Annotated in this window: 53 protein-coding genes and 1 pseudogene (1 of these 54 running past the window's edge); 41 read left to right on the top strand and 13 right to left on the bottom strand. The window is 33.1% G+C overall.

Going from position 1 to position 57,671, the window contains the following annotated elements; all coding sequences use genetic code 11:
* Window positions 1–68, bottom strand: the 5' portion of a protein-coding gene (locus ACM6UH_RS09610) for a DNA-dependent RNA polymerase subunit epsilon (RefSeq protein WP_002483681.1). 148 nt of this gene lie to the left of the window's left edge; the window shows 68 of its 216 coding nt (coding positions 1–68); its start codon is at window positions 66–68; the stop codon falls past the left edge of the window.
* Window positions 69–569: 501 nt separating this feature from the next.
* Here ACM6UH_RS09610 and ACM6UH_RS09605 point away from each other — a divergent pair.
* Window positions 570–842 (top strand): hypothetical protein, encoded by a 273-nt coding sequence (locus ACM6UH_RS09605; RefSeq protein WP_011303418.1) that lies wholly within the window; start codon window positions 570–572, stop codon window positions 840–842.
* A gap of 214 nt (window positions 843–1,056) precedes the next feature.
* On the opposite strand, the gene def is transcribed toward ACM6UH_RS09605, so the two are convergent.
* The gene (def, locus tag ACM6UH_RS09600; RefSeq protein ID WP_011303417.1) at window positions 1,057–1,608 is read right to left on the bottom strand and encodes a peptide deformylase; all 552 of its coding nucleotides are present in this window, start codon (window positions 1,606–1,608) and stop codon (window positions 1,057–1,059) included.
* 124 nt (window positions 1,609–1,732) lie between these two features.
* Between def and ACM6UH_RS09595 the strand changes: the two genes are divergently transcribed.
* The 12 genes from ACM6UH_RS09595 (at window position 1,733) to auxB (ending at window position 13,759) form a co-directional block, all read left to right on the top strand.
* Window positions 1,733–2,359, top strand: coding sequence for a YkyA family protein (locus tag ACM6UH_RS09595; protein ID WP_011303416.1), 627 nt, complete (start codon window positions 1,733–1,735; stop codon window positions 2,357–2,359).
* A gap of 266 nt (window positions 2,360–2,625) precedes the next feature.
* Complete coding sequence (gene pdhA, locus ACM6UH_RS09590) at window positions 2,626–3,738, top strand: pyruvate dehydrogenase (acetyl-transferring) E1 component subunit alpha (RefSeq protein WP_002483677.1); 1,113 nt, start codon at window positions 2,626–2,628, stop codon at window positions 3,736–3,738.
* A gap of 3 nt (window positions 3,739–3,741) precedes the next feature.
* Window positions 3,742–4,719 carry an alpha-ketoacid dehydrogenase subunit beta gene (locus ACM6UH_RS09585; protein WP_283995363.1) on the top strand — a complete coding sequence of 326 codons (978 nt, stop codon included), beginning with the start codon at window positions 3,742–3,744 and terminating at the stop codon, window positions 4,717–4,719.
* A gap of 144 nt (window positions 4,720–4,863) precedes the next feature.
* Window positions 4,864–6,165: a dihydrolipoamide acetyltransferase family protein gene (locus ACM6UH_RS09580; RefSeq protein WP_011303415.1), complete on the top strand. Its 1,302-nt coding sequence runs from the start codon at window positions 4,864–4,866 to the stop codon at window positions 6,163–6,165.
* A 3-nt stretch (window positions 6,166–6,168) separates the two neighbouring features.
* Window positions 6,169–7,575, top strand: a complete 1,407-nt coding sequence (gene lpdA, locus ACM6UH_RS09575) for a dihydrolipoyl dehydrogenase (protein WP_002483674.1) — start codon at window positions 6,169–6,171, stop codon at window positions 7,573–7,575.
* Between the two features lie 232 nt (window positions 7,576–7,807).
* Complete coding sequence (locus ACM6UH_RS09570; protein WP_002483673.1) at window positions 7,808–8,086, top strand: UPF0223 family protein; 279 nt, start codon at window positions 7,808–7,810, stop codon at window positions 8,084–8,086.
* Between the two features lie 141 nt (window positions 8,087–8,227).
* Window positions 8,228–8,767, top strand: coding sequence for a helix-turn-helix domain-containing protein (locus tag ACM6UH_RS09565; protein ID WP_011303414.1), 540 nt, complete (start codon window positions 8,228–8,230; stop codon window positions 8,765–8,767).
* Window positions 8,768–8,779: 12 nt separating this feature from the next.
* Window positions 8,780–9,874, top strand: a complete 1,095-nt coding sequence (locus ACM6UH_RS09560; RefSeq protein WP_011303413.1) for an ABC transporter ATP-binding protein — start codon at window positions 8,780–8,782, stop codon at window positions 9,872–9,874.
* Window positions 9,867–10,670, top strand: coding sequence for an ABC transporter permease (locus tag ACM6UH_RS09555; protein ID WP_011303412.1), 804 nt, complete (start codon window positions 9,867–9,869; stop codon window positions 10,668–10,670). Before ACM6UH_RS09560 ends, ACM6UH_RS09555 begins: the two co-directional genes overlap by 8 nt.
* Before the next feature lie 5 nt (window positions 10,671–10,675).
* Window positions 10,676–11,488: an ABC transporter permease gene (locus tag ACM6UH_RS09550; RefSeq protein WP_011303411.1), complete on the top strand. Its 813-nt coding sequence runs from the start codon at window positions 10,676–10,678 to the stop codon at window positions 11,486–11,488.
* Window positions 11,485–12,558 (top strand): ABC transporter substrate-binding protein, encoded by a 1,074-nt coding sequence (locus tag ACM6UH_RS09545; protein WP_011303410.1) that lies wholly within the window; start codon window positions 11,485–11,487, stop codon window positions 12,556–12,558. Before ACM6UH_RS09550 ends, ACM6UH_RS09545 begins: the two co-directional genes overlap by 4 nt.
* Before the next feature lie 73 nt (window positions 12,559–12,631).
* Window positions 12,632–13,759 (top strand): lipoteichoic acid stability factor AuxB, encoded by a 1,128-nt coding sequence (gene auxB, locus ACM6UH_RS09540; RefSeq protein WP_011303409.1) that lies wholly within the window; start codon window positions 12,632–12,634, stop codon window positions 13,757–13,759.
* A 119-nt stretch (window positions 13,760–13,878) separates the two neighbouring features.
* On the opposite strand, the gene ACM6UH_RS09535 is transcribed toward auxB, so the two are convergent.
* On the bottom strand, window positions 13,879–15,234 hold the full coding sequence (locus ACM6UH_RS09535) for an Nramp family divalent metal transporter (RefSeq protein ID WP_046199698.1): 1,356 nt from the start codon (window positions 15,232–15,234) through the stop codon (window positions 13,879–13,881).
* A 199-nt stretch (window positions 15,235–15,433) separates the two neighbouring features.
* Here ACM6UH_RS09535 and ACM6UH_RS09530 point away from each other — a divergent pair, with 199 nt between their 5' ends.
* Window positions 15,434–15,937, top strand: coding sequence for a DUF4064 domain-containing protein (locus ACM6UH_RS09530; protein WP_002483665.1), 504 nt, complete (start codon window positions 15,434–15,436; stop codon window positions 15,935–15,937).
* 162 nt (window positions 15,938–16,099) lie between these two features.
* Here ACM6UH_RS09530 and ACM6UH_RS09525 read toward each other — a convergent pair whose 3' ends face one another.
* Complete coding sequence (locus ACM6UH_RS09525) at window positions 16,100–16,711, bottom strand: YktB family protein (protein WP_011303407.1); 612 nt, start codon at window positions 16,709–16,711, stop codon at window positions 16,100–16,102.
* A 263-nt stretch (window positions 16,712–16,974) separates the two neighbouring features.
* Between ACM6UH_RS09525 and ACM6UH_RS09520 the strand changes: the two genes are divergently transcribed.
* Complete coding sequence (locus tag ACM6UH_RS09520) at window positions 16,975–17,799, top strand: inositol monophosphatase family protein (protein WP_002483663.1); 825 nt, start codon at window positions 16,975–16,977, stop codon at window positions 17,797–17,799.
* Window positions 17,800–17,888: 89 nt separating this feature from the next.
* Here the strand turns inward: ACM6UH_RS09520 and ACM6UH_RS09515 are convergent, their stop codons facing one another.
* Window positions 17,889–18,080, bottom strand: coding sequence for a DUF5325 family protein (locus ACM6UH_RS09515; protein WP_011303406.1), 192 nt, complete (start codon window positions 18,078–18,080; stop codon window positions 17,889–17,891).
* A 101-nt stretch (window positions 18,081–18,181) separates the two neighbouring features.
* On the opposite strand from ACM6UH_RS09515, the gene typA reads away from it, so the two are divergent.
* A complete protein-coding gene (gene typA, locus ACM6UH_RS09510) occupies window positions 18,182–20,029 on the top strand; it encodes a translational GTPase TypA (protein WP_002483661.1) in 1,848 nt (615 codons plus the stop codon).
* 356 nt (window positions 20,030–20,385) lie between these two features.
* On the opposite strand, the gene ACM6UH_RS09505 is transcribed toward typA, so the two are convergent.
* Both ACM6UH_RS09505 and ACM6UH_RS09500 read right to left on the bottom strand, forming a co-directional pair.
* Complete coding sequence (locus ACM6UH_RS09505; RefSeq protein WP_011303405.1) at window positions 20,386–20,559, bottom strand: DUF2197 domain-containing protein; 174 nt, start codon at window positions 20,557–20,559, stop codon at window positions 20,386–20,388.
* A gap of 2 nt (window positions 20,560–20,561) precedes the next feature.
* Complete coding sequence (locus ACM6UH_RS09500; protein ID WP_002483659.1) at window positions 20,562–21,044, bottom strand: hypothetical protein; 483 nt, start codon at window positions 21,042–21,044, stop codon at window positions 20,562–20,564.
* A 334-nt stretch (window positions 21,045–21,378) separates the two neighbouring features.
* On the opposite strand from ACM6UH_RS09500, the gene ACM6UH_RS09495 reads away from it, so the two are divergent.
* The 3 genes from ACM6UH_RS09495 to ACM6UH_RS09485 all read left to right on the top strand — a co-directional run bounded on the left by ACM6UH_RS09495 (window position 21,379) and on the right by ACM6UH_RS09485 (window position 27,127).
* On the top strand, window positions 21,379–21,654 hold the full coding sequence (locus tag ACM6UH_RS09495) for a YlaN family protein (protein ID WP_002483658.1): 276 nt from the start codon (window positions 21,379–21,381) through the stop codon (window positions 21,652–21,654).
* A gap of 381 nt (window positions 21,655–22,035) precedes the next feature.
* Window positions 22,036–23,271 carry a cell division peptidoglycan polymerase FtsW gene (gene ftsW / locus ACM6UH_RS09490; protein ID WP_011303404.1) on the top strand — a complete coding sequence of 412 codons (1,236 nt, stop codon included), beginning with the start codon at window positions 22,036–22,038 and terminating at the stop codon, window positions 23,269–23,271.
* A 400-nt stretch (window positions 23,272–23,671) separates the two neighbouring features.
* The gene (locus tag ACM6UH_RS09485; protein WP_433911956.1) at window positions 23,672–27,127 is read left to right on the top strand and encodes a pyruvate carboxylase; all 3,456 of its coding nucleotides are present in this window, start codon (window positions 23,672–23,674) and stop codon (window positions 27,125–27,127) included.
* Between the two features lie 78 nt (window positions 27,128–27,205).
* Here ACM6UH_RS09485 and ACM6UH_RS09480 read toward each other — a convergent pair whose 3' ends face one another.
* A complete protein-coding gene (locus ACM6UH_RS09480; RefSeq protein WP_011303402.1) occupies window positions 27,206–28,114 on the bottom strand; it encodes a COX15/CtaA family protein in 909 nt (302 codons plus the stop codon).
* A 282-nt stretch (window positions 28,115–28,396) separates the two neighbouring features.
* On the opposite strand from ACM6UH_RS09480, the gene cyoE reads away from it, so the two are divergent.
* Together cyoE and ACM6UH_RS09470 are read left to right on the top strand one after the other, a co-directional pair.
* Entirely contained in the window at window positions 28,397–29,308 is a 912-nt protein-coding gene (cyoE, locus tag ACM6UH_RS09475) for a heme o synthase (RefSeq protein ID WP_002483654.1), read from the top strand.
* A gap of 24 nt (window positions 29,309–29,332) precedes the next feature.
* Window positions 29,333–29,794: a DUF420 domain-containing protein gene (locus tag ACM6UH_RS09470; protein WP_011303401.1), complete on the top strand. Its 462-nt coding sequence runs from the start codon at window positions 29,333–29,335 to the stop codon at window positions 29,792–29,794.
* 96 nt (window positions 29,795–29,890) lie between these two features.
* Here the strand turns inward: ACM6UH_RS09470 and ACM6UH_RS09465 are convergent.
* A pseudogene (locus ACM6UH_RS09465) lies at window positions 29,891–32,148 on the bottom strand (ATP-binding cassette domain-containing protein).
* Window positions 32,149–32,337: 189 nt separating this feature from the next.
* On the opposite strand from ACM6UH_RS09465, the gene ACM6UH_RS09460 reads away from it, so the two are divergent.
* Entirely contained in the window at window positions 32,338–33,387 is a 1,050-nt protein-coding gene (locus ACM6UH_RS09460) for a CAP-associated domain-containing protein (RefSeq protein WP_011303398.1), read from the top strand.
* A 17-nt stretch (window positions 33,388–33,404) separates the two neighbouring features.
* Window positions 33,405–33,839, top strand: coding sequence for a YlbF family regulator (locus ACM6UH_RS09455; RefSeq protein ID WP_002483650.1), 435 nt, complete (start codon window positions 33,405–33,407; stop codon window positions 33,837–33,839).
* Window positions 33,840–33,968: 129 nt separating this feature from the next.
* Here the strand turns inward: ACM6UH_RS09455 and ACM6UH_RS09450 are convergent, their stop codons facing one another.
* A complete protein-coding gene (locus tag ACM6UH_RS09450) occupies window positions 33,969–34,892 on the bottom strand; it encodes a glycerophosphodiester phosphodiesterase (protein ID WP_011303397.1) in 924 nt (307 codons plus the stop codon).
* Between the two features lie 131 nt (window positions 34,893–35,023).
* Between ACM6UH_RS09450 and ACM6UH_RS09445 the strand changes: the two genes are divergently transcribed.
* Complete coding sequence (locus tag ACM6UH_RS09445; protein ID WP_011303396.1) at window positions 35,024–35,275, top strand: YlbG family protein; 252 nt, start codon at window positions 35,024–35,026, stop codon at window positions 35,273–35,275.
* 110 nt (window positions 35,276–35,385) lie between these two features.
* Here ACM6UH_RS09445 and ACM6UH_RS09440 read toward each other — a convergent pair whose 3' ends face one another.
* Complete coding sequence (locus ACM6UH_RS09440; RefSeq protein WP_011303395.1) at window positions 35,386–35,775, bottom strand: DUF7147 family protein; 390 nt, start codon at window positions 35,773–35,775, stop codon at window positions 35,386–35,388.
* A gap of 69 nt (window positions 35,776–35,844) precedes the next feature.
* On the opposite strand from ACM6UH_RS09440, the gene rsmD reads away from it, so the two are divergent.
* Both rsmD and coaD read left to right on the top strand, forming a co-directional pair.
* Window positions 35,845–36,387 carry a 16S rRNA (guanine(966)-N(2))-methyltransferase RsmD gene (gene rsmD / locus ACM6UH_RS09435; RefSeq protein WP_047502430.1) on the top strand — a complete coding sequence of 181 codons (543 nt, stop codon included), beginning with the start codon at window positions 35,845–35,847 and terminating at the stop codon, window positions 36,385–36,387.
* Window position 36,388: 1 nt separating this feature from the next.
* Window positions 36,389–36,874, top strand: a complete 486-nt coding sequence (coaD, locus tag ACM6UH_RS09430) for a pantetheine-phosphate adenylyltransferase (protein WP_011303393.1) — start codon at window positions 36,389–36,391, stop codon at window positions 36,872–36,874.
* A 442-nt stretch (window positions 36,875–37,316) separates the two neighbouring features.
* Here the strand turns inward: coaD and ACM6UH_RS09425 are convergent, their stop codons facing one another.
* Window positions 37,317–38,450 carry a nucleotidyltransferase gene (locus tag ACM6UH_RS09425; protein WP_047503097.1) on the bottom strand — a complete coding sequence of 378 codons (1,134 nt, stop codon included), beginning with the start codon at window positions 38,448–38,450 and terminating at the stop codon, window positions 37,317–37,319.
* A gap of 126 nt (window positions 38,451–38,576) precedes the next feature.
* Between ACM6UH_RS09425 and ACM6UH_RS09420 the strand changes: the two genes are divergently transcribed.
* The 6 genes from ACM6UH_RS09420 to pheT all read left to right on the top strand — a co-directional run bounded on the left by ACM6UH_RS09420 (window position 38,577) and on the right by pheT (window position 45,014).
* Window positions 38,577–39,125, top strand: a complete 549-nt coding sequence (locus tag ACM6UH_RS09420) for a YceD family protein (protein WP_002483644.1) — start codon at window positions 38,577–38,579, stop codon at window positions 39,123–39,125.
* Window positions 39,126–39,205: 80 nt separating this feature from the next.
* Window positions 39,206–39,379, top strand: a complete 174-nt coding sequence (gene rpmF / locus ACM6UH_RS09415; protein WP_011303391.1) for a 50S ribosomal protein L32 — start codon at window positions 39,206–39,208, stop codon at window positions 39,377–39,379.
* A 133-nt stretch (window positions 39,380–39,512) separates the two neighbouring features.
* Window positions 39,513–40,454, top strand: coding sequence for a M23 family metallopeptidase (locus tag ACM6UH_RS09410; RefSeq protein WP_002483643.1), 942 nt, complete (start codon window positions 39,513–39,515; stop codon window positions 40,452–40,454).
* 26 nt (window positions 40,455–40,480) lie between these two features.
* The gene (locus tag ACM6UH_RS09405; RefSeq protein ID WP_011303389.1) at window positions 40,481–41,221 is read left to right on the top strand and encodes a TrmH family RNA methyltransferase; all 741 of its coding nucleotides are present in this window, start codon (window positions 40,481–40,483) and stop codon (window positions 41,219–41,221) included.
* Between the two features lie 332 nt (window positions 41,222–41,553).
* Window positions 41,554–42,612, top strand: a complete 1,059-nt coding sequence (gene pheS / locus ACM6UH_RS09400) for a phenylalanine--tRNA ligase subunit alpha (protein WP_002483641.1) — start codon at window positions 41,554–41,556, stop codon at window positions 42,610–42,612.
* Window positions 42,612–45,014, top strand: a complete 2,403-nt coding sequence (pheT, locus tag ACM6UH_RS09395) for a phenylalanine--tRNA ligase subunit beta (protein WP_047503101.1) — start codon at window positions 42,612–42,614, stop codon at window positions 45,012–45,014. The genes pheS and pheT overlap by 1 nt, the downstream gene beginning before the upstream one ends.
* 299 nt (window positions 45,015–45,313) lie before the next feature.
* Here pheT and rnhC read toward each other — a convergent pair whose 3' ends face one another.
* Window positions 45,314–46,246, bottom strand: a complete 933-nt coding sequence (gene rnhC, locus ACM6UH_RS09390) for a ribonuclease HIII (RefSeq protein ID WP_048787030.1) — start codon at window positions 46,244–46,246, stop codon at window positions 45,314–45,316.
* Window positions 46,247–46,554: 308 nt separating this feature from the next.
* On the opposite strand from rnhC, the gene zapA reads away from it, so the two are divergent.
* From zapA to sdhB, 9 genes are all read left to right on the top strand, one after another.
* Entirely contained in the window at window positions 46,555–46,824 is a 270-nt protein-coding gene (gene zapA / locus ACM6UH_RS09385; protein WP_002483638.1) for a cell division protein ZapA, read from the top strand.
* Complete coding sequence (locus ACM6UH_RS09380; protein ID WP_047503103.1) at window positions 46,821–47,342, top strand: CvpA family protein; 522 nt, start codon at window positions 46,821–46,823, stop codon at window positions 47,340–47,342. The genes zapA and ACM6UH_RS09380 overlap by 4 nt, the downstream gene beginning before the upstream one ends.
* 111 nt (window positions 47,343–47,453) lie before the next feature.
* Window positions 47,454–49,166: a DNA polymerase/3'-5' exonuclease PolX gene (gene polX / locus ACM6UH_RS09375; RefSeq protein WP_069793622.1), complete on the top strand. Its 1,713-nt coding sequence runs from the start codon at window positions 47,454–47,456 to the stop codon at window positions 49,164–49,166.
* A gap of 9 nt (window positions 49,167–49,175) precedes the next feature.
* Complete coding sequence (locus tag ACM6UH_RS09370) at window positions 49,176–51,524, top strand: endonuclease MutS2 (protein ID WP_011303384.1); 2,349 nt, start codon at window positions 49,176–49,178, stop codon at window positions 51,522–51,524.
* A gap of 81 nt (window positions 51,525–51,605) precedes the next feature.
* On the top strand, window positions 51,606–51,920 hold the full coding sequence (gene trxA, locus ACM6UH_RS09365; protein ID WP_011303383.1) for a thioredoxin: 315 nt from the start codon (window positions 51,606–51,608) through the stop codon (window positions 51,918–51,920).
* Window positions 51,921–52,125: 205 nt separating this feature from the next.
* Window positions 52,126–53,913: an excinuclease ABC subunit UvrC gene (gene uvrC, locus ACM6UH_RS09360; RefSeq protein ID WP_069793621.1), complete on the top strand. Its 1,788-nt coding sequence runs from the start codon at window positions 52,126–52,128 to the stop codon at window positions 53,911–53,913.
* Window positions 53,914–54,241: 328 nt separating this feature from the next.
* Window positions 54,242–54,853 (top strand): succinate dehydrogenase cytochrome b558 subunit, encoded by a 612-nt coding sequence (locus tag ACM6UH_RS09355; protein ID WP_011303381.1) that lies wholly within the window; start codon window positions 54,242–54,244, stop codon window positions 54,851–54,853.
* Window positions 54,854–54,897: 44 nt separating this feature from the next.
* Window positions 54,898–56,661 carry a succinate dehydrogenase flavoprotein subunit gene (sdhA, locus tag ACM6UH_RS09350; RefSeq protein ID WP_048787031.1) on the top strand — a complete coding sequence of 588 codons (1,764 nt, stop codon included), beginning with the start codon at window positions 54,898–54,900 and terminating at the stop codon, window positions 56,659–56,661.
* Between the two features lie 2 nt (window positions 56,662–56,663).
* Window positions 56,664–57,485 (top strand): succinate dehydrogenase iron-sulfur subunit, encoded by an 822-nt coding sequence (gene sdhB, locus ACM6UH_RS09345; protein WP_002483630.1) that lies wholly within the window; start codon window positions 56,664–56,666, stop codon window positions 57,483–57,485.
* The last annotated feature ends 186 nt before the right edge of the window (window positions 57,486–57,671 follow it).

The raw sequence follows: 57,671 nt of genomic DNA, 5'->3' as shown, positions 1-57,671 counted from the left end.
GTTTGTGTGTGTTCACGTACGATTACTTCTTCTTTATTATGTTGATAAAATACTTTAAATACTGCCATTTTATATATTTCCTCCTAAAAATCATGTGTTGATTTTATAATTATTTTTATTGTAATACCCTAGCACTTTGTATATATGAAAAAGATGAGACTACTTTTATAAAACGAGCTCTGTTTTTCATAAATAGTGTTATTACTACCATCTATAATTAGAACGTACTAGTATTGTCTGGTAAGTTTTTAGGGTGATCTTCAGTTCGTTCGAATAGAAAAACACAAATACTTTAATTTGTATGTTTTCAGTTATTTCTCATTTTACATGATGTAGTGGAATAAATAAAGCAGTTTTATCACAAGAGAAAACTATTTAATAGTACAAGTTACTTCTTATTTAAATTACATATTAAAAATTACTGAAATTAAATACAGAAAATTTTGAAAAAACAACATAAAAACTTGAGTAGTATATAAAAATTAATTAAGATAAAGAAGTATCTTAAAGGGAAAGTTAAGTACAATATATTAAGTATGATACATAAGTAAATATTTGAGGTGGACCATTTGAACAATGTAAAGAGAATAGTAGAAGATGTAAAAAAGGAAAAAGTGCGTACGGATAAAATATTTAAGGATATCACTTTTGAAGTACGTGCTGAGCAAGTTATCATGTTTTTTAATTATAATGAAATTATTGATACAGTGAATGAGGATCAAAATTATGTTAAACATAACCACGATCCAGAGTTTATTGATATTCAGCAATTAACTGAATTAAAGGCTGAGTTTAAAGAGCTAGATATTCCATTTCATGAGCGAAGAGATGATTTCATGTAATTCATAGATATAACAATGAAAGAATATGATATTGTTAATAATTTATTTGTAAAATGTTTGATAACCAAGTTAAATACGATGTTAAGTATACATTGCCAAAGTTAAAAAGTTTAAAAATAAAAAGAGCTAATCCGACTGCGGATTAGCTCTTTTAGTTTGAGCATGGTTATTTATGAACCAAACTCTTGTTTATAATATGTTTTAATCAAATAGATTAAACTTCTACAGCATCATTATGTGGCTGAAGTGGATTATTTGGATCTATATGATCATAGAACATGATGCCGTTGATATGGTCAATTTCATGTTGAACCACAACAGCAGGGTAACCTTTCAAGCGCAATTTAACTTCTTTTCCATCGATATCTGTAGCTTTAACAGTAATTCTATTTTTACGATGAACTAATCCTGGAATGTTTTCATCTACGCTTAGGCAACCTTCACCTGTAGGAAGATACGCTTCTTGAATACTGTGGCTCATGATTTTTGGATTAACTAACATCAAATCATATGACTTGCCATTTCCGTCATCAGGGAGATAAACGGCAATCATTTTTTTTGAAATATTAATTTGTGGCGCGGCAAGACCCACGCCTGAGCGCAAACCATATTTAGTAGCAATTTCATCATCTTGACTATTAATTAAAAATTCACGCATAGCCAATAACGTATTACGATCTTCTTCAGAAAGCGGTAAAGTAACATCTTTTGCTTTTTCACGAAGAGTAGGATGTCCATCACGGATAATATCTTTCATAGTTAACATTTGTTCATACACCTTCCTTAATATAAAATATACCAAAGTTTCATAGATAAAATACAGTAGTTAGATTTGATTTATTATAAAATATTATATAACATTACAAGCACATAAAGGAGGATTTTTCAAAATGAAATTAAAATATGGCATCAGTGCAGTCATTGCTTCTACAGTATTAGTTGCAGGTTGTACAACAGATAAAGGTGAAATCAAAGATTACAACGAACAAGTTCAAAAAGCTTTTGATGAAGAAAAGCCTGTATCATCTGTAGGGAAGAAATTAAATAGTTTAGAACAAGACAAACAAAAATTAGTGAAAAAAATCAACGGTAAAGACCAACAAGAAGTACAAGAAACTTCTAAAAAAGTTGTAGATAATGTAGAACAAAGAGAAAAAGAATTCGGAAAAGAAGAAAAAGCCATAAATAATTCTGAAGAAAAATTCAAAAAAGCGGAAAAACATTTAGATAATATTAGCGACAAAGCGAAGAAAAAAGAAGTTAAACAACTAAATGATGCACTTAAAGAAAAATATAAGGCACATGATGAATATGCAAAAGCCTATAAGAATATCATGAATAAAGAAAAAGATATGTTTGAATATACTGCTGACGATCAAGTAGAACAATCTCAAATTGATAAAAAATCTGAGGCAGTATCAAAATCATATAAAGATATGAATAAAGCCTTCAAAAAGTATTCAGATACAATGAATAAAGTGAATAAAGAAAAAGAAGATGTAGATAGCCTAGCTTAATTCAAAAAAGCGAGTCATTTGAAATTATAATATGGAAGATATAGTATAAGTATTGGTTGCGCTTACATTCAAATGGAAATGCTCAACGATAGACATACAAGGACTGGTAATACAGTTGTAATAATTTCATTAGTACAGTTGCGAAACTGTACCTGTTTTAATTACTACAGAACTTTTTCAAATTGTTTAACTGCATAAAAGTTTTGTGGTACAATGTTTAAGAATAAAATGAATTTCTATTATACGGGAAAGGTTTGGTGAATTGAATGGCTCCGAAATTAAAAGCCCAATTCGATGCAGAGAAAGTATTGAATGATACTCAATCTCAATTTGAAATGATTCAAATTTTGGATGAAGATGGTAACGTCGTTAACGAAGATTTATTACCAGATTTGTCAGACGAGCAGTTAGTTGAATTAATGGAGAGAATGGTTTGGACACGTATCCTTGATCAACGTTCTATTTCATTAAATAGACAAGGTAGATTAGGTTTCTACGCTCCAACAGCAGGACAAGAAGCTTCACAATTAGCTTCTCAATACGCTTTAGAACAAGAAGATTTTATTTTACCAGGTTACCGTGATGTACCACAATTAATCTGGCAAGGATTACCTTTAACTGAAGCTTTCTTATTCTCAAGAGGTCACTTTAAAGGTAACAGAATGCCTGAAGGCGTTAATGCGTTAAGCCCACAAATTATTATTGGTGCACAGTATGTACAAACTGCTGGTGTAGCATTAGGTATTAAAAAACGTGGTAAGCAAGCTGTAGCAATTACTTATACTGGTGATGGTGGTTCTTCACAAGGTGATTTCTACGAAGGTATTAACTTTGCTTCTGCTTATAAAGCACCTGCAATTTTTGTAATCCAAAATAACAACTATGCTATCTCTACACCTCGTAGTAAACAAACAGCGGCAACTACTTTAGCTCAAAAAGCAATTGCTTGTGGTATCCCAGGTTTACAAGTTGATGGTATGGATGCATTAGCTGTATACCAAGCGACAAAAGAAGCGCGTGACCGTGCTGTTAATGGTGATGGTCCAACATTAATTGAAACAATTACTTACCGTTATGGTCCTCATACTATGGCTGGTGACGATCCAACTAAATACAGAACTTCAGATGAAGATTCTGAATGGGAGAAAAAGGATCCATTAGTTCGTTATAGAAAATTCCTTGAAGCTAAAGGTCTATGGACTGAAGAAAAAGAAAACGAAGTAATCGAACGTGCGAAAACTGATATTAAAGCTGCTATCAAAGAAGCAGATAATACAGAAAAACAAACTGTTATTGACTTGATGGAAAATATGTACGAAGAAATGCCTCAAAATTTAGCAGAGCAATATGAAATTTATAAAGAGAAGGAGTCGAAGTAACCGATGGCACAAATGACAATGGTACAAGCGATTAACAACGCGCTTAAAACCGAATTACAAAACGATGAAAATGTTTTACTTTTCGGTGAAGACGTCGGTGTTAACGGTGGTGTTTTCCGTGTAACTGAAGGTTTACAAAAAGAATTCGGTGAAGATCGTGTATTCGATACACCTTTAGCGGAATCTGGTATTGGTGGTTTAGCTTTAGGTTTAACTACTCAAGGATACCGTCCAGTTATGGAAATACAATTCTTAGGATTCGTATTTGAAGTATTCGACTCTGTAGCAGGACAATTAGCGCGTACGCGTTTCCGTTCTGGTAACTCTAAACAAGCACCAGTAACAATTCGTGCTCCATTTGGTGGCGGTGTACATACACCTGAATTACACGCTGATAACTTAGAAGGTATCTTAGCGCAATCACCTGGTCTAAGTGTTGTAATTCCTTCTAATCCTTACGATGCTAAAGGTTTATTAATTTCTGCAATCAGAAGTAACGACCCAGTTGTTTACTTAGAGCATATGAAATTATATCGTTCATTCCGTGACGAAGTACCTGAAGAAGAGTATACAATCGAAATTGGTAAAGCGAACGTTAAACAAGAAGGTAATGATATTACACTAATTGCTTATGGTGCGATGGTACAAGAATCATTAAAAGCAGCAGAAGAATTAGAAAAAGAAGGTTATTCAGTAGAAGTCATTGACTTACGTACTGTACAACCAATCGACATTGAAACACTTGTTGCTTCAGTTGAAAAAACTGGACGTGCTGTAGTAGTTCAAGAAGCGCAACGTCAAGCTGGTGTTGGTGCAGCAGTTGCTTCTGAATTAGCAGAACGTGCAATTCTTTCATTAGATGCTCCAATCGCTCGTGTTGCAGCAGCAGACACGGTTTATCCGTTTACGCAAGCTGAAAATGTTTGGTTACCAAACAAAAACGATATTGTTGATAAAGCAAAAGCAACATTAGAATTTTAATAATCACTGATAAGAAGTAGCGTATACGATAAGTCGATATACCTACTTCATTCAGGTTTATATATAAGCATGAGATTTGAGTTGTTTAGCGCATTCTCAATTTCTAATTTTTGACTTAATATGAAATTTTAGGAGGATAATAACGTGGCATTTGAATTTAAATTACCCGACATTGGTGAAGGTATCCACGAAGGTGAAATTGTAAAGTGGTTTGTTAAAGCTGGAGATACAATTGAAGAAGATGATGTATTAGCTGAAGTTCAAAACGACAAATCAGTTGTTGAAATTCCATCACCTGTTTCAGGTACTATCGAAGAAGTATTAGTAGATGAAGGTACTGTAGCAGTTGTTGGTGATACAATTGTTAAAATTGATGCACCTGATGCAGAAGACATGCAATTTAAAGGTAGCGAAAGTGACGAGGCTTCAAGCGAGTCAACAGAAGCTCCTGTTGAAGAAAGCACTAAAGAAGAAGCATCAGCACCTGCTCAATCTTCAAATGATGAAGAAGTAGATGAAAGTAAACGTGTTAAAGCAATGCCGTCAGTTCGTAAATACGCACGTGAAAATGGTGTTAACATTAAAGCTGTTTCAGGTTCAGGTAAAAACGGACGTACGACTAAAGAAGACGTTGATGCTTACTTAAATGGTGGACAAGCAACAGCTTCAAATGAAAGTGCAGTAGCAACTAGCGAAGAAACTACAAGTTCTGCACAATCAGCAGCAGTTTCTACAGAAGGGGAATACCCAGAAACTACTGAAAAAATACCTGCAATGCGTAAAGCAATTGCTAAAGCAATGGTTAACTCAAAACATACTGCACCTCACGTAACATTGATGGATGAAATTGATGTGCAAGAATTATGGGATCACCGTAAAAAATTCAAAGAAGTTGCAGCTGAACAAGGTACTAAATTAACTTTCTTACCTTACGTTGTCAAAGCACTTGTGTCTGCACTTAAAAAATACCCAGCACTTAATACTTCATTTAATGAAGAAGCTGGTGAAATCGTGCATAAACATTACTGGAATATCGGTATTGCAGCTGACACTGACAGAGGTTTACTCGTACCAGTAGTTAAAAATGCTGATCGCAAATCTATGTTTGCAATTTCAGACGAAATTAATGAACTTGCTGTCAAAGCACGTGATGGTAAATTATCAGCTGATGAAATGAAAGGTGCTACTTGTACAATTAGTAACATCGGTTCAGCAGGTGGACAATGGTTCACACCAGTTATCAATCACCCAGAAGTTGCTATCTTAGGTATTGGTCGTATTGCGCAAAAACCTATCGTAAAAGATGGAGAAATTGTTGCGGCACCAGTATTATCATTATCACTAAGCTTTGACCATAGACAAATTGATGGTGCAACTGGTCAAAACGCTATGAATCATATTAAACGTTTATTAAATAATCCAGAATTATTATTAATGGAGGGGTAAAACATGGTAGTTGGAGATTTCCCAATTGAAACAGATACTATTGTAATCGGAGCAGGACCTGGGGGCTATGTTGCAGCAATACGTGCAGCACAGTTAGGTCAAAAAGTAACAATCGTAGAAAAAGGCGAACTTGGTGGCGTATGTCTTAATGTAGGATGTATTCCTTCAAAAGCGTTATTACACGCTTCGCATCGTTATGATGAAACTAAAAACTCTGAAAATTTAGGTGTTATTGCTGAAAGTGTTTCACTTAAATTTGATAAAGTTCAAGAATTCAAACAATCAGTTGTTAAAAAATTAACTGGTGGTGTTGAAGGACTATTAAAAGGTAATAAAGTTGAAATCGTAAAAGGCGAAGCTTACTTTGTTGATAATAATAGCCTACGTGTTATGGACGAGAAAAGTGCTCAAACTTACAACTTCAAACACGCGATTATTGCAACTGGTTCTAGACCAATTGAAATCCCTAACTTCAAGTTTGGTGACCGTGTAATTGATTCAACTGGCGCTTTAAATTTACAAGATGTACCTGGTAAATTAGTTGTCGTTGGTGGCGGTTATATTGGTTCTGAATTAGGTACTGCATTTGCTAACTTTGGTTCTGAAGTAACTATTTTAGAAGGTGCTAAAGATATCTTAGGCGGTTTCGAAAAACAAATGACGCAACCTGTTAAAAAAGGTATGAAAGAAAAAGGCGTTGAAATTGTTACTGAAGCAATGGCGAAATCAGCTGAAGAAACAGACAATGGTGTTAAAGTGACTTATGAAGTAAAAGGTGAAGAACAAACAATCGACGCTGATTACGTATTAGTTACTGTTGGACGTCGTCCAAACACTGACGAATTAGGCTTAGAAGAATTAGGTCTTAAATTCGCAGATCGCGGTTTATTAGAAGTAGATAAACAAAGCCGTACATCAGTTGAAAACATCTTTGCAATTGGCGATATCGTACCAGGTTTACCACTTGCACATAAAGCAAGTTATGAAGCTAAAGTAGCTGCAGAAGTTATTGCTGGAGAAGCATCAGAAGTAGACTACATTGGTATGCCTGCTGTATGTTTCACTGAACCAGAATTAGCGACAGTTGGTTATACAGAAGCTCAAGCTAAAGAAGAAGGTTTAGCAGTTACTGCTTCTAAATTCCCTTATGCAGCTAATGGTCGTGCGTTATCATTAGATGATACAACTGGATTTGTTAAATTGTTAACACTTAAAGAAGATAATACATTAGTAGGTGCTCAAGTAGTAGGTACTGGGGCTTCTGATATTATTTCTGAATTAGGTTTAGCAATTGAATCAGGTATGAATGCTGAAGATTTAGCATTAACTATTCATGCTCACCCAACATTAGGTGAAATGTCTATGGAAGCTGCTGAAAAAGCATTAGGATTACCTATCCACACTATGTAATTATAAGTAATTTCATATAAATTTAATTGGGACTGGGACATCGATGAATGTCTCAGTCTCATTTGCTTTTATAGATATAGATAGCAATATCGAGTAGTTAATAAAATAATAGAATAGTATGATTACAGGTTTATTAAGTAAAATCTTTTACTGTTCCATTTTATTTATACATAAAGCATAGCAAACATAAATTGAGGTTTATCATAATTTGAATGAAAGGGTGTTAAAATCTATGGAGTACCAATATCCCATTGATTTAGATTGGTCAAATGATGAAATGATGCAAGTTGTTTCTTTCTTTAATGCAGTAGAATCCTATTATGAATCAAGTGTAGAAGGAGAAAAATTGTTAGATCGCTACAAACAATTTAAAAAAATCGTTCCAGGTAAAGCCGAGGAAAAACAAATTTTTAAAGAATTTGAAAATAGTAGTGGCTATAGCAGTTATCATGCAGTGAAAGCAGTTCAATCATCACCAGATCAAAAATTATTTTCAGCAAAAAGTAAATAAGTATTGTCTTCATCGTTATATTTTGATATTTTTATTAAGCATTAAACAAAATGTTTGATAAATATAAACAGCATATAACGATTTTTTAATTTTACATAATAGCATTAGATTCAATTTTGAAAATTACGAAAAGGTGACAATATGGAAATTGGAAAGAAAATTAAAAATTTAAGAAATATAAAAAAGTTAACGCAAGAAGAATTGGCAGAAAGAACAGATCTTTCAAAAGGTTATATTTCACAAATTGAAAGTCAATATGCATCACCAAGTATGGAAACATTTTTGAATATATTAGAAGTACTTGGCACAAGTCCGAGTGATTTTTTCAAAGAACCTAAATCTGAAAAAGTATTATATAAAAAAGCAACACAAATCACATACGATGAATATGATAAAGGTTATATTTTGAACTGGCCAGTCAGCCAATCAAACGAATTTGATATGGAACCATTGATATTAACTTTAAGAGCGAATGCATCATATAAAAATTTTGGACCATCTGAATCTGATACCTTCATATATTGCTTAAAAGGTGAAGTAGTACTCATGTTGGGTAATCAAAATTATTATGCAACAACTGGTGACGCGCTTTATTTTAAAGCGAACCAAATACATAGACTAGAAAATCAAACAGCGGATGAAGTACAAGTAATGATTGTTGTTACAGCTTCATATCTATAGGAGGACACGCGTATGGAACCATTATTATCATTTAAATCTGTAAGTAAGCAGTATGATGATATGCAGATATTAGACAAAATAGATATAGATATTGAATCAGGATATTTTTATACATTACTAGGGCCATCAGGTTGTGGTAAGACAACGATATTAAAATTAATTGCAGGTTTTGAAGAAGCTGATAATGGTGACATTATTTATCAAGGTAAATCAATTAATCATTTATCAGCGAATAAAAGAAAAGTTAATACTGTGTTCCAAGATTATGCGTTATTCCCTCACTTAAATGTCTATGACAATATCGCTTTTGGGCTAAAATTAAAAAAATTAGCTAAATCAGAAATCAAACGAAAAGTACATGAAGCATTGAAGTTAGTGAAACTGGAAGGTTATGAATCAAGAACGATAGAGGGCATTAGTGGTGGACAAAAACAACGTATTGCAATAGCAAGAGCAATTGTCAATGAGCCTGAAATTTTATTGTTAGATGAATCTCTATCTGCTTTGGATTTAAAATTAAGAACTGAAATGCAGTATGAACTTAGAGAAATACAATCTCGATTAGGCATTACATTTATTTTTGTTACACATGATCAAGAAGAAGCATTAGCGCTTAGTGATTATATATTTGTGATGAAAGATGGTAAAATCCAACAATTTGGTACGCCAATTGATATTTATGATGAACCAGTCAATCGTTTTGTTGCTGATTTTATCGGTGAATCAAATATCGTAGAAGGTAAGATGGTTAAAGATTACTTAGTGAATATCTATGGGCAAGATTTTGAATGTGTAGATATGGGTATACCTGAGCAAAAGAAAGTTGAAATTGTGATTCGTCCTGAAGATATTTCATTGATAGATGCAAAAAGTGGACTGTTTGAAGTTACTGTAGATTCTATGTTATTTCGAGGCGTGCATTATGAAATAAATTGTATTGATAGAAAAGGCTATGAATGGATGATTCATTCAACTAAAAAAGCAGAAGTAGGTAGTAAAGTAGGTTTATACTTCGATCCTGAAGCAATTCATATTATGGTTCCTGGTGAGACAGAAGAAGAATTTGATAAACGAATTGAAAGTTACGAGGAACAAGACAATGCGTAAACTGAATCGATTTCTCTTTATCCCATATGTATTATGGATGATATTATTTATTATTGTACCTGTGTTATTACTTGTTTATTTTTCACTATTTGATATTCAGGGTCATTTCAGTTTTGAAAATTATAAACAAATGTTTTCGTGGAAATACTTTAGCATGATTTGGGATTCAGTTATTTTTGCAGCTGTCATTACTATCATTACATTGTTCATTAGTTATCCAGCTGCTTATTTTATACGAAATTCAAAATATCAAAATTTATGGTTAATGATACTCATTATTCCAACTTGGATTAATTTACTTCTAAAGACCTATGCATTTATAGGGTTATTGAGTCATGATGGTGTTATCAATCAAATGTTAAATTTATTACATTTACCTAAAATGGATTTATTATTTACTGTACCTGCATTTATACTTGTTGCCAGTTATATTTATATACCATTTATGATTTTACCCATTTTCAATAGTATGAAAGACATCCCTAATAACATTTTACAAGCCTCTAGTGATTTAGGTGCTAGTCCGTTTACGACTTTCCGAAAAATCATCTTACCACTTACAAAACAAGGTGTGTTAACAGGGGTTCAAGTGACATTTATTCCAGCATTATCGTTATTTATGATAACAAGGTTAATTGCTGGAAATAAAGTGATTAACATAGGAACTGCGATAGAGGAACAATTTCTAGTGATTCAAAACTACGGCATGGGTTCCACTATAGCATTATGTTTGATTCTCTTTATGGCGTTAGTGTTAATCATTACGAATACTAAATCTACAAATGGAAAAGGGTGAGTCATATGAAATGGTACGGTAAATTATACCTTGGTATATTAATTGCAATATTGTATATTCCAATTTTATTTTTAATGGTATATTCATTTAATTCTGCTGGGAATATGATTCATTTTGAGCATTTCACTTTGGAACATTATCAATCCTTGTTTAGTAATGATCGTCTAATGTCAGTTATATTTAATACGATTGCTGTTGCCTTGTTAGCGGCGGCTTTTGCTACTGTGATCGGTACAATGGGAGCAATTGGTTTATACCATTTGCGAAATAAAAAATTAAAAGTTTCATTGTTGACGCTCAATAATGTATTAATGGTATCTTCTGATGTAGTGATTGGTGCTTCGTTTTTGATTATGTTTACAGCCATTGGCCATTTTACTGGTTTAGGTTTAGGATTTTTAACGGTGCTCATTTCTCACATTGCATTTTGTATACCAATTGTTGTGATTATTGTATTGCCTAAATTATATGAAATGAATGATCATACATTAAATGCAGCACGTGATCTTGGAGCGACTGAATTGCAAGTATTAAACAAAGTCATGTTACCTCATTTAATGCCCGCAGTTATTGGTGGTTTTTTTATGGCGCTTACCTATTCACTTGATGACTTCACAGTAAGTTTCTTTGTTACTGGTAATGGTTTTAGTGTACTATCTGTAGAAGTATACGCCATGGCAAGAAAAGGAATAAGTATGGAAATTAATGCGATTTCTACTATATTATTCTTAGTTATCATGCTGGGTATATTAGCTTATTATTTAATTCAGAACACGCTAAAACACAAAAAACATAGCAAAAGAGGTGTGCAACAATGAAACGATTTTTACAATTAATTATAATTTCAATTGTTGTTGGCGTGATTTGTTTACTTATAAGTCAAAAGTTCACATCTAAAGACCATTCTGCGAGTGGTGAAAAAATATATGTCTATAACTGGGGAGAGTATATCGATCCTAGTTTGATAAAAAAATTCCAAAAAGAAACGGGTATTGAAGTAGTTTATGAAACATTTGATTCTAATGAAGCAATGGAAGCAAAAATACGGAATGGTGGCACAAATTATGATGTTGCTTTTCCAAGTGAATATACTGTTCAAAAATTAAAAAAAGAGAATTTGTTATTGCCGCTAAATCATGAGAAAATACCAAATATGAAGAATTTAGATTCAGATTATATGAATATGTCATTTGATCAAGGTAATCGATACTCTGTTCCTTATTTCTTTGGCACAGTAGGAATTCTTTATAATAAAAAAGCTTATCCGAATGATCATTTCGATTCTTGGAAGCAACTATATGATAAAAAGTATAACAATGATGTACTCTTGGTTGATGGTGCTAGAGAAGCCATAGGTTTAGCCTTGAATAAATTAGGCTACAGTTTAAATGATACAAATTCACAACATTTAGCAGAAGCTGAAAAAACATTATCACACCTAGGACCCAATGTTAAAGGTGTTGTAGGTGATGAAATAACGATGATGTTAGAGCAACATGAAGCAAATGTTGCGGTTGTATGGAGTGGCGTAGCAGCACCTATGGTACAAGGTAGTGATGAATTTAACTATGTTGTACCGAAAGAAGGATCTAATCTTTGGTTCGATAATATGGTGATGCCTAAGACAGCACAAAATAAAGCGGGCGCCTATAAATTTATGAACTTTCTATTAGACGAAGAAATTAGCAAGCAAAATACTGAATGGGTTGGTTATGCTACACCTAATAAAGCAGCAAGAGAGAAATTACCAGATGAAGTTAAAAATGATAAGCGTTTTTATCCTACACAGCAAGACCAAAACAGACTGGAAGTTTATAAAGATTTAGGTAAAGAAACATTAAGCGAATATAATGAGCGATTTTTAAATTTTAAAATCTCCTTGAAATAAGGCGTAGTTAGTAGTTATTTTGCCATTAATTCGCTATAATAGTTTGACAAGCAATATAAGGAGTTGTAAAAATATGTCAGGAGAGCAATATACTCAAGTTAGACGACCAGTGAGTCGACTAGCAGAAAAAGTATTAGGTTGGTTAAGTTGGGTATTCTTATTACTACTAACCGTAATTACGATGTTTATTGCACTAGTATCTTTTAGTAGTGAAACATCAATACAAAATTTAGAAACAACGCTAAATGGTAATGACTTTGTTCAACAAATTCTAGCAAATAATAGTTTGAATACGACACAATTTGTTATTTGGCTACAAAATGGTGTATGGGCAGTCATTGTATACTTTATCGTATGTTTACTGTTATCATTCTTAGCACTGATATCTATGAATATTAGAATCTTATCAGGGTTCTTATTTTTATTGGCTACGGTTATAACATTACCGCTCGTATTATTATTTGTACCACTTATCATACCAATTCTATTTTTAATCGTTGCAATCATGATGTTTGCTCGAAAAGACAAAGTAGAAACAGTACCTGCATATTATACTGAAGGTTATAGAGGTCATTATTCTGATTATGATCAACCGTCAGAACCAGAACCACAACCTCAATATTATGAGAAACAACAAACTGCTGATGTTGAACAACCTACTAATGATGATTCGTTAAGAAGAGGGGGCTATTCATCTGAAGTTGCTAATAAAGTAAATGGTAAAAATGATGCGACTGAAGAGGAACCTCAAGTTCTATCAAGACAAGAAAAATACAACTATAAGCAGAAAAAACAAAATGAGACGCAAGCAGATGCGCAAAATGTGGAAGATGATTTTGGTAATGTGAGTGATGTGTATGATGAATCTGGTGAATACGTATCTAAGCATAACCAAGAAGATGAAGCAGCTGCAGCACAACGTAGACAAGAAGAACATGAAGCGGAGCAACGTCGTCAACAAGCTGAGTATGAAGAACAACAACGTCGACAACAAGCTGAGGCCGAAGAAGCGGCGCGATTAAAACAAGAAAAAGCTGAAGAAAAAATGCGTGTTAAGCAAGAGAAGAAAGAACGTAAGAAACGCGAAAAAGAAAGACGCAAACAACAGCCGAGCGCAGTTAGTCAACGCAGACAAAATTTTGAAGAACGCAAAAAGATGACGTCTCATGAAACTGAAAAAGATCAACAAGATAAATCGTAATAAGAGACGATGCTTAATAAAAAAGATGAGCGAGGACATAAAGTGTACCTCGCTCATCTTTTTTATGTTTATCTTTTACATAAAATATTCATTTTAGTTATATACAATAATGCTATATATTATAACTCTTGGAATGTTTGAATAATTAGGTAAATATTTAGAATGCTAAGTATAATGATTAAACACCATGATATGATATTTACCCATAATTTATTTTTAAATTGTCCCATTAAACGTTTGTCATTCGTTGATAATTGAAGTGGAATGAGTGAAAATGGTAAAGCTAAACTTAAAAATACTTGTGAAAATACTAATAATTGTTCCATTTTTGCTTCATTACTATTAAAGACGATTAAACAGATAATGATAGGTAATATCGCAATTAAACGTGTAATCAATCTTCGTAACCAATTTGGTATTTTTAAATTTATAAAACCTTCCATGACGATTTGACCTGCCATTGTTCCAGTTATTGTAGAATTTTGACCTGACGCAAGCAGTGCGATTGCAAATAAAGTACTCATAATTGCACCTAACGACGCGCCTAATAATGGTTGATTCTGTAATGCATTATATAAATCATAGAATCCACCTAATTGCTCTGTATTTACACCAAAGAAAAGCGCTGCCCCTAATACTAGTAATAAACAATTCACGATGAATGCAATTGATAATTGTATATTTGAGTCCATTGTTGCATATTTGATTGCGTGTGCTTTTGATTGTATGCTATTGCGATCATACATACGTGATTGAACGATTGATGAATGTAAATATAAGTTGTGCGGCATAATTGTCGCTCCGATAATACCTAATGCAATAAAGAGTGCACCATTATCTGTAATAATTGTTGAACTCGGAACAAAACCATTTAATACTTCAGTAACGTGAGGTGATGCAATAAATACCTCGAAAACAAAAATAACAAGTACTGTGAATATAAGTGTTCCCACAATTGCTTCGATTTTTCTAAAACCAAAGCGCATAATAAATAGTAATAAGAAAACATCAAATACTGTGATTAACGCGCCTACAAGAAGCGGAATACCAAATAATAAATCTAAGGCAATGGCACTACCTATAACTTCTGCTATATCTGTCGCGATAATTGCTAACTCAGCAATGATCCAAAATACAAATGCAACGGGTTTATTTAAATAGTGTTTAGTAGCCTGAGCTAAGTCCATACCTGTTGATATTCCTAACCTTATTGTCATACTTTGTAATAACATTGCTGACAGACTAGAAAGTAAAATCACGAATAGCAAAATGTATCCAAACTGCGCGCCACCTTGCATAGAAGTAATCCAATTACCTGGATCCATATAGCCAACAGCGACTAATAAACCTGGCCCTAAAAATGAAAATAATTTTTGGCTAAATTTGCCATGAGTATTGATGGAAACCGTATTATTAATTTCATCTAAACTCTTATTATGGGTTTGAACATGATTTTTCAATACCCCCACCTCCATATTAATTTATTAACATTTTATAGATTACTCCAAAATAATTATTAGGTCAACCTAAAAATACATAGAGAATAAATTTCTTGGCTACATTAAATTTTGAATAGGGGCTATTGATTAATTAGTTTGATCATTATACGAGATGATTTTTAATTAAATGCAATTTTGATATGATAGAGGAAAGTATAATCTAAGGAGGAAGTCGATGAATAGGAAACCTGAACGTATCATGGCGTGGATTGCAAATGGTCTTAGTATACTGTTTCTATTATTAATGGTTCTAGTCTTTTCATTTATGAATGTACCAGAATTTAAAGAGGCATTTCATCAAATGAATCAGCAACAAGGACTAGAAATGTCGATGGAAACATTTAAAACATCTATTATGTTTCAAGGCGTTTTATTAATTATTTCTACGATACTTGGTATATTGGGAACTTTTATTATCAAAGGAAATCGTGTGTTGGCTGCTTGTGTTTTTATAATTGCAGCAATCACTAGTATATTTTCCGGGAATTTTGTTGCGCTCATTTTGTGGTTTATTGTTGGTATCATGTTATTCGTCAAAAAGGATAAGCGCTTTGACCATCACAAAGGTATTGTTTCAAACGATAACGCTAATGATACGCATAATGCCAATCGAACTGAGGACATGGATCCAGATCGTGAAATGAAACAGAAGAAAGATAATGACCCTTATATTTATTAAGTATCATTAGGCAACATACAAAATATCATGATTTAAATCTGTGTTAATAAATAGCGTGATAACGCAAAAAAACAACTGACCTCATACATTGTCGTACCTTCATAAATGAGTTATATAACTCATTTATGAAGGTGACATTAGAATCGTATAGGTCAGTTGTTTTTATTTATAAAATTTTAACAGTTGTTCAAACGTTTCTTCTAAGAAAGATAGGAAAGCTTTATCATTTTTAAGGTGTTCTGAATTTGGTGACAAAGTACGAGCAACGAAAAATTCACCTTTTTTCACTTCTTTAACGCGCCTAAACGCTTTGAATAAATCTTCGTCAGTCATATTGTGGATATACGTTTTTTCTTGACTCATATGGTCTAAACTCACGCTATAATCTGAGGGTAAATTTCTCAATGCATCGAATTGATCTACAAAAGCTTGTACTTGTTGCGCTTTATCCTTGGCTTCATGCATCACACCATACATAACGAACAATTGATTTTCAAAAAGGCCTATTTGAAAATGTGGTTGCATTTTATAACCACGATTATTTGTTGCAAAAGCGACCCAAGTATCTTTGGGTGGATTGACACTTCTACGTGCATGTTTAGCAACATGTGGATAGAAAATTTCGCCAGTAGCAGTTTCCAAGTATTGTGCGAAGTAGTCACCCAAATGATTTAATTGTGGTCTAACGCGTTCGTTGAGTGCTTCCATTCTTGCATCAAGACCATCAACAGTGAATGCTTTAAAATTCTTAGGTTTAAATGTATATTTAGTCATTTGGTCCTCCTATAATCATTCTATACGTTTGTATTGTAGCATAATATAAACATTGAAACATTTGCTTTGCTCTATACCCTTATGATACTGAATAAGTGATATCTAGTGCGTGTATACAACGAGTAAAAAGGGTAATTATAATAGATAAATCATACTTAGATGAAATTTAATGCTTGATTATTGAAGTATTTAATAAATTGTTGGCTAATATCTTTTTAAGTATTAACTAATGTATAATAAATAGTGAACAAGGAGCTGATACAATGACTGTTTATGAATTTGCAAAAGGCCTTATATTAGAAGCAGGAATCAATGTAAAAAAAATAATGAAACAAGACATTAAGATTGAGACAAAATCAAATCCTAATGATCTAGTGACGAATGTGGATAAAGCTACGGAGAAATATCTTTTTGATAACATCAAGCAAACATACCCGAATCATTTAGTTATAGGTGAAGAAGGACATGGACATGAGCTGAAAGACGAGGCAGGGGTAGTTTGGGTTATCGATCCAATTGATGGTACGTTGAATTTTGTACATCAGCAAGAAAATTTTGCAATTTCAATCGGTATCTATAATGATGGGAAACCATATGCTGGCTTTGTTTATGACGTTATGAACGATGTATTATATCATGCTAAAACGGGTGAAGGCGCATATGAAAACGGTAATTTGTTACCAGCAATTTCTTCCACACAACTAAAAACGAGTATTATTGGTATCAATCCCAATTGGCTAACTAAACCACGCTTAGGTGAAATGTTTAAACCCATCGTAAATGAAGCAAGGAGCGCGCGTGCCTATGGTTCTGCAGCGTTAGAAATCATACACGTGGCAACTGGTAAATTAGGTGCATATATGACACCTAGATTACAACCATGGGATTTTGCAGGTGGTTTGATTATCTTAAATGAAGTGGGGGGCGTCGGCACAAACTTATTAGGAGAACCCTTATCCATATATGAACCGAGTTCGATTATAATGGCAAATAAGGATTTACATTCAGAGTTAATAGATAACCATTTCAAAAAAAATTATGAAATAGTTCAATTATTACAGCAAAAATTAAAAGCTAAAAATGATTAGCTAAATCGATTTTTAAAAATAAAAAAGCGTCTCACTCCTACTTAGAAGAGTGAGACGTATTTATGAATATATGTTAAATCAACATGAAATTATAGCCAATCATTTTCACGATATTTCTTCTTTAACGTGAAACCGTAACCAAATGTTGCAATGAATAATATAAATGTTAAAATCATGAATGGAACATTTGTAGCAGCTAAACTGAAGCTAAATAAAAGTAAAAATATTATAGCAACCACAGCGAGTACCCAAAATATTGCTTTTGATTTTTTTTGTTGCATCCCTACCACACCTTTATAGTTTTCTTTAACCAATTATATGATATAATAAAAAAGTTGCAAAGAAAAGTGGGAATTTACTCGAGAAAGGAAATTGTATAAAAATGACTAAAATAAGAGAAGATGTTCGTAATATAGCTATCATTGCTCACGTTGACCATGGTAAAACGACACTTGTAGACGAATTGTTAAAACAATCAGGAATTTTCCGTGAGAATGAGCACGTAGACGAAAGAGCAATGGATTCAAATGATATTGAAAGAGAACGTGGTATCACTATCCTTGCGAAAAATACAGCAGTAAATTACAAAGATAATCGAATTAATATATTAGATACACCAGGACATGCTGACTTCGGTGGAGAAGTAGAACGTATCATGAAAATGGTTGATGGTGTTGTTTTAGTAGTAGATGCATATGAAGGTACAATGCCTCAAACACGCTTTGTTTTGAAAAAAGCATTAGAACAAAACTTGAAACCAGTTGTAGTTGTAAATAAAATTGACAAACCAGAAGCTAGACCTGAAGGTGTAGTTGATGAAGTTTTAGACTTATTTATTGAATTAGAAGCAAACGATGAACAACTTGATTTCCCAGTTGTATATGCTTCAGCAGTGAATGGTACTGCAAGTTTAGATCCAGAAAAACAAGATGAAAACATGCAATCATTGTATGAAACAATCATTGATTATGTACCAGCTCCTGTAGATAATAGAGATGAGCCACTTCAATTCCAAACAGCACTATTAGACTATAGTGACTATTTAGGACGTATTGGTGTTGGTCGTGTATTTAGAGGAACAATGCGTGTCGGTGACAATGTATCATTGATTAAATTAGACGGATCAATTAAAAACTTCCGTGTAACAAAAATCTTTGGTTTCTTCGGTTTGAAACGTGAAGAAGTTAATGAAGCATATGCTGGGGACCTAATTGCTGTATCAGGAATGGAAGATATTAACGTTGGTGAAACAGTAACGCCAACTGATAACCAAGAGGCATTACCAGTATTAAGAATTGATGAACCAACACTAGAAATGACTTTCAGAGTAAACAATTCTCCATTCGCAGGTCGTGAAGGTGATTACGTGACTTCACGTCAAATTCAAGAACGTTTAGATCAACAATTAGAAACAGACGTTTCTTTAAAAGTTACACAAACTGAATCTCCAGATAAATGGATTGTTGCAGGTCGTGGTGAATTACACTTATCTATATTAATTGAAAATATGAGACGTGAAGGTTTCGAATTACAAGTTTCTAAACCACAAGTTATCTTAAGAGAAATTGATGGCGTACAATGTGAGCCATTTGAACGTGTACAATGTGAAGTACCACAAGAATATACAGGTGCTGTGATTGAATCATTAGGACAACGTAAAGGTGAAATGTTAGACATGGTCACTACAGACAATGGCTTAACACGTATTATCTTTATGGTACCAGCGCGTGGATTAATCGGTTATACTACTGAATTTATGTCTCAAACACGTGGTTATGGTATTATTAACCATACATTTGAAGAATTTAAACCACGTGTTAAAGGCCGTATCGGTGGTAGAAGAAATGGCGCATTAGTATCATTAGATCAAGGTAAAGCAAGTTCATATGCACTTATGGGCTTAGAAGACCGTGGTGTAAACTTTATGGAACCAGGTACTGAAGTTTATGAAGGTATGGTTGTTGGTGAACATAACCGTGAAAATGACTTAACAGTTAATGTAACGAAAGAGAAAAACCAAACTAACGTACGTTCTTCTAATAAAGACCAAACAGTTACAATGAAACGTCCAAGAACGTTAACACTTGAAGAAGCTTTACAATTTATTAATGACGATGAACTTGTAGAAGCTACGCCAGAAAACATCCGTATTAGAAAAACAGTATTAGAGAAAAATGCACGTGAAAAAGAAGCGAAACGTATTAAACAATTAATGCAAGAAGATGAATAATAAAACGTTTTTTTCTAAAACATTTTAATTTCAATATAAGAGGACTCATTCGTATTAAGGATGAGTCTTCTTTATATTTAAAATATTATTATTTTAACCATCTCAGGCTTGTAAGATAGACGAGCTTATAGTCTCACACGCTTACTATTGCTCTGGGCGCCAGCAAGTTATGTTATGATTCAAAATACGTATATTAATATTCAAAAAATAAAGGCACCTCATTTTAAAATTACCATTAAATAATTTAAAAATGAGGTGCCTTATTAATTAGAGACATTTATGTCACGGATGCTTTATTGGGTTGTTAGTATATTATTATCAAATTTTAAGAAACGTTTTAATACATATTTAACTGTTTAACGATGATTATACGTTGTATCTTGATTACGTTGTTTTGGTGTATCAAGTCTACTTTTACATTCATCACACATAAACGTATGCATTGGATCGTTACGTAATCTTTTGGCTTCTAATGTATTTTGATCTATGAACACTTCCGTATCACAAATGATACATTTCACTTTCTTCATAACTAGATCACCTCTATACCAGTAACATATTGAAACTGATAAGAATATCCTTCTTCAGGAATATAAACAAAGCTATCAACAGAATAATCCTCATATAATCTTTTACCATCTTTGGCGAATTGGAAAAAGAGGTAAGGTAACAAGTCGATTGGTATTTCAATTGACTCATTATCATTAAACAAACGTATTGTGGTTGCATTATCATGAGGTTCAGCATTTTTGAAAAATGGTGTCATATTGATAACAAAAGATTTTTCTAATACTGCGCGTCTTTTATATTTAATTTCTGAATTTAGAGTTGGCGGATTCGTTTGACCTTCTAGAATGGCTCTATTCCATTCGCGATTATCGTCAAAATTGATTGGCTTTGTGCCGTCAAAAACGCCTTGTTCTAAATCTTCAATTTGTACTTTTCTGTCATCAAAAATCCAAGTCGTACTATCTAGCGTAATTGGAAATTTAACTTCACCCTTAATTTGAATCATAATCCCACTCCTATTGGCATAAATTACAAATATCTATAATCATTTTATTGAAAAAATTTTAGTGATAAAAATGACTTTTTTGTGAACAAAACACTTATCTATGTTACATTTAATTCAAGTTTAGCAGAGCTAAAAAATAAAAATCATTAAACCGTTTTCAAGTAATGGCCTGTATAAAGGCACATTGATTATAAATAAGAGTAAATTAAATTATCGTTACTATTAATATTATCACAAATTAGACAGTAACGTATATTCTTGAATTCACTTGCTTTTTACTATTTAGTAAGATACACTCTTCTTATAAAGTTACAATTGATAGGGGGAGTATGTCTTGGAAAAAAATCAAAAAATTAACAATGCGGCATATGACCAATTGAATAAAGATGCTGATAGGATTCTCCAACTTATTAAAGTACAAATGGATAATCTTACATTACCTCAATGCCCATTATATGAAGAAGTACTTGATACACAAATGTTTGGATTACAAAAAGAAGTGGATTTTGCTGTACAACTTGGTTTAGTTGACAGAGAAGTGGGCAAAGATTTAATGCTTCGTTTAGAAAAAGAACTTTCTAAATTGCATGATGCATTTACTAATGTTTAATTTGGTTACAGTAGGTAGATTTATTTCTGGAAACATAAGATTCCAAAATTGATATATAAACTTATATAGGAATTTATTATTTAAAACTACATAAGTATTGTGAAAGTGGCTGGGACATCAATCATTTGTTGATCATTTCTTAGCCACTTTTGTCGTGCTTTAAAAAAATAACTCAACAATAAAATAAAATAAAATAATGATTATTAGTGTTATATTTGCTCGAGAAATTGTTACAATGTTTGATATAATGTTAAAAGTAAAATTTATTTTTATCAAACGATTACCGTAAAAGGATTACGGATGATTCAAATCACTTTTATTAAATACAGTTATCGAATTAACAAATAGAATATTAAAAATTAGAATTGGATGATATGTCATATGAATAACATAAAACGGTTTTTTCGATATATAAGTAAAAATGCCAAATATATCGATTATCCACTCGTAGTTACATATTTATTATTATGTCTAATTGGTTTGGTTATGGTATATAGTGCAAGTATGGTTGCTGCTACAAAAGGATCGTTGACAGGTGGCATATCCGTACCAGGTACGTACTTTTATACAAGACAATTAATGTACGTGATAATGAGTTTAGTTATAGTATTTTTCATGGCATTCTTCATGAATGTTAAATTATTAGAAACAATTAGATTTCAAAAATGGATGATGATTGGCATCATTATTTTACTTGCTGCAACACTAGTTGTTGGTAGTAATATCAATGGTTCCAAAAGTTGGATTAATTTAGGTTTTATGAATTTACAAGCTTCTGAATTGTTGAAAATTGCAATCATCTTATATATTCCTTACATGATTGAAAAGAAACGACCAAAAGTATTTAAACAGCCAAAATTAATGACTTCACCAATTATTTTAGCAGGATTGTGTATCGCATTAGTGCTGTTACAGCGCGATGTCGGACAAACGTTATTGATTATGATTATATTCGTTTCAATACTTTTCTATGCTGGTATTGGTGTCCAAAAGTCCATTAAATACGGTCTGTTAATTATAGTAGGTGTCGTTATTATTGGCTCGCTCTTCTTAATTATTGGTTTAGTACCAGATTACTTAACAGCGAGATTTAGTACGTTAACAAATCCATTTAGCCAAGAATCAGGTACGGGGTATCATATTTCTAATTCCCTAATTGCCATCGGGAATGGTGGCTTGCTAGGTAGAGGCCTAGGCAACAGTATCATGAAATTAGGTTATTTGCCTGAACCACATACAGATTTTATTTTTTCTATTATATGTGAAGAATTAGGTTTAGTAGGTGGCCTTGTAGTCATTTGTTTACTATTCTTTATCGTCTATAGAGCCTTTGAGTTAGCTAATAAGACAAATTCTTATTTTTATAAACTCGTATGTGTTGGTGTAGCTAGTTATATAGGAAGTCAAACTTTCGTTAATTTAGGTGGTATTTCAGGTACAATTCCTTTAACAGGGGTGCCATTACCATTTATCAGTTTTGGTGGTTCATCTATGATTAGTTTAAGTATCGCTTTAGGTTTATTACTTATTACCGGTAAACAAATAAGAATAGAAGCTTATAGAAAAAAACAAGCGAATAAGAAAAAGACTCATATCGGAATGACTAGACGGTATTAATAAAAAACTAAATTAAATGTTTAATAATCAGTAAAAGGATTTAAAGACAAACGTTTCAACTTTTAATAGTTGAAATGTTTGTCTATTTTTTTACAATTTAAACCTAATTTTGAAATACTTTTTACAGATAGATATAATGATAATAAAAAGTTATCAATAGTAATAACTTTTTATTAATTGTAATACGTGATATAATTTTCTTCTAAGCTTGTTATAGTAAGGCTTTCGATTCATTCGGAAGAAGTACATTTAAATTATAAAAATTTTACAATTTAACATCTTATAAATAGTTTCAAGATAAAACTTAATAATTTATTACTGTATACATTGTTCGTATTTTGCTATAATGAAAATCATATCTAACTTTTTAGAAAATTCAAAATTTAAGGGGGACCATGATGTGAAACAAATAAACAAGCTTTTGGTAGCCAATCGTGGTGAAATAGCAATAAGAATTTTTAGGGCAGCGACAGAATTAGATATTAAAACAGTTGCAATTTATTCAAATGAAGATAAAGGATCTTTACATAGATATAAAGCAGATGAATCTTATTTAGTAGGCAAAGATTTAGGACCTGCTGAATCTTATTTAGATATAGAAAGAATCATTGATGTTGCTAAGCGTGCAGATGTAGATGCGATACATCCTGGTTATGGCTTTTTAAGTGAAAATGAAACATTTGCTCGTAGATGTCAAGAAGAAGGAATTAAATTTATTGGTCCACGTGTTGAACATTTAGACATGTTTGGCGATAAAGTTAAGGCAAGAACAACAGCGATTAATGCGGATTTAAGAGTCATTCCAGGTACGGATGGTCCTATTGATAATCAAGAGGATGCGATTGCATTTGCTAATGAAGCAGGTTACCCATTGATGATTAAAGCGACAAGTGGTGGCGGCGGTAAAGGTATGCGTATCGTACAATCGGAAGATGAATTAGAAGACGCATTCCATCGAGCTAAATCTGAAGCGGAAAAATCATTTGGTAATAGTGAAGTATATATTGAAAAATATATAGACAATCCGAAACATATTGAAGTACAAGTTATCGGTGATGAACATGGTAATATCGTACATTTATATGAACGTGATTGTTCTGTACAAAGACGACACCAAAAGGTAGTAGAAGTGGCACCTTCAGTTGCATTGTCAGATGATTTAAGGGAACGTATCTGTGAAGCAGCAATCCAATTAATGGAAAATATTGAATATGTCAATGCAGGTACGGTGGAATTCCTTGTATCGGGCGAAGAATTCTACTTCATTGAAGTTAATCCGCGTGTTCAAGTGGAACATACGATTACTGAGATGATTACAGGTGTTGATATCGTTAAAACACAAATACTTGTTGCTGATGGTGAAAATCTATTTGACGAAGAAATAAGTATGCCAAGTCAAGCAGATATTAAAACATTAGGATATGCGATTCAATGTCGTATTACTACTGAAGATCCAACAAATGATTTTATGCCAGATACTGGACGTATCATAGCTTATCGTTCAAGCGGTGGTTTTGGAGTGAGATTAGATGCTGGTGATGGATTCCAAGGTGCAGAAATTTCACCTTATTATGATTCGTTATTGGTAAAATTATCTACACACGCTATGTCTTACAAACAAGCAAATGAAAAAATGGGTCGTTCATTACAAGAAATGCGAATCCGTGGTGTGAAAACCAATGTTCCGTTTTTAATTAATGTTATGAGAAATGAGCAATTTAAAACAGGTGATTATACTACTAAATTCATTGAGCAGACACCTGAGTTATTTGATATTGAACCGATATTAGATAGAGGTACAAAAACGTTAGAATATATTGGTAATGTTTCGATTAATGGATTTCCAAATGTAGAAAAACGACCTAAACCGATCTATGAAACATCGCCAATTCCACAAATCCCTAGAAAAGAAATAGCAAAATTAGAGGGAACGAAACAAATACTGGATACTAAAGGACCTAAGGCAGTAGCAGAATGGTTAAAAGAGCAAGACGATGTATTAATCACCGACACTACATTTAGAGATGCGCATCAGTCATTATTAGCTACACGTGTGAGAACAAAAGACATGATGAATATTGCTTCTAAAACAGCTCAAGTAATGAAAGACAGCTTTTCATTAGAGATGTGGGGCGGTGCAACTTTTGATGTTGCGTATAATTTCTTGAAAGAAAATCCATGGGAACGCTTAGAAAGATTAAGAAAAGAAATTCCAAATGTTTTATTCCAAATGTTATTACGCGCCTCAAATGCTGTTGGATATAAAAATTATCCAGACAATGTTATAAAAAAATTCGTTAAAGAAAGTTCAGAAGCTGGCATAGACGTGTTCCGTATCTTTGACTCTTTAAATTGGGTTGATCAAATGAAAGTGGCCAATGAAGCTGTACAAGAAGCGGGTAAAATTTCGGAAGGGACGATTTGTTATACAGGAGACATATTAAATCCAAATCGTTCGGATATTTATACTTTACAATACTATGTTGATATGGCGAAAACACTTGAACGTGAAGGATTCCATATATTAGCGATTAAAGATATGGCGGGATTATTGAAACCTAAAGCTGCCAATGAACTAATTGGAGAATTGAAAGCTGCGGTTGATTTACCAATTCACTTACACACACATGACACAAGTGGAAATGGTTTATTAGTGTATAAACAAGCTATAGATGCAGGTGTAGACGTCATTGATACTGCAGTAGCTTCTATGAGTGGTTTAACAAGCCAACCAAGTGGCAACTCTTTATATTATGCATTAAATGGATTTGATAGAAATATGCGTGCAGATGTAGATGGTATGGAAGAGTTATCACACTATTGGGGTACAGTACGTCAATATTACAGTGATTTTGAAAGTGATATTAAATCACCTAATACTGAAATTTATAAACACGAAATGCCTGGTGGTCAATATTCGAACCTAAGCCAACAAGCTAAAAGTTTAGGATTAGGCAATCGATTTAATGAAGTAAAAGAAATGTATAGACGTGTGAACTTCTTATTTGGTGATATTGTTAAAGTAACGCCGTCATCTAAAGTTGTAGGTGACATGGCATTGTACATGGTACAAAATGATTTAAATGAAGATACTATTATAAAAGATGGCTATAAATTGGATTTCCCTGAATCAGTTGTGTCATTCTTTAAAGGTGATATTGGACAGCCGGTCAATGGTTTCAATAAAACGTTACAAAAAGTTATTCTCAAAGGGCAATCTGCCAATACAGATCGACCAGGGGAACATTTAGATCCTGTTGATTTTGAAGCAGTAAGAAAAGAATTAGAAGAAAAACAAGAGAGAGAAGTAACAGAACAAGACATCATAAGTTATGTGCTATATCCTAAAGTTTACGAACAATTTATAGCAACACAAAAACAATTTGGAAATGTGTCTCTTTTAGATACGCCAACATTCTTCTTTGGTATGCGTTCAAATGAAACGGTTGAGATTGAAATTGATACAGGTAAACGTTTAATCATTACACTTAAGACAATTACGGAACCAGATGAAAAAGGTATACGTACAATCTTTTATGATATGAATGGCCAAGCGCGACGTATCTTTATTCAAGATGAAAATGTTAAGGCGAATGAAAGTGTTAAGCCAAAAGCAGATAAATTAAACCCAAATCATATTGGTGCACAAATGCCAGGTTCAGTTACGGAAGTGAAGATTGCTGAAGGAGAATCTGTAACGAGTGGTCAAGCGTTATTGATTACTGAAGCTATGAAGATGGAAACAACGATTCAAGCACCGTTTGATGGCGTTGTTAAAAAAGTAACAGTACAAAGTGGTGAAGCGATTGAAACAGGCGACTTATTGATTGAAATTGAAAAAGAACCTGTTGATTAGTTTAAAAATAAAAAGCAAGCTCAGTTTTCTTAAAAACTGAGCTTGCTTTTTTATGTGATTATATACCCAAAACGTTAATTATCCGCCACTTCGAATTGTACGTAACATTAATATGATAAAGTATGCGATTAATCCGAAGAGTAATGTAATAAACAATGCATGTAACAATGCGATGAATAAATTAACTTCAGTAATAATGGATAATGCGCCTGTAGTTACTTGTAAGATAACTAAAATAAATGCCGCTGTATAACCGTAACGAATTGTACGATTTTCTCTATAATTGTTTACGGCGTGGATAAATGTAATTAAAATCCAAATAAAGGCAATGAGTGCCATACCTCTATGTGTTAAATTTACCCAATCCTGAACATTATGTGGCATTAAATCATTAAACGGTAATGGCCATTGACCATACGCTAAACTTGCTTCTTTATGTCTTACTAAAGCACCTGTATATATCGTCATATAAACAATGAGTGCCATAATCCATGTATAAATTCTCAATGGTTTTCTAATAAACAATTCATCAGCTTCATATTTACGGTCAACTTCATATATAATTAAAGTTAATACAAATACAGATGAAAAGGAAATTAAAGAGATACCAAAGTGAAGTGCTAATACATATGCATTTTGTTGCCACATTACTGCTGCCGCACCAACTAAAGCCTGAATTAGTAAGAAACCAACACTAATACAAGATAATGGTTTAACTTCTTTGATATAACCAATATGTTTCCAAGCAACAATAACCAACCATAAAACGACAATTAATGATAAGCCAGATACTGCACGATGACTTAATTCAATTAATGTTTGGATTGGTAAATTTTGAGGTAAGAACGCGCCATGACAAAGTGGCCAGTCAGATCCACAACCATCTGCTGAACCTGTTTTTGTTACTAACGCGCCACCAAGTTGAACAAAAGCCATTATGACTGTTGCTAACACAGATAACCATTTAAGGTTTTTTTTGCTAAACAAGAATTAACCCCCCACTTTAAAAATATAATAATGAAAATATTTAATTACGCCCAGTAGTGCTAAAAGCAACTTAGGTATACATAATGATACATCTCATTTATATATTTTTATATGTTCATAAATCTTAAATTTTATTATAACAATAAATAGCAAATAAAATGTGTCACAAAAATGACTTTTTGCTAATGTCGATAAAGTGTCACAAATATCTTTACATTAATGTAGTCAATTGAACAAAATTAATATATCATTGTATTATATGAAAAAAATAGGAGGGAAATTATGAACAAAGAACAAACTTTGGCGCATAATTCTAGCCGTGTAACTTTTAAAGAGTTACAGCAAATCATCAAAATGGGCTTGGTTCAAGGGAATTTAATTCCTGCATTTGCTGGATCATGGTTAGCGATTGTGTTGGCAAATCATTCCTTCCTCTCGTCAATACCACAAATCTTAATGATGTTAGTGGGCTCTACGTTAATTATGGGGGGCGCATGTGCTTTAAATAATTACTACGATCAAGATATTGACAGTATCATGCCAAGTAAACAACAGAGACCTACAGTTAATGAAAGAATTTCAAATAGAAATTTATTAATTCTCAGCTTTGGAATGATGCTTATAGGGGAAGCATTACTATTTGCACTCAATATACCTTCAGGCGTTATTGGTCTATTGGGCATTGTTGGTTATGTATCATTTTATTCAATTTGGTCTAAAAGACATACGGTTTGGAATACAGTCATAGGTAGTTTTCCAGGAGCAGTTCCACCGCTAATTGGTTGGACAGCGATAGAAGGAAATATAAGCTTAGTAGCCGTTGCACTATTCTTAGTTATCTTCTGTTGGCAACCGATTCATTTTTATGCTTTAGCAATTAAACGTAAGGATGAATATTCATTAGCAAATATACCAATGTTACCATCAGTTAAAGGATTTAATCGTACGAGAGTAAGTATGTTTTTCTGGTTAGTTGTCTTGTTACCACTACCATTCTTATTAAGTAGCTTAGGTGTTACATTTATTGTGTTAGCTACTTTATTAAATTTAGGATGGCTTTACTTAGGATTAACAAGCTTCAAAAAAGATACAGATCAAACAAAATGGGCAACAAAAATGTTTATATATTCACTAAACTATTTAGTCGTTTTCTTCGTACTCGTTGTTGTCATCTCGCTCATTCAAATGTTTTAATAACTTATGATAAGGATGTATTATATGAACTTACCAATTTTACCCACAATCAGTACAAGCTTTATTGTAATTAGTGCAATCCTTATTGCAATAGGTTGGCGTCAAATATGGAAAAGAAAAATTGAAAGTCATAAAAAGGTAATGTTGGCTGCAGCATTTTTTGCACTAGCATTCTTTATCATTTATGCTTCAAGAACAATTTTTATAGGTAATACTGCATTTGGTGGTCCAGATTCTATCAAAATTTATTATACAATTTTCTTGATTTTCCACATTAATTTGGCAACAATCGGGGGCATTTTAGGACTTGTACAAATCATTACCGCCTTTAAAGATAAATTTAAGGTACATAGATTTGTTGGACCTATAGCATCGATTGTCTGGTTCTGTACAGCTATTACAGGTGTAGCTGTATACCTATTGCTTTACGTATTATATCCAGGTGGCGAGACAACATCGCTACTTAAAGCAACGTTTGGATTATAATAATCAATAAATAAAGCGTTAGTTTTTTAAAAGGCATATAAGAGGAGTCATCTCAATGAGATGACTCCTCTTTGTTTTGAATAGCTAACAAGACAATTAGCGTTCTGTATATCTTTTTAAGTGCTTGGCTGTAAGCGACGCATTTATTTGAAGTAAACCTTGAGGTTCCCCTTGATAAAGTAATTGGCCCCCTTTTTCACCTGCAAATGGGCCGATATCAATAATCCAATCAGCATAAGTCATCATCGTTAAATTATGTTCTATAATAACAACTGTATTGTGTTCATCGATGAGTCGTTTAAAGCAATCTATTAATATGGGGATATCATCTTCATGTAAACCAGTCGTTGGTTCATCAAAAACAAAGATATGTTGGTGGACAGTCTTTGTTAAGTATTTACTTAATTTGACTCTTTGTACTTCGCCACCAGACAATGTATCAAGTGTTTGTCCCAATGTCATATAGTTTAAACCAGTTGATTTTAAAGCTTGGAGTGGTTGAGCGATATCCTTATTTTTATTGAAAAAGGTGATTGCTTCATCAACCGTTAATGCTAAAATATCAGCAATATTATACCCCTCCACTTTAACATCTAACACTTCTGGTTTGTATCGTTTACCATGACAAACATCACATGTTTGTGTGAAATCTGGCATAAAGGCTAGCTCTGTTTTGATAATGCCTTTACCGTGGCATTCAGGGCAAGCACCTGCAGAATTATAGCTAAACAACGATTTCTTTAAACCGGTTACTTCACTAAAATATGAGCGCACATCATCAAATATATTTAAATAAGTCAATAAATTGGAGCGACTCGAAGCATGCGCTGGTTTTTGGTCTATAAAAATGGTGTCTGCTAGCGCTTCTAAACCTGTATGGATTAACGAACTTTTACCAGAACCTGCAACACCAGTTACGACAGTCATAGCTTGTTCAGGCAGTGTCACAGTCATATTCTTAATATTGTTACGAGAAACATTCTTTAAATTTATGAAATTTGAAGCGCTTAAATTCGGTGATTTTAATTGGTGCATTCTGCGCAAAGCATCACCTGTATGTGTTGTTGAATTGAGTAACGCATGATAACTACCTGTAAAAGTAATGTCACCACCATATTTGCCAGCTAAAGGACCTAAATCAATAATATAATCGGCTATTTTTATAACATCTGGGTCATGTTCGACTACTAAAACTGTATTCCCTTTATTTTTCAAGGACAGAATAATTTCATTAATACGCTGAATATCTTCTGGATGAAGTCCAATACTCGGCTCATCAATAATATATACTAAATCACTCAACGCACTGTTTAAATGTCTAATGAGTTTAATTCTTTGTGATTCTCCACCTGATAAAGAGGTGGATTCTCTAGATAAAGTTAAATAATTTAAGCCGATATAACTCAATGATTCTAACTGCTGTTGCAATGGTTCAATAATGACATTTGCTTTTGGTGAATCAATTTTTTTGATGAATTTTAAAGCATCATCAATTGATAAATTTGTAAAATCAGCAATATCTAAGTTATTGATTTTACACTTTAAAACTGAAGTGCTCAGTCTTTTTCCGTGACAAGTAGGGCATTTTTTAGAAGTAACCACTCTATCAATCGCTTCTTTAAATTTATTTTTTCAAAGTTGTCATTCAATAAAAATGAACGTCTAAATCTATGGATGAGACCTTCAAATTTTGCAGTCTTAGGCCAGTTTTCTGGTGGGTGTTTAATTTTCATTGGCTTAGCGTACAAGAAGGTATCTAGTTCTTCTTTGGTAAAATGTTTTAATTTTTTATCGTTGTCAAACAAACCAGAATATAAATAGCGTTTTCCTCGCCAACTATCTGGTCTGAAAGAAGGGAAACGTATCGCATCTTCATTGAGCGATTTATTAAAATCTAATAATTCATGTAAATCAATGTCCTCAACGTAACCAAGCCCTGAACAAGTTTCACACATACCTTTAGGATTATTAAATGAAAAGATATCTGAGTAACCAACAAACGGTTTGCCAATTCGTGACCAAAGTAATCTCACAGATGCATAGATGTCCGAGATTGTACCGACTGTAGAGCGAGAATTTCCATCTAATCTTTTTTGATTTATAATCATTGCCACTGGTAAATGTTCGATTAAGTCGACCTTTGGTTTTGAAAATTGAGCTAGTTGATGTTGTATGTATGTTGAGTAAGTTTCGTTTAAAAGCCGTTCTGATTCTGCGGCAATTGTATTAAACACTAAAGAAGATTTTCCTGAACCCGAACGCCCAGTAAAAACAGTTATTTGATGTTTAGGTATATCAACAGAAATATTTTTTAAATTATTTTGCTTTGCGCCATGTATGCGTATCATTGACATGCATTTTCACCTCTTATTTCATAGTATACCCAAAGTTGAGTTGTGTATTACCTTAATTTGTAATAGAGCGTAATATGTTGAAAATCTGTCGTATTTTACAATATACTTCTAATATTACGACGGCATGCCTTGTTTGTGATATATTGAAACATGTACAATAAATGAAAGAGAAGTATAGGTGGGTGAGCGATGAAAAAATTAATAATTAAAATTATTGGTGTACTGTTATTAATATGTTTCTTGATTTACCTTTTTTACTCACCACGTTTAAAGTTTGATGTTTTGGAGAATCCTAATAAAGATTCAACGAAGACTACTCAAAATGAAAATATTAATAAAAATGAGGAATCAGTTGAAAATCCGATGCCAAAAGAAGGTATCGGTACGTGGGTAGGTCAAAACCTAAAAAAACTTACAAATACATATGGGCAAGCTGAACGGGTTTATTCATATAAAGGTGATTTTAAAAATTATATATTTAAAGAGCATAATCAATATTATCTTGTTACAACAAAGCATAATATTATTAAATCTGTGTACGCAACTGGTAAAGATGCAAAAGTCGATCCATTAAAGATTTCCGATAATGCATCACATGTTTTTGAGAAATACAGTATTAATCCTGAACCAACGATTAAAGTTGATGGTAAAGAATATGAACTTGAATTATCTGATTTAGATATGAAGACGCAAACACTTATAAAGTTTAAAAATATTTATGCACAAATTTATATTGACCAACAATCAAATGAAATTGTAGCTGTTAGATATTTAGATAGCGAAGCCTTAGCAGCCTTTAAACCATATCAAATGTTAAGTTCTCAAGAAGATAAAGAAGTTCAAAGTGAGCATGGTGATTTGCCCTATGAGCAAAATTCAAATCAATTGATGACATTATATGAAATTACAAATGAAATGAGAAAGTTAAAGGATGCCAAGCCACTTAAAATTAACAATGATATAGCTCATATTGCATCATTTAACTTGTATGAAGCTACAGGGACTGATAGTGTTGAATTTACAGAAGATGCTTTAAAACAACAGTTGAATGAACAAAAAATATCATTTGTCTCCACGAGTCAAAACGTAGGATATGATTTTAATGAAGTACCTACGTTGATTCATAGTTGGTTAAATTCGGATATCCATAGATCAAGGATGTTAAATTCAAAATATAATGAAATGGGTGGCGAAGTAACAAATGGTTATTACACACTTATTTTCGTAGAGGATAAATAGAAAGGAGATGGACGACGATGATTACAGAAGAAACTTTAACAGTGCTAGATGAAATAGAAATGCTCAGTGATAAAATATTACAATCTCGATTATATAAAGCATACAAAACAGCTGAACAGACATTAGCCAATGATGATGAAGCGCATCTACTTTATCAAGCTTTCTTAAAATCTAAAGAAAAATATGATGAAATTATGCGGTTTGGTAAATATCATCCAGATTATCAAAGTGTCATGTTAGAAACACGTAAACGTAAACGTGCATATGAAATGCTTGATGTAGTGATGGATTATAAACAAAAAGAAGTTGCTTTGCAGGAATTGATAGATCAAGTTATTGTGAAAATTGCTTACGCAGTTTCTGAGAATGTGAAGATTGAAGCGGGCAATCCATTTTTCCAAAAAGAATCAGGTGGTTGTGCCACTGGCGGTTCATGTGGTTGTTCATTATAAAAGATAGATTGGAATTTTTAAGAAAATAGTAAAGGAGGCAGAGCGCTAACAGGACTCTGCCTCCTTTTTTGTGAATTTAATCAGATATTGAAATCATTGTAAATAGCACTTGTCGTTTATTTTATAATATTATTTGGGATACGTATTTTTAAATCTTTCTGCTAAATCAGGTCGATCAGTGACTAAGGTATGTGCACCATAAAAGATTAAATCATTCATCATATCTAAATTGTTAACACCATAGTAGCCTGGAACGATATTTCGTTCGTTTAACCATTGTATAAACTTGGGCGATGTTAGCTTAATCCCGTTAAAAGAAACAGGCATTTGAAACGTATTCGCACGAGGTTGGAAAGTATTGCCAAGACCTGTGAAGAATTTCAATACGCCTTCAGCTACTTCATTTTGACTTGCACCAATCGCCACAGTACCATGGCTAATTATATTAAATCTTTCAATTTGTTGACTGTGAAAACTTGTCACTAAAACGCGTTTTTGTGCATGGTGTGCAACGATGACTTCATAAATGATTTCTGGCGCTAATTCACCTTCTTTGCTTTTGGGGTCATCTTTTAAATCCACATTAATTAATTGATTTGGATAATGTTCTAATAATTCATCAAATGATAATATTTTGGCATCTTCATGTCCACGATAAACTTTAGTCCCATTAATATCGGTGAATCGATAACCTGCATCTAGTTGTTTTAATTCTGCTAAGGTGTGTTCAGATACTTTACCTGATCCATTTGTAGTACGATCAACAGTAGCATCATGAAATACTACAAGTTTATGGTCTTTCGTAAGTCTGACATCTGTTTCAAAACCATCTATATCATGTGCGACTGCATTATCAAAAGCAAGCTTAGTTTGCTCTGGTCTGACAGCCATACCACCTCGATGTGCAAAAATATATGGTGCAGTTCTAGAAAAGAAAGGTGGTATACTTTGATTATGCGGTTGTGTTTTATATTTATTAATAAAAATTAAACTTCCTACCAAACCGACTGTGCCTAAAAATCCAGCTTTAATTATGTTATTAATTTTTGTCACGAGCCTTCCTCCTCAAATTTGGGTATATAGAGTAATATAGCAAAAGTTCATGCTACATCAAAATAATTATTATTTATAAAATGGAAAAGCCATGATATTATATAATAGCTAATAAATGGAGTGATGAATAAATGAATATTGTACCAAGAACAAGTATAATTATATATCTAAAACATATGAAGCATGAAAGACAAGTACGTAAATTCGGGCATATTGTCAGTACTAATAGACTAGAGAGATTTGTTGTCATGTACATTAATGAAGACGAAGCGGATCAAGTTGTTGATAAATTAATGAGATTAAAATACGTGAAGCATGTGGAAGGTTCACCTTATAAATATTTGAAGAAAGTTTATGAGAAAGAACAGCATGAAGTTTTATAATATGAACTTAACGATACTGCTGCACACTGACTGAAGCAGTTGCTATATCAGCGTTAACAATAGAAAAGCCACAATAGTATATGCAATAGCTATAGTGGCTTTTTGTTATATTATTGCAAAGGTGGAATCCATCTTTGTAAGCGCAAGACACTTGTTAAATAATTAAAATATAATTCAGTGTCGTGAAATCGTTCGGCGGGCTGGACGTCAACAGCTTTTATATTGACGTGATATTTTTCAGCCTGGTTATTTATCAGTTCAAATTTTTTATTGGAATCAGGGTAAGGGTATTTCACTGCGTTAAGCATAATATACATTGCTTGGAAATGTTGTTCACTGGTTGGTTGCATGATGATAGCGACAGATGAACGTGCGTGTGCACAATTTGGAGAATGAAAATAAACGATATGTGCTATACGTTGGTGGTTATATTCTATTAATGTATTAAATTCGAATAAATCTGTAAGGCCTTCTCCGAGCTTTATAAATGATTGTTTCAAAATACGATGCCTCCTTATCTGCAGTATGCATTATATAAAATATATTTTGAGAATGGAAGTGTAAATCATATGAGAGTAATTTCTGGAATACATAAGAGTAAGGCGCTTGAGAGTTTAGAAGGACGCAATACTAGACCGACAATGGATAAAGTAAAAGAAGGTATATTTAATAGTTTACACGAAGTTTCTGGCATTGGTCTTGATTTATTTGCTGGTAGTGGAGCACTTGGAATTGAAGCATTATCTCGAGGCATTGACCAAATGATATTTGTTGATCAAAATTTTAAAGCTGTAAAAGTCATTAAAGCAAATTTAAAAAACCTTAATATTGATACACAAGCAGAAGTATATAAAAACAATGCTGATCGTGCTTTAAAGGCCTTAGCCAAACGAGAAATACAATTTGATGTAATATTTTTAGATCCTCCTTATGAAAAAGGGTTAATTGATGAAGCATTGGAAGGTATTGCAAAGTTTAATTTATTAAAAGAAAATGGTATTATCGTTTGTGAGTTTAAACATCATGAAAAAATCAAGACGGAGCCATTCCATGAGATAAAACGTTATCATTATGGTTTGACAGACACTTTGTTATTAGAAAAAGGAGATTAATATGTCTACAACTAAAGCAGTCATTCCAGGAAGTTTCGATCCGATTACATATGGTCATATCGATATCATAGATAGAAGTGCGGATCGCTTTGATGAACTACATATTTGTGTATTGAAAAATAGTGGTAAGTCAGGCACATTTTCAATAGAAGAACGTATCGCGCTGATTGAAGAATCAGTGAAACATTTGAATAACGTAACAGTTCATCATTTCAATGGTTTATTAGTCGATTTTTGTGACAAAATTGGAGCAGAAACGATTATAAGAGGATTAAGAGCTGTGAGTGATTTTGAATATGAATTAAGACTTACATCAATGAATAAAAAATTAAACAGCAATGTAGAGACAATGTATATGATGACGAGTACAAATTATTCATTCATCAGTTCTAGCGTTGTGAAAGAAGTTGCAGCATATAAAGCAAACGTTTCAGACTTTGTACCTGTACATGTTGAAAAAGCGTTAAACGAAAAGTTTAAAAAATGATAAAGAACCACTTACCAACTTGTTGGTTAGTGGTTCTTATGCAATTGCAAGGCAATTGTAAACCAAAGTAGCTTACCAACTTGTTGGTTAGTGGTTCTTATGCAATTGCAAGGCAATTGTAAACCAAAGTAGCTTACCAACTTGTTGGTTAGTGGTTCTTATGCAATTGCAAGGCAATTGTAAACCAAAGTAGCTTACCAACTTGTTGGTTAGTGGTTCTTATGCAATTGCAAGGCAATTGTAAACCAAAGTAGCTTACCAACTTGTTGGTTAGTGTTACACAGTAGCTGGCTGAAGCTAAATGCACACAAGCATGTTTTTTAGCATTCTAGTCAGCCTTGTGGGGGCGGGACAACGAAATCATTATTAAAAAGCTGATTTCTGTCCCGCTCCCTTATGCAATTGCAAAGCTAAATGACCATGCTTGGTATTTTAATCCGTATCAAATCCGTATCACTGGTGTATTAAAGTCGTTTGCAGTTTGACCTGAAATAAGGTTGTAAATTTTAGTAGCATGTATCTCATTAGTAAATAAATTTGCGTTTTGTTTATTGACTTGCGTCACAAAGTTTCTTTCTGGAAACGATTTTTTAATTTGTTTTAAATACTGTTGTCCACGTTCAGACATGCCTAGGATACGCACAGCGTTAATTGAGGCAGGCTCATCATGTTTTTTAAAATTTAAAAGTATATTCATAAGTAAACGCTGAATGTGCGTATAGGTATAACGTTTCGTTTTTAATAGCGTCATTAAATGTTCAAAACTTGTCGCTTGTTCAATAGTTTGAAGTATGCGATTTTCAATGCCTTCACTCATGGTATAAATCTGTGCTAATGATGTGGCATCTTGGCTTAAAATTGCATATTTTAAATAATTGAATGTATCCTCAATAGAGATATGAGGTCGTTCATAATGCTTATGTATCTCACATGGTACGACATCTTTCCAAAGATCCGTTTGATTCATTAATGATTGACGAATAGAAGTGCCGCTTGCAAATGTTTGGTGAGAGATTTCATTATCGTGATGGGCAGACTGAAATCGGGAAATCGTCCATGGTTGTATTGATGGTGCGTATGTTTGGATTGCTCTCACATAAGAAAGGCCTAATGTATTGTTGGGCGATGATAGCAAGTCATTATCAGTAATCAGTTCGCTTAAGATTCTTGGGTAGCTTTTGCCTTCTTTTAATTTTTCTAAAAATAGAGGTGATTGCTCAATTTTATCAATAGACTGTGCCAATGATAGAAAATCATCCATATTACCCGATTCGCTTCCAAATGATAAATGAGAAACTTTTAAATAATCTGCTATCTGCACAGCTGTTTTTGCGAAATATTGACCTGCAGACACTGATGCATAAGCTGGAAGCTCTACGACAAGGTCGACGGCACGTAATGCCATTTTTGCACGAGTGAATTTATTGTAAATTGCGGGTTGGCCTCTCATCACAAAGTTTCCACTCATGATTGCTATGGAAATGTCAGAGTTGGTTATTGACTTTGATTGTTGGGCATGGTATAAGTGACCATTGTGGAAGGGATTATATTCAGTGACTAGTGCAACGCTTTTCATTTGCAATTCTTCCTTTCAGAATTCATTATAGATATTGTAACAGATGTAACTGTGTTAAGAAAAAATCTTGACAACTTATATCTATAAAGTTAAAATAAATTTTGTGCTTGTTAGAGGTGAAGCCATATGAAATGGTCAATAACGCAATTAAGAAAATTCCAAGATAAACCTTTTGAATTCCATCAAACGGTTAATTTTGATCATTTAGTAAAATCATTAGATTTAATAGATCTATCAGATATTGATGTTGAAGGTGAATTAACCGTCAGATCAAGTGAAGTCATTGCAGATATGCATTTGACTGGGACGTATACGATGTCTTGTGCACGTACTTTAGTTCCTGTTGAAGTTCCTATTGATATCAAGTCTCAAGAGATTTTTGATTTAGAAGGATATGAGCAGTTTGAAAATGATGAAGATGAAGATGAACATTACCATGATGCAACAGACGGTATGATAAATCTAAAAGATATTGCTGAAGAACTAGTTATTATTGAAAAACCAATGCGCGTTTTTTCAAAAGAAAGCGATCAGATGTTACGAGAAGGTAATGGTTGGGAAGTTATTGACGAAGAACAAGCGGTTGAAATTGCGAAAGATAAAGCATCTGCTGAATCAGAGCAAATCGATCCTAGGCTTCAAAAACTACAACAATTATATGACGAAGAGCAATAGCGGATTTAGATAATCTATAGTATAATGGATTATTGAATCTGAAAATATCTATTTAGTGTTTGAATATAAGGAGGATTATCATGGCAGTACCAAAAAGAAGAACGTCTAAAACAAGAAAAAATAAACGTCGTACGCATTTTAAAATTTCAGTACCTGGTATGACTGAATGCCCAAATTGTGGAGAATACAAATTATCTCACCGTGTATGTAAGAACTGTGGTTCATACAAAGGCGAAGACGTTGTATCAAAATAATTTCATTTAATTATTAGGCTATATGATAGCCTAATCTAATCGTTCATTAATTATTCACTTGATAATTTTTGAACGATTTTTTATTTTAGAGATAGTTACTCTATATATTCAACTGATAGGTTGTGTGAATCATATGGAAACAATAAATGCACAAATAATTATAAATAAAATTGAAGATCACGATGCGCAGTGGCTTTATCATCATTTTAGTGAATCATTTCAAGAAGTTTCATCTTTTGAAGAACTTGAGAAATTACTAAGTAATTATAATGCACTTAGAGGCGAAAATAATTTATATAGACATCTCAATATTAATCGACAAGATGAGTACATTTGGTTTGATAATAAAATGGCTACAGGTGCAAGTGTCACATTAAATAAGTACCAAGAGATTGTTGGAATGTCCTTATTGCCAATTGGTCATAACCATAATGCGAAACATACTAAATATAGCTATACCATTCCAATTAAAGAACCGTGCTTAGTTTATTGGGGTGGAGATAATGAATTAACGAATGACCATCATCGATTTAAACAACAACGTCATGCTTTAGATTTAGTGAGAGTTAAAGATGGTTATACATATAAAGGAAATCCAAATGAATGTGAGAATTACTATAGCTATGGAACATCAATCGTAGCGCCTGCAAATGGAGTAGTAGAGGCGATTGTAGATGGTATACCAGATAACTTACCCGGTGATAGTAATACTGTCCATCCAGAAGGTAATTATATTATTATTAAACATGGGCGTAATGAATATAGTATGATTGCACATATTAAACCATATTCTTTTAAGATTGAAAAAGGTGATATGCTATTGCGAGGACAACACATAGCAGAAGTTGGTAATTCAGGTAATACACCAGAGCCACATATACACTTTCAAGTTATGAAAGATAAGCATATTCAAGCGACACAAACATTAAAAATTCAATTTCAAAATGTTACAGCGCCTGTCAAAGGTGATATAGTAACATATAAAGGTGATAGTATTGTGGTAAAAGAAAAACACGAATTGTCTAAATTAGCAAAAGGCATACGTTCGAACATTACACACCTATTCAAAAGTTGAAAATAAATATATAAAGAGGCTATGTTATGGAAATAATAACTTCAGCACAAAATAATAAAATAAAAAATGCAAATAAATTAAAGAAAAAACGTGAGCGAGATAAGACTGGTCTTGCACTTATAGAAGGCTATCATCTTATAGAAGAAGCTTATAAAAGTAAAATCAAGATTCAACAACTCTATGTTGTTGATGCGGATAGAATACATGATGATATGATAAGTTATGCAGAAGAAGTATTTGAAATTAATTTAAAAGTTGCAGAAGTATTATCGGGAACTGTGACACCGCAAGGATTCTTTGCTGTTATTGAGAAACCTATCTACGAAAGTAATAATGCGAAGCAAGTGTTATTAATAGATTGTATTCAGGATCCAGGTAACTTAGGTACGTTAATCCGTACAGCTGATGCTGCAGGTTTAGATTTAATCGTGTTAGAAAAAGGAACTGCAGATCCGTATCAAGATAAAGTAATGCGTGCAAGTCAAGGTAGTGTATTTCACATACCTATTTTAACGACAGAGTTAAGTGGTTTTATTGCTGATTTTGAGGGCGATGTTTATGGGACTGCGTTAGAAGATGCAGTTGTATATAATCAAATACCTAGTCAAGAGACATTTGCTTTACTTTTAGGTAATGAAGGTGAAGGCGTTAATGACAAATTACTCAGTCAAACAACGCAAAATCTAACAATTCCAATTTATGGTAAAGCAGAAAGTTTAAATGTTGCAATAGCAGGTAGTATTGTGATGTATCATTTGAAAGGTTGACCCTATCATAAATCATCGTATATAATAAATGTAATGATATTTAAATATGAACCCATAAAAAGACGTAAACTAAGTAGATACAGAAGTAAAAGGGAGATTATCCACGACTGAAAGATAATCCGATGTAGTTAGTTTTTTTCACCTTTTTGGTTACTTAAAGAAATTTAAGTCGGAAATCATTTCCGTTATCAATGACAACAAGTGTATGCTACGGCATAAATTTGGGTGGTACCACGGAAGACTTCGTCCCAGTTTTAAGGGATGGAAGTCTTTTTTTATGCAATTTTAAAATATAAATATAACAACTTAAAATTCAAGTAGGAGGGCTAAGTATGGCACAAACAGAAGCTATGGCTGAAATCAAGCAGCAGGCATTAGTCGATATTAATGAAGCTCAAAATGAAAAAGCGTTACAGGATGTAAAGGTCAAGTATTTAGGAAAAAAAGGTTCAGTTACTGGATTGATGAAACATATGAAAGATTTACCGAATGAAGAGAAACCTGCATATGGTCAACAAGTAAATGAAGTTAGACAAACGATTGAAAAGGAAATTCAAGCACGTCATGAATTACTGGGTAATGAGCAGTTAGAGCAACAATTGAAAGAAGAAAAAATAGATGTAACATTACCAAGTCGTAAAATTGCGATTGGTGCTAAACATCCGCTCACAAGAACCATCGAAGAAATTGAAGATTTATTTTTAGGTTTAGGTTATGAAATTGTTGATGGTTTTGAAGTTGAACAAGATTATTATAACTTTGAAGCGTTAAACTTACCAAAATCACATCCTGCCAGAGATATGCAAGATAGTTTTTATATAACGGATGAAATTTTAATGCGTACACACACATCTCCAGTACAGGCTAGAACAATGGAAAAACGCAATGGTGAAGGCCCAGTTAAAATTTTGTGTCCTGGTAAGGTTTATCGTCGTGATTCTGATGATGCGACACATAGTCACCAATTCACTCAAATTGAAGGGTTAGTTGTTGATGAAAATATTAAAATGAGCGATTTGAAAGGTACTTTAGAATTATTAGCTAAACAACTATTTGGTGAAGATAGAGAAATACGTTTACGACCTAGCTATTTCCCATTTACAGAACCTTCTGTTGAAGTTGATGTATCTTGTTTCAAATGTAAAGGTGAAGGTTGTAACGTATGTAAGCATACGGGTTGGATAGAAATATTAGGTGCTGGTATGGTTCATCCTAACGTTCTTGAAATGGCAGGCTTTGATTCAAATAAATATACTGGTTTCGCTTTTGGTATGGGACCAGATCGAATCGCTATGTTGAAATATGGTATTGAAGATATACGTCATTTCTATACAAATGATGTACGTTTCTTAAGTCAATTTAAAGCAGTAGAAGACAGAGGTGAAAAATAATGTTTATTTCTAAAGAATGGTTAGAGTCATATGTAGAAATTAATGAACAAGTTAATGTACTTGCAGAACGTATTACACGTACTGGAATTGAAGTTGACGATATTATTGATTATACAAAAGAGATTAAAAACCTTGTAGTAGGCTATGTACAATCCATAGCTGCACATCCAGATGCCGATAAACTTAATATATGCCAAGTTGATATTGGTGAAGCGGAGCCAGTACAAATCGTTTGTGGTGCGCCGAATGTAGATGCAGGCCAAACAGTGATCGTTGCAAGTGTTGGTGGCAGATTACCTGGTGGTGTGAAAATCAAACGTGCGAAATTACGTGGAGAACATTCTGAAGGTATGATTTGTTCATTACAAGAAGTTGGGGTGCCTAGTAATTTAGTACCGAAACAATTTGAAGATGGTATATTTGTATTTTCAACTGAAGTTAAACCGGGAACAGATGCATTAGATGCATTATATTTAAATGATCAAGTGATGGAATTTGATTTAACACCAAATAGAGCAGATGCATTAAGTATGATTGGTACAGCCTATGAGACTGCTGCACTATATAATGTTCCAATGACGAAACCTGAAACACAAAGTACAGAAACAAGTGATCAAACAAATGATGAAATTAGTGTCAACATTCAAAATGAAGATAAAGTACCATATTACAGTGCACGCGTAGTGAAAAATGTAACAATTGCACCTTCTCCAGAGTGGATGCAAATGCGTTTAATCAAAGCTGGTATTCGCCCAATTAATAATGTTGTAGATATCTCTAATTATGTATTAATTGAATACGGTCAACCGTTGCACATGTTTGATCAAGACCAAATTGGTTCCAAACATATAGAAGTGAGACAAGCTAAAGCTGATGAAGAGATGACAACTTTAGACAACCAGGAACGTCAACTAAAAGAAAATGACATTGTTATAACAAATGGAGAAACACCTATTGCGATTGCAGGTGTAATGGGCGGAGATTTCTCTGAAGTTACAGAAGCAACGAAGCACGTTGTAATAGAAGGCGCTATTTTTGATCCAGTATCCATAAGACATACATCACGTCGATTGAACTTAAGAAGTGAAGCATCTAGTCGCTTCGAAAAAGGTATTGCAACTGAATTTGTAGATGAGGCCGTTGATAGAGCTTGTTACTTATTACAAACCTATGCTGGCGGTTCAGTAGCACAAGGACGTGTTTCTCAAGGTGAACTTGGATCTTTCGTTACACCAATTGATATTTCAGTTTCAAAAGTGAATCAAACAATCGGTTTTGAACTCAGTGCTGAAGATATTGAATCTATATTTGTTCAATTAGGTTTTGAAACAACTAAAAATAAAGATGTACTCACTGTCATGGTGCCTTCACGTCGTAAAGATATTTCAATTAAGGAAGATTTAATTGAAGAAATCGCACGTATCTATGGTTATGATGAAATCCCTTCAACATTACCTGTATTTGATCAAGTAACACATGGCGCGTTAACAGATAGACAATCTAAATCAAGAATAATTAAAGCGACATTAGAAGGTGCTGGATTAAACCAAGCAATTAATTATTCACTTGTAGATAAAGACAGAGCAAAAGATTTTGCATTACAAGAACGTGAAACAATTGACTTACTCATGCCTATGAGTGAAGCTCACTCAACTTTACGTCAAAGTTTAATCCCGCATTTAATTGATGCAGTTGCTTATAATGTGGCACGTAAAAATAGCAATGTGCGATTATATGAATTAGGTAGCGTATTTTTTGCGAATGGTGAGGATGAACTTCCTGATGAAGTAGAATATTTAAGCGGTATTTTAACAGGTGATTATACAGTTAATCACTGGCAAAGTAAAAAAGAAACGATTGATTTCTTCGTTGCTAAAGGTATCGTTGATAGAATCGCTGAAAAGCTAGATATCCAATTTGAATATGAAGCTGGAGAAATAAATGGACTGCATCCAGGTAGAACAGCTTATGTGGAATTAAATGGCGAAATTGTTGGTTTCGTAGGTGAACTACATCCTAAAACTGAAAAGGACTATGACCTAAAACGCACGTATGTCTTTGAATTAAACTTTGATAAATTAATGTCAGTATCCGTTGGTTATATTAATTATCAAGCAATTCCAAGATTCCCAGGCGTATCAAGAGATATCGCATTAGTGGTTAATCGTGCAACACCATCAGCCAAATTAGTAAACATCATTCATGAACATGGTGGCAATATTTTACAAGAAGCAGAAGTTTTCGATGTCTATGAAGGTGAACATATGGCAGAAGATGAAAAATCAATCGCAATCCGTTTAGCTTATTTAGACACTGAACAAACATTAACGGATGATAAAGTGAACGCTGTACATGAAGCCATATTAGAGGCTTTAAAATCAGAGGGTGCAACGATTAGATAATGATTCACAAACATATATTTTAGATTTGATTTTGTAATATAAGATAAGCGAGTAGGATAGAAATCAAATTTTCTAATAGAAATTTCGAAGTCTCACCTATGCAATCAAGGCAAGGATGACTCGGATAAAGGTTTATTTGAGCTAAAGCGCATGCATAAGTCTAACTAGACTTTTTACGTGGCATACTGATGCTTTTGCATAAGAAGTGAGACATTACAATTTCAATTTCAATTCAGTCATCTACTCCCCAATTGAAAAAGCGTCTTAGACATCTATTTATGTCTAAGGCGCTTTTCTATTTAATCATTATATTTTTTTTGAACTAAATTTTCAGCTTTTTTACGATTGGCAAAATGTTTCTTGGAAATAGAATCAAGGTAAGCTATGCCTTTGCGTTCAATTATTTTAGCTGCAGTTAAATCTACTTTATTACTCGCTCCTTTAGGAATGTCGATTTTAACTGATTGAGTTAAACGATCCATATGTTTAACGAATGCATACCTTGAAATAATACTTGCAGCTGCAATTGCAATGGATTTTGATTCACCTTTAGTCTCAAATTTCGTTTTATTACTGAATGGTAAGTCACTTAAGGCATAACGTTTATAAACACCTGCTTCGGCAAATTGGTCAATAACGATATAATCTAATTCAGTGGTATCAATTTTTTGAGTGACATTTTTGATCGCTTCATTATGCAATACAGCCTTCATCTTAACTTGAGACCAACCTGCCTTTTGCTTTTCATTATATTTCTCATTATTCATGACCAATAATGAGTGGGGGATAAAGGTAACGAGCTGTTCGGCTAGTTCAACAATTTTTGTATCTGTTAATTTCTTCGAATCATCGACTCCTAGCGCTTTCAAGATTTGTACATTTTTATGTGAGACATAGGCAGCACATACGGTCAATGGTCCGAAATAATCGCCACTTCCTGCCTCATCACTACCAATACATTGAAATTGGTTATATGAAATCGTTTGTTTGGTTGTTGAAGCTTTCTTACTGGATGGTTGTGATTTAGTAACATTAGGCAACAACTGTGCAGCGATACGTTCTGCATCCTTGCCTTGAAACATCACTTTGTTTGAATTATATATTGAAATAGAAGTTCCCTTGTATTTTGTTTTTGCTTTCATACCTTGGGATAGCTGTGATGTTTCAAAGGGTATTTTTGACATTAATTGCTGTATATCTGAATTGGTTAATTTATGTACAATATTTGTCATGTACGGTACCTCACTTTTTATATGAATAACTTATGTATTTAGACATTGAACATCATATCATATGTATGTAAGTGGTGTTAGGAGATAAATATATGATATTTTAATTATTGAAAGAAAATTTTAATTGTTATCGATAAAAAATAGCATTAATAACAAATATTTCTTATATAACAATTCTCATCTCTTACAAAATAATATTATGTCGTGTATAATGGTTCGTGAATATTCTAAAATACTAAATTACATACTTAATTGAAACAGATAGGAAAATAAGTTCGGAAATATATTAAAAAGTCAGGAGTTATGATATGGGCGAGTTTAAAAATCGGATTAACGTAACTATAAATGATCAACATTATACTATTGTCGGTGAGGACAATCCCGAGCATATCCGTTACGTTGCGCATTTAGTAGACGAAAGACTCAAAATGTTAGCTAGTAAAAGTGCTGGATTAGATACGACGAGAAAGGCGATACTTACAGCTGTCAATATTATGCATGAAAAAGTTCAATTAGAAGAAGAAAACCTTCGTCTGCAACAAGAAATAAAACAATTGAAAAATAGTGAAGACAAATGATTTTAGATTTGATTGTTCTAATTATTTTTCTTTATATTGGAATGATTGGTTTTAGAAGAGGTGCTTGGTTAAGTGCTTTGCATTTGACTTCTACTTTGTTTTCGTTATGGATTGCACAAAGATTTTATCATCAAATTGCTCAGCGATTAGAATTATTTATACCATTTCCCAAGACACGTGCATTTGATTTGAATTATGCCATTCAATTTGATAATATACACCAACGATTTGATCATATCATCGCATTTTTAATTATTGCGATCCTTACTAAAATCATATGTTATGGTATTATAGTGATTTTTGATAATGTGTTAAAATTTAAGCGTCCTAATGGCATAAGTCGAGTGATTGGTGTGATAATGAGTCTGATTTCTTCAATCATTATCAGTACTACATTGCTTTACACTATTTCGTTGTATCCATTAGAAATAGTGCAACAACAGCTTATAAGTGGGGAAATCTCAGAATTTTTAATATTACATACCCCCTATATATCCAACTATGTTGTGAATATATAGCGTGTTATAGATTAGAATGGTCTTATAAAATATAGGAGGTCAGGACACAATTAATTTACTGAATGCGTGCTACAGTAATCTGTCTTGACCTTTTTTTATGGAGTGAAAATAATGACAAAAAAAGATATTATTCAATTACTAGAAAAAATAGCGACTTATATGGAATTAAAAGGTGAAAATACGTTTAAAGTATCTGCATATAGAAAAGCTGCACAAAGTCTTGAAATGGACGAACGTACGTTAGATGAAATTGAAAATGTGACTGAATTAAAAGGGATTGGTAAAGGTGTAGGAGAAGTGATTGATGAATATCGTCAGTCAGGCCAATCAAGTGCATTAGAAGCATTGCAAAAAGAAGTTCCTGAGGGACTTATTCCTTTATTAAAAATACAAGGTCTTGGAAGTAAAAAAATTGCAAAGCTATATAAAGAATTAAATATTGATAGTAAAGAAGCACTGCAAGTTGCTTGTGAAAAAGGAAAAGTTAGTGAGTTAAGTGGCTTTGCTAAAAAGACAGAACAGAATATCCTTGAAGCTGTAAAAGCTTTAGGCGCTAAGAAAGAAAAATATCCAATCGATCAAATACGTGGTTTAAATAGTGAAATTAATGGCTATTTAGCTACAGTCAAGGATATAGACAAATACGAAGTCGCTGGTAGTTATAGAAGATATAAAGAAATGAGTAAAGATTTAGATTATATTATTAGCACAGATCATCCTACTTCAGTTCAACAGTCATTATTAAAAATGCCTAACATTGTTAAGCAAGTAGCAGTAGGTCAAACTAAGGTATCACTTGAATTAGCTTATGATGATGAAACGATAGGTGTTGATTTTAGGTTAATTGAACCTGCAGCTTTCTATCATACGTTACAACATTTTACAGGTTCAAAAGATCATAATATTAGAATACGACAATTGGCTAAAGAACAAGACGAAAAGGTAAGCGAATATGGTATTGAACAAAATAATGGGGAAATCATTCAATATCAAAGCGAAAAAGAAATATATGAACATTTTGGAGTGAATTGGATAGAACCTGCATTGAGAGAGGACGGAAGTGAATTTGATAAAAACTTAGATAATATTATCAAACTAACAGATATTCATGGTGATATCCATATGCATACGACATATAGCGATGGTGCATTTAGTATTGAAGATATGGTAAAAGCGAACATTGAGAAAGGTTATGAATTTATGGTGATTACTGACCATTCTCAAAGTTTGAAAGTTGCGAACGGCTTATCAGTCGAACGTTTATTGCGTCAAAATGAAGAAATTAAAGCACTAAATGAAAAATATAAGGAAATTGATATATACTCAGGTATAGAAATGGATATCTTACCTGATGGTCAATTAGACTATGATGATGAGATATTAGCGAAGTTAGATTATGTCATTGCTGCGATACACCAAAGTTTTAATCAGTCGCAAGAAGAAATCATGCGCAGATTGGAAAATGCTTGCCGTAACCCTTATGTACGCCATATTGCACATCCAACAGGTCGCATTATAGGTAAACGTCCTGGCTATGAACCAGACATAGATAAATTATGTCAACTTGCAGAAGAAACTAATACCATTTTAGAAATTAATGCAAATCCAAAACGTTTAGATTTAAATGCAGATACAGTTAAAAAACATCCAAATATACAGCTAACTATCAATACTGACGCACATCATGTCGAACATTTAGAATTTATGAAATATGGTGTTGCAACGGCACAAAAAGGATTTGTTACAAAAGATAGAGTGATTAATACAATGTCTCGAGAAGAATTTAAATCATTCGTTGAGAATAATATTAAACTGAAGAAATAGAGGGATTAGATGAGACAGAAATCTTTAAATGTCTTAGAATTCGATAAAATAAAAGCATTGATAGAAAATGAAACAATCAGTGATTTAGGTAAAGAAAAAGTTGTAGATATGGCACCGGCAACTGATTTTAACACGGTTGAATTTCAAATGAACGAAACAGATGAGATTTCACAAATTTATAACAAACATCGTATGCCTAGTTTAAGTGGATTAGCTAAAATATCCACGTATATTCATAGAGCGAAAATCGGTGGTGTACTCAGTGTTAGCGAATTAAATGTCATTAAACGCCTAATACAAATCCAAAATCAATATAAAACATTTTATAATAATTTATTAAATGAAGAAGAAACTATTAATTACCCTATTCTTAACGATAGAATGGAGCAACTGCCTGTATTGTCAGATTTATATCAAAGTATTCATCAAAAATGTGATACTTATGATTTATATGATAATGCAAGTTATGAATTACAAGGAATTAGAAGTAAAATTTCTAGTACGAATCAAAGAATTAAACAAAATTTAGACAAGATTGTTAAGAGTCAAGCTAACCAGAAGAAACTATCTGACGCGATTGTCACTGTACGTAATGAGCGAAATGTAATTCCAGTGAAAGCAGAGTATCGCCAAGATTTTAATGGTATTGTTCATGATCAGTCTGCTTCTGGACAAACCTTATATATTGAGCCCTCATCCATTGTAGAGATGAGTAACCAAATAAGCCGTTTAAAAAATGATGAAGCGATTGAAAGAGAACGCATCTTATCCGCATTGACAGTAGAAGTAGCTGAAGAAGCAGATGCATGTTTAATTTCAGAGTCAATCATGGGCCAAATTGATTTCTTAACAGCCAAAGCACGCTATGCAAGTTCAATTAAAGGAACCAAACCACAATTTACAAAAGATAGAACAGTTTATTTACCAAAAGCTTTTCATCCATTACTTGATAAGCAAACAGTTGTTGCGAATACAATTGAATTTGCACAAGATATTGAAACAGTTATTATTACAGGTCCAAACACCGGTGGTAAAACAGTTACATTGAAAACATTAGGCTTAATCATTGTTATGGCACAATCAGGTATACTTATCCCGACATTAGATGGTAGCCAATTAAGTATTTTTGAAAATGTATACTGTGATATTGGTGATGAACAATCTATTGAGCAATCACTTTCTACTTTCTCTTCACATATGAAGAATATTGTTGAAATTTTACAAGATACAACTAAAAACAGTTTGATATTATTTGACGAGTTAGGTGCTGGAACTGACCCGAGTGAAGGTGCTGCACTAGCAATGAGTATTTTAGATCATGTTCATGAAATAGGCTCATTAGTTATGGCAACAACGCATTACCCAGAGTTAAAAGCATATAGCTATAACCGAGAAGGTGTAATGAATGCCAGTGTCGAATTTGACGTCAATACATTAAGTCCAACCTACAAATTATTAATGGGTGTACCAGGACGTTCAAATGCATTTGATATTTCTAAAAAACTTGGGTTAAATATGAAAGTCATTCAAAAAGCAAAATCAATGATTGGCCAAGATGAGCAAGAAATTAATGAAATGATTGCTTCATTAGAATCTAATTCAAAACGCGTAGATGAACAACGTATCGAGTTAGATTATTTATTAAGAGAAGCACAAGATACACATGATGCTTTAGCTAAACAATACGAACAATATCAAAATCATGAAAAACAATTGATGAATGAAGCAAAAGAAAAAGCGAACCAACGTGTGAAATCAGCTACAAAAGAAGCTGACGATATATTAAAAGAACTGCGTGAATTGAGAGACCAAAAAGGTGCCGATGTAAAAGAACACGAGCTCATTGATAAGAAGAAACAACTTGATGATCAATACGAAGCCAAATCCCTAAAACAAAATGTTCAAAAGAAAAAATGGGATGAAATCAATGCAGGTGATGAAGTTAAAGTGCTAACTTATGGCCAAAAAGGCGAAGTTTTAGAATTGATTGATAATAATGAAGCGGTTGTTCAAATGGGTATTATTAAGATGAAATTACCATTAGAAGACTTAGAAAAAACGAAGAAAACGAAATCGGAACCAACGAAAATGATTAAACGAGAAAATCGTCAAAGCATTAAAATGGAACTCGATTTACGTGGCTATCGTTATGATGAAGCAATGGTTGCTGTAGATCAATATTTAGATCAAGCTGTTTTGAGCAATTATGAGCAAGTTTACATTATTCATGGTAAAGGTACAGGTGCATTACAAAAAGGTGTGCAAAATCATTTAAAACGACATAAAAGTGTGGCATCATATAGAAACGGTATGCCAAGTGAAGGTGGATTTGGCGTTACCGTTGTAGAAATAAAATAATTGTGAGCAAGAGGTATGCAGATTTGTATAAAGTCTGTTATAATTTCTTCATCATTTGAAATTTAAGGAGGATTGGCAGTTATGGCAATCGTAAAAGTAACAGATTCAAACTTTGATGATAATATTCAATCAGGGGTCAATTTAGTAGATTTTTGGGCAACTTGGTGTGGTCCATGTAAGATGATTGCTCCAGTATTAGAAGAATTAGCTGGTGACTATGATGGCAAAGCTAATATTTTAAAATTAGATGTAGATGAAAATCCATCAACAGCTGCTAAATTTGAAGTTATGAGTATCCCAACTTTAATCGTTTTTAAAGATGGCGAACCAGTTGACAAAGTTGTTGGTTTCCAACCAAAAGAAAACTTAGCTGAAGTAATCGAAAAACACTTATAATAAATTGAGCAACTTTCTGGGACATTAATCTTGATTAATGTCCCAGTTTTCAATTTATAAGCATATCAATCAATTGAGAAACATTGCGAAGCTATTTTATAATATAAATAAATGTAAATTAAAACTATGTTGATATCATATAAAACCAAGCTATTTATTGAAAAATCGAACTATAAAATTTTGTGTGAAAGGAGGAGGACAATTTATGGAAACATACCAAGAAAAAATTAAGCAGAAACTGACAGTAGTACCAATAGAGCCCGGTTGTTACCTAATGAAAGATCGAAATGATCAAATTATATATGTAGGTAAAGCAAAGAAACTTAGAAATAGATTAAGATCTTATTTTACTGGTGCGCATGATGCGAAAACCACAAGACTTGTCGGTGAAATTCGAAACTTTGAATTTATCGTAACATCCAGTGAAACTGAATCGCTACTATTAGAATTAAATCTTATAAAACAATACCAACCGCGTTATAACATCTTATTGAAAGATGATAAAAGTTACCCTTTTATAAAAATAACGAAAGAAAAATATCCAAGGCTCATTGTAACGCGAACAGTGAAAAAGGGAAGTGGGAAATACTTTGGACCATATCCCAATGCATATTCAGCACAAGAAACAAAAAAATTACTAGATCGTATCTATCCGTTTAGAAAATGTGATAAAATGCCTGACAAATTATGCCTTTATTATCATATTGGCCAATGTTTAGGGCCTTGTGTGTATCCAGTAGATTTAGAAAAGTATGCTGAAATGACAAAAGAAATAACGGATTTTTTAAATGGAGAAGACAAAACGATTTTGCATAATTTAGAGCAAAAAATGCAAGAGTCAAGTGAATCACTAGATTTTGAACGTGCCAAAGAATATAGAGACTTAATACAACATATCCATAACCTTAATAAAAAACAAAAAATCACATCTTCTGATAATACGATTAGAGATGTGTTTGGTTACAGTATTTCTAAAGGGTGGATGTGTATTCAAGTATTCTTTATTAGACAAGGTAATATGATTAAACGAGACGCAACGATGATACCGCTCCAACAAACGGAAGAAGAAGAGTTCTATACATTTATTGGACAATTTTATGATTTAAATCAACATATTTTGCCTAAAGAGGTACATGTACCGAAACATTTGAATAAAGAGTTGATACAATCCGTTGTGGAAACAAAAATTGTACAACCACTTAAAGGCAAAAAGAAAGATATGGTTGATTTAGCAAATCATAATGCAGAAGTTACGTTAGAAAATAAATTTGAACTCATTGCAAAGGATGAATCACGCACTGTTAAAGCGATTGAAGAGTTAGGCGATGTAATGGGTATACAAACGCCTATAAGAATAGAGGCTTTTGATAACTCTAATATCCAAGGTGTAAATCCTGTGTCTGCAATGGTGTCTTTCATTGATGGTAAACCAAACAAAAAAGGTTATAGAAAATATAAAATTAAAACAGTTGATGGACCCGACGATTATAAATCAATGCGTGAAGTGGTACGCAGGCGATATACACGTGTATTAAATGAGGGCAGTCCATTACCAGATTTAATTATTGTAGATGGTGGTAAAGGCCACATGAGTGGCGTCATTGATGTTCTAGAAAATGAATTAGGTTTAGATATTCCGGTTGCCGGATTGCGTAAAAATGATAAGCACCAAACGTCAGAAATTTTATATGGAGAGCAAGCAGAGGTTGTACCTATGAAAAAAAATAGCCAACCATTTTATTTGTTGCAAAGAATTCAAGACGAGGTGCATAGATTTGCAATCACTTTCCATAGACAAACAAGACAAAAGACAGGATTACAATCTGTTCTAGATACAGTTGATGGAATTGGTGCCAAACGTAAGACTAAATTATTACGTACATTTGGGTCAATTAAGAGAATGAAAGAAGCAAGTGTAGAAGATTTAAAAAACTCTGGTCTTCCTCAAAATGTGGCTGAGAATCTTCATCACGCCTTATCCAATAATTCATAGATATAACTTTGTGGCATGAGAATCATTCTCATGCCCAATTTCTATTTAATTAGTGTTACAATAACAAATAACAGGAGTTCTTTTTTTACAAGTATATGGAAGCGTTTTCTAATTGAGAATGTTCTCAACAACCTTTTATTTAAACTGTAAACTACAACGTCTCAAAAATGCAGTGATGTTTAAATAATTATGCAATGTTATTGTGTTGTAAAAAACATACGTCACAAAAAAATTATTGTTCATAAGGTTTATATGAAAATTGCCATTACTTTGTACGGTAAAAAAAGAAATCTAAAAAAATTATCTGTTTCACAGGGGGGACTTCCTTTTGGCATATTCGAAAAATCAATTCTATTTAAGACGCTTACATTCTTTGCTAGGCGTAATACCAATAGGTGGATTCTTATTAGTTCATTTACTTGTTAACCATCAGGCAACACAAGGTGAGGCCGCGTTTAACAAGGCAGCTGGATTTATGGAATCTATACCTTTTTTAATTGCAGTGGAATTTATCGTTATTTATATTCCAATTCTGTATCATGCGGTTTATGGCGTACATATTGCCTTTACGGCAAAGGAGAATGTAGGGCATTATTCTGCATTTAGAAACTGGATGTTTTTACTACAACGTGTGACTGGTGTCATAACATTTATCTTTGTAGCAATTCATCTATGGCAAACACGTATCCAACGTGCGTTAGGACATGAAGTGAACTTTGACATGGTTCATGACATTGTGACGAATCCATTTTGGTTAATTTTTTACATTGTATGTTTATTAGCAGTAACATTCCACTTTGCGAATGGTTTATGGTCATTCTTAGTTACTTGGGGTGTTTTACAATCTAAAAAATCTCAACAAATTTTCACTTGGGTTTCACTTGTTGTATTCCTAGTTGTTTCTTATATCGGAATCAGTGCAATCTTAGCATTTTTATAAAGAATTAAAACTAAGTTTCATATATATTTGAGGGAGTGACATATATGGCAGAGAAGAAAATTATTGTTGTCGGTGGAGGACTTGCCGGTCTGATGTCAACAATTAAAGCAGCAGAACAAGGCGCACACGTTGACTTGTTCTCACTTGTTCCTGTTAAACGATCACACTCTGTTTGTGCACAAGGTGGTATAAACGGAGCGGTAAATACAAAAGGTGAAGGGGACTCACCATCAGTACATTTAGATGACACTGTATATGGTGGAGACTTTTTGGCAAATCAACCGCCAGTTCAAGCAATGACGGACGCTGCACCAAAGATTATCCATTTACTAGACCGTATGGGTGTTATGTTTAATAGAACTAAAGAAGGTTTATTAGACTTTAGACGTTTTGGTGGAACGATGTACCACAGAACAGCGTATGCTGGTGCGACAACTGGCCAACAATTACTTTATGCTTTGGACGAACAAGTTCGTAGCTTTGAAGTCGATGGTTTAGTTACAAAGTATGAAGGTTGGGAGTTCTTAGGTATCGTTAAAGATGACGATAATATGGCGAGAGGTATTGTTGCTCAAAATATGACAACATCAGAGATTGAATCATTTGGTTCAGATGCAGTCATTATGGCAACAGGTGGTCCTGGTATTATCTTCGGTAAAACGACTAACTCAATGATTAATACAGGTTCAGCAGCTTCTATCGTATATCAACAAGGCGCAATGTATGCAAACGGTGAATTTATTCAAATTCATCCGACCGCAATTCCTGGAGATGACAAACTTAGATTAATGAGTGAGTCAGCACGTGGTGAAGGTGGTCGTATTTGGACATATAAAGATGGTAAGCCATGGTACTTCTTAGAAGAAAAATACCCAGATTACGGTAACTTAGTACCTCGTGATATTGCAACGCGAGAAATCTTTGATGTATGTGTTAACCAAAAATTAGGTATCAATGGTGAAAACATGGTATATCTAGACTTATCACATAAAGATCCACATGAGTTAGATATTAAACTTGGTGGTATTATTGAAATTTATGAAAAATTCACTGGTGATGACCCTCGTAAAGTTCCGATGAAGATCTTCCCAGCAGTTCACTATTCAATGGGTGGTCTATACGTTGACTACGATCAAATGACAAATATTAAAGGTTTATTTGCAGCTGGTGAGTGTGATTATTCACAACATGGTGGTAACCGTCTAGGTGCAAACTCATTATTATCAGCGATATATGGTGGAACAGTTGCAGGACCAAATGCGATTGAATACATCTCAAATATCGAAGATTCATATACAGATTTAGATCAAAGTTTTTATGAAAAACGTGTACAAGAAGAACAAGAAAAATTTGATCACTTACTGAATATGAAAGGCACTGAAAATGCGTATAAACTTCACAGAGAACTTGGTGAAATTATGACAGCGAATGTCACAGTTGTTCGTGAAAATAAAGCGTTATTAGAAACAGATAGAAAAATTGTAGAATTGATGGAACGCTATCAAAATATAGATATCGAAGATACGCAAACTTGGAGTAACCAAGCGGTATTCTTTACACGTCAATTATGGAATATGTTAGTGCTTGCAAGAGTGATTACAATCGGTGCATACAACAGAAATGAGTCTCGTGGTGCGCATTATAAACCAGAATTCCCAGATAGAAATGATGAAGAATGGTTAAAAACAACACTAGCTACTTATCAAGGTAAAACAGAGGCGCCTAAGTTTACTTATGAGCCTGTAGATATTAGCTTGATACCACCACGTAAACGTGACTATTCTAGTGTGTCAAAAGGAGGTAAATAATTATGGCAGATACTCAAGAAGTACATGATGCTCCTGAACAAAACGAACAAAATCAACAACCTAGCCAAAAAACAATTAAATTAATTATTAAACGTCAAGATACGGATCAATCAACACCTTATATGGAAGAATTTGAAATTCCATATAGAGAAAATCTTAACGTGATTGCATGTTTAATGGAAATTAGACGTAATCCAGTTAATAGTAAAGGTGAGAAAACAACACCTGTCATTTGGGATATGAACTGTTTAGAAGAAGTATGTGGTGCATGTTCTATGGTTATCAATGGTCAAGCAAGACAGTCTTGTTCTGCGATTGTTGACCAATTGGAACAACCAATTAAATTAGAGCCAATGAGCACGTTCCCAGTCATTCGTGATTTACAAGTTGATCGTACTAGAATGTTTGATAACTTGAAACGTATGAAAGCTTGGGTACCAATTGACGGTACGTATGATTTGGGACCAGGCCCTCGTATGCCAGAGAAAAAACGACAAACAGCATATGAATTATCTAAATGTATGACATGTGGTGTTTGTTTGGAAGTTTGCCCTAACGTTACTAAGAAAAATGACTTTGTTGGTGCGCAAGCAATTTCTCAAGTTAGATTGTTTAACTTGCATCCAACAGGATCAATGACTAAAGATGAACGACTTGAAGCACTAATGGGTGGTGGCGGTTTACAAGCATGTGGTAATTCACAAAACTGTGTAAATGCTTGTCCTAAAGGTATTCCTTTAACAACTTCTATCGCTGCTTTAAATAGAGAAACATCATTCCATATGTTCAAATCATTCTTTGGTTCAGATCACCAAGTACAATAAAAGCTCAAATTAAATAAATAGGACTTAGCATTTGTTTAGTACAAATGCTAGGTCTTTTTTTATAAAATAAAGTACGATAAGTTATATATTTTGTTTAGTAAAGGATACATACTAAAAATTATTAATAAATGACAGTGTTGTTAAATGATAATAAAAACAGGTCTATGCTACAATAAAGTAGAAGAC

It is taken from the genome of Staphylococcus sp. LKG4-2 (genome assembly GCF_050955665.1).
Classification (GTDB): domain Bacteria; phylum Bacillota; class Bacilli; order Staphylococcales; family Staphylococcaceae; genus Staphylococcus; species Staphylococcus saprophyticus.
Note: the sequence above shows the minus strand (reverse complement) of the source record. Positions and strands in the feature narration are given on the sequence as shown.

Excerpts from the sequence above, each read along its gene's own strand:
- ACM6UH_RS09420 (WP_002483644.1), top strand. The coding sequence starts at position 38,577 with ATGAAATGGTCAATAACGCAATTAAGAAAATTCCAAGATAAACCTTTT.
- lpdA (WP_002483674.1), top strand. The coding sequence starts at position 6,169 with ATGGTAGTTGGAGATTTCCCAATTGAAACAGATACTATTGTAATCGGA.
- pheT (WP_047503101.1), top strand. The coding sequence starts at position 42,612 with ATGTTTATTTCTAAAGAATGGTTAGAGTCATATGTAGAAATTAATGAA.
- ACM6UH_RS09405 (WP_011303389.1), top strand. The coding sequence starts at position 40,481 with ATGGAAATAATAACTTCAGCACAAAATAATAAAATAAAAAATGCAAAT.
- coaD (WP_011303393.1), top strand. The coding sequence starts at position 36,389 with ATGTCTACAACTAAAGCAGTCATTCCAGGAAGTTTCGATCCGATTACA.
- ACM6UH_RS09555 (WP_011303412.1), top strand. The coding sequence starts at position 9,867 with ATGCGTAAACTGAATCGATTTCTCTTTATCCCATATGTATTATGGATG.
- trxA (WP_011303383.1), top strand. The coding sequence starts at position 51,606 with ATGGCAATCGTAAAAGTAACAGATTCAAACTTTGATGATAATATTCAA.
- cyoE (WP_002483654.1), top strand. The coding sequence starts at position 28,397 with ATGAACAAAGAACAAACTTTGGCGCATAATTCTAGCCGTGTAACTTTT.
- zapA (WP_002483638.1), top strand. The coding sequence starts at position 46,555 with ATGGGCGAGTTTAAAAATCGGATTAACGTAACTATAAATGATCAACAT.
- ACM6UH_RS09550 (WP_011303411.1), top strand. The coding sequence starts at position 10,676 with ATGAAATGGTACGGTAAATTATACCTTGGTATATTAATTGCAATATTG.
- pdhA (WP_002483677.1), top strand. The coding sequence starts at position 2,626 with ATGGCTCCGAAATTAAAAGCCCAATTCGATGCAGAGAAAGTATTGAAT.
- def (WP_011303417.1), bottom strand. The coding sequence starts at position 1,608 with ATGTTAACTATGAAAGATATTATCCGTGATGGACATCCTACTCTTCGT.
- ACM6UH_RS09520 (WP_002483663.1), top strand. The coding sequence starts at position 16,975 with ATGACTGTTTATGAATTTGCAAAAGGCCTTATATTAGAAGCAGGAATC.
- ACM6UH_RS09425 (WP_047503097.1), bottom strand. The coding sequence starts at position 38,450 with ATGAAAAGCGTTGCACTAGTCACTGAATATAATCCCTTCCACAATGGT.
- ACM6UH_RS09545 (WP_011303410.1), top strand. The coding sequence starts at position 11,485 with ATGAAACGATTTTTACAATTAATTATAATTTCAATTGTTGTTGGCGTG.
- ACM6UH_RS09470 (WP_011303401.1), top strand. The coding sequence starts at position 29,333 with ATGAACTTACCAATTTTACCCACAATCAGTACAAGCTTTATTGTAATT.
- ACM6UH_RS09505 (WP_011303405.1), bottom strand. The coding sequence starts at position 20,559 with ATGAAGAAAGTGAAATGTATCATTTGTGATACGGAAGTGTTCATAGAT.
- ACM6UH_RS09410 (WP_002483643.1), top strand. The coding sequence starts at position 39,513 with ATGGAAACAATAAATGCACAAATAATTATAAATAAAATTGAAGATCAC.
- ACM6UH_RS09370 (WP_011303384.1), top strand. The coding sequence starts at position 49,176 with ATGAGACAGAAATCTTTAAATGTCTTAGAATTCGATAAAATAAAAGCA.
- polX (WP_069793622.1), top strand. The coding sequence starts at position 47,454 with ATGACAAAAAAAGATATTATTCAATTACTAGAAAAAATAGCGACTTAT.
- ACM6UH_RS09535 (WP_046199698.1), bottom strand. The coding sequence starts at position 15,234 with ATGGAGGTGGGGGTATTGAAAAATCATGTTCAAACCCATAATAAGAGT.
- pheS (WP_002483641.1), top strand. The coding sequence starts at position 41,554 with ATGGCACAAACAGAAGCTATGGCTGAAATCAAGCAGCAGGCATTAGTC.
- typA (WP_002483661.1), top strand. The coding sequence starts at position 18,182 with ATGACTAAAATAAGAGAAGATGTTCGTAATATAGCTATCATTGCTCAC.
- rsmD (WP_047502430.1), top strand. The coding sequence starts at position 35,845 with ATGAGAGTAATTTCTGGAATACATAAGAGTAAGGCGCTTGAGAGTTTA.
- rnhC (WP_048787030.1), bottom strand. The coding sequence starts at position 46,246 with ATGACAAATATTGTACATAAATTAACCAATTCAGATATACAGCAATTA.
- ACM6UH_RS09445 (WP_011303396.1), top strand. The coding sequence starts at position 35,024 with ATGAATATTGTACCAAGAACAAGTATAATTATATATCTAAAACATATG.
- ACM6UH_RS09455 (WP_002483650.1), top strand. The coding sequence starts at position 33,405 with ATGATTACAGAAGAAACTTTAACAGTGCTAGATGAAATAGAAATGCTC.
- ACM6UH_RS09530 (WP_002483665.1), top strand. The coding sequence starts at position 15,434 with ATGAATAGGAAACCTGAACGTATCATGGCGTGGATTGCAAATGGTCTT.
- ACM6UH_RS09570 (WP_002483673.1), top strand. The coding sequence starts at position 7,808 with ATGGAGTACCAATATCCCATTGATTTAGATTGGTCAAATGATGAAATG.
- ACM6UH_RS09525 (WP_011303407.1), bottom strand. The coding sequence starts at position 16,711 with ATGACTAAATATACATTTAAACCTAAGAATTTTAAAGCATTCACTGTT.
- ACM6UH_RS09595 (WP_011303416.1), top strand. The coding sequence starts at position 1,733 with ATGAAATTAAAATATGGCATCAGTGCAGTCATTGCTTCTACAGTATTA.
- sdhB (WP_002483630.1), top strand. The coding sequence starts at position 56,664 with ATGGCAGATACTCAAGAAGTACATGATGCTCCTGAACAAAACGAACAA.
- sdhA (WP_048787031.1), top strand. The coding sequence starts at position 54,898 with ATGGCAGAGAAGAAAATTATTGTTGTCGGTGGAGGACTTGCCGGTCTG.
- ACM6UH_RS09515 (WP_011303406.1), bottom strand. The coding sequence starts at position 18,080 with ATGCAACAAAAAAAATCAAAAGCAATATTTTGGGTACTCGCTGTGGTT.
- auxB (WP_011303409.1), top strand. The coding sequence starts at position 12,632 with ATGTCAGGAGAGCAATATACTCAAGTTAGACGACCAGTGAGTCGACTA.
- ACM6UH_RS09560 (WP_011303413.1), top strand. The coding sequence starts at position 8,780 with ATGGAACCATTATTATCATTTAAATCTGTAAGTAAGCAGTATGATGAT.
- ACM6UH_RS09500 (WP_002483659.1), bottom strand. The coding sequence starts at position 21,044 with ATGATTCAAATTAAGGGTGAAGTTAAATTTCCAATTACGCTAGATAGT.
- ACM6UH_RS09565 (WP_011303414.1), top strand. The coding sequence starts at position 8,228 with ATGGAAATTGGAAAGAAAATTAAAAATTTAAGAAATATAAAAAAGTTA.
- ACM6UH_RS09585 (WP_283995363.1), top strand. The coding sequence starts at position 3,742 with ATGGCACAAATGACAATGGTACAAGCGATTAACAACGCGCTTAAAACC.
- rpmF (WP_011303391.1), top strand. The coding sequence starts at position 39,206 with ATGGCAGTACCAAAAAGAAGAACGTCTAAAACAAGAAAAAATAAACGT.
- ACM6UH_RS09380 (WP_047503103.1), top strand. The coding sequence starts at position 46,821 with ATGATTTTAGATTTGATTGTTCTAATTATTTTTCTTTATATTGGAATG.
- uvrC (WP_069793621.1), top strand. The coding sequence starts at position 52,126 with ATGGAAACATACCAAGAAAAAATTAAGCAGAAACTGACAGTAGTACCA.
- ACM6UH_RS09460 (WP_011303398.1), top strand. The coding sequence starts at position 32,338 with ATGAAAAAATTAATAATTAAAATTATTGGTGTACTGTTATTAATATGT.
- ftsW (WP_011303404.1), top strand. The coding sequence starts at position 22,036 with ATGAATAACATAAAACGGTTTTTTCGATATATAAGTAAAAATGCCAAA.